This window comes from Kitasatospora sp. NPDC004289 (genome assembly GCF_053602875.1).
On record NZ_JBSGEL010000019.1, the window covers coordinates 1 to 55,857 of the forward strand.

The 55,857-nt window shown below is 74.1% G+C and carries 48 protein-coding genes and 2 pseudogenes; 20 read left to right on the forward strand and 30 right to left on the reverse strand.

Going from position 1 to position 55,857, the window contains the following annotated elements; translation table 11 throughout:
• Positions 1-97: 97 nt before the first annotated feature.
• From ACWEPF_RS14965 to ACWEPF_RS14980, 4 genes are all read right to left on the reverse strand, one after another.
• Complete coding sequence (locus ACWEPF_RS14965; RefSeq protein ID WP_452172833.1) at positions 98-739, reverse strand: hypothetical protein; 642 nt, start codon at positions 737-739, stop codon at positions 98-100.
• Between the two features lie 94 nt (positions 740-833).
• Entirely contained in the window at positions 834-1,289 is a 456-nt protein-coding gene (locus ACWEPF_RS14970; protein ID WP_452172834.1) for a tellurite resistance TerB family protein, read from the reverse strand.
• 57 nt (positions 1,290-1,346) lie between these two features.
• Positions 1,347-1,931, reverse strand: a complete 585-nt coding sequence (locus ACWEPF_RS14975) for a TerD family protein (protein WP_452172835.1) — start codon at positions 1,929-1,931, stop codon at positions 1,347-1,349.
• 37 nt (positions 1,932-1,968) lie between these two features.
• Entirely contained in the window at positions 1,969-2,544 is a 576-nt protein-coding gene (locus tag ACWEPF_RS14980) for a TerD family protein (RefSeq protein WP_452172836.1), read from the reverse strand.
• Between the two features lie 166 nt (positions 2,545-2,710).
• Here ACWEPF_RS14980 and ACWEPF_RS14985 point away from each other — a divergent pair, with 166 nt between their 5' ends.
• From ACWEPF_RS14985 to ACWEPF_RS15010, 6 genes are all read left to right on the forward strand, one after another.
• Entirely contained in the window at positions 2,711-3,145 is a 435-nt protein-coding gene (locus tag ACWEPF_RS14985) for a BlaI/MecI/CopY family transcriptional regulator (RefSeq protein ID WP_449797506.1), read from the forward strand.
• Positions 3,146-3,152: 7 nt separating this feature from the next.
• On the forward strand, positions 3,153-4,112 hold the full coding sequence (locus ACWEPF_RS14990; RefSeq protein ID WP_452172837.1) for a M56 family metallopeptidase: 960 nt from the start codon (positions 3,153-3,155) through the stop codon (positions 4,110-4,112).
• A gap of 33 nt (positions 4,113-4,145) precedes the next feature.
• Complete coding sequence (locus tag ACWEPF_RS14995; protein WP_452172838.1) at positions 4,146-5,063, forward strand: DUF6891 domain-containing protein; 918 nt, start codon at positions 4,146-4,148, stop codon at positions 5,061-5,063.
• A gap of 90 nt (positions 5,064-5,153) precedes the next feature.
• Complete coding sequence (locus tag ACWEPF_RS15000) at positions 5,154-6,308, forward strand: PucR family transcriptional regulator (RefSeq protein ID WP_452172839.1); 1,155 nt, start codon at positions 5,154-5,156, stop codon at positions 6,306-6,308.
• A 234-nt stretch (positions 6,309-6,542) separates the two neighbouring features.
• Complete coding sequence (locus tag ACWEPF_RS15005) at positions 6,543-7,748, forward strand: alpha/beta hydrolase fold domain-containing protein (protein WP_452172840.1); 1,206 nt, start codon at positions 6,543-6,545, stop codon at positions 7,746-7,748.
• A 26-nt stretch (positions 7,749-7,774) separates the two neighbouring features.
• Positions 7,775-8,941 (forward strand): alpha-hydroxy-acid oxidizing protein, encoded by a 1,167-nt coding sequence (locus ACWEPF_RS15010; protein ID WP_452172841.1) that lies wholly within the window; start codon positions 7,775-7,777, stop codon positions 8,939-8,941.
• Positions 8,942-8,999: 58 nt separating this feature from the next.
• On the opposite strand, the gene ACWEPF_RS15015 is transcribed toward ACWEPF_RS15010, so the two are convergent.
• The 3 genes from ACWEPF_RS15015 to ACWEPF_RS15025 form a co-directional block, all read right to left on the reverse strand.
• Positions 9,000-9,809 (reverse strand): alpha/beta fold hydrolase, encoded by an 810-nt coding sequence (locus ACWEPF_RS15015; RefSeq protein WP_452172842.1) that lies wholly within the window; start codon positions 9,807-9,809, stop codon positions 9,000-9,002.
• Positions 9,810-9,905: 96 nt separating this feature from the next.
• Positions 9,906-10,457, reverse strand: coding sequence for a mycothiol transferase (locus ACWEPF_RS15020; RefSeq protein ID WP_452172843.1), 552 nt, complete (start codon positions 10,455-10,457; stop codon positions 9,906-9,908).
• Positions 10,458-10,468: 11 nt separating this feature from the next.
• Complete coding sequence (locus tag ACWEPF_RS15025) at positions 10,469-10,921, reverse strand: SgcJ/EcaC family oxidoreductase (protein WP_452172844.1); 453 nt, start codon at positions 10,919-10,921, stop codon at positions 10,469-10,471.
• 86 nt (positions 10,922-11,007) lie between these two features.
• On the opposite strand from ACWEPF_RS15025, the gene ACWEPF_RS15030 reads away from it, so the two are divergent.
• Positions 11,008-11,469, forward strand: a complete 462-nt coding sequence (locus ACWEPF_RS15030; protein WP_452172845.1) for a MarR family winged helix-turn-helix transcriptional regulator — start codon at positions 11,008-11,010, stop codon at positions 11,467-11,469.
• Between the two features lie 84 nt (positions 11,470-11,553).
• Here ACWEPF_RS15030 and ACWEPF_RS15035 read toward each other — a convergent pair.
• The 5 genes and pseudogenes from ACWEPF_RS15035 to ACWEPF_RS15055 form a co-directional block, all read right to left on the reverse strand.
• Positions 11,554-12,516: pseudogene (locus ACWEPF_RS15035) on the reverse strand (chitinase); the annotation flags it as partial.
• Positions 12,517-12,732: 216 nt separating this feature from the next.
• Positions 12,733-13,356: pseudogene (locus ACWEPF_RS15040) on the reverse strand (carbohydrate binding domain-containing protein); the annotation flags it as partial.
• A 174-nt stretch (positions 13,357-13,530) separates the two neighbouring features.
• Positions 13,531-14,523 carry a DUF4190 domain-containing protein gene (locus tag ACWEPF_RS15045; RefSeq protein ID WP_452172846.1) on the reverse strand — a complete coding sequence of 331 codons (993 nt, stop codon included), beginning with the start codon at positions 14,521-14,523 and terminating at the stop codon, positions 13,531-13,533.
• Positions 14,524-14,604: 81 nt separating this feature from the next.
• Positions 14,605-15,303 (reverse strand): response regulator, encoded by a 699-nt coding sequence (locus ACWEPF_RS15050; RefSeq protein WP_452172847.1) that lies wholly within the window; start codon positions 15,301-15,303, stop codon positions 14,605-14,607.
• Entirely contained in the window at positions 15,300-16,502 is a 1,203-nt protein-coding gene (locus ACWEPF_RS15055) for a sensor histidine kinase (protein WP_452172848.1), read from the reverse strand. Before ACWEPF_RS15055 ends, ACWEPF_RS15050 begins: the two co-directional genes overlap by 4 nt.
• 295 nt (positions 16,503-16,797) lie before the next feature.
• On the opposite strand from ACWEPF_RS15055, the gene ACWEPF_RS15060 reads away from it, so the two are divergent.
• Positions 16,798-18,990: an MMPL family transporter gene (locus ACWEPF_RS15060; RefSeq protein WP_452172849.1), complete on the forward strand. Its 2,193-nt coding sequence runs from the start codon at positions 16,798-16,800 to the stop codon at positions 18,988-18,990.
• A 72-nt stretch (positions 18,991-19,062) separates the two neighbouring features.
• On the opposite strand, the gene ACWEPF_RS15065 is transcribed toward ACWEPF_RS15060, so the two are convergent.
• The 6 genes from ACWEPF_RS15065 to ACWEPF_RS15090 form a co-directional block, all read right to left on the reverse strand.
• The gene (locus ACWEPF_RS15065) at positions 19,063-19,848 is read right to left on the reverse strand and encodes a GNAT family N-acetyltransferase (RefSeq protein ID WP_452172850.1); all 786 of its coding nucleotides are present in this window, start codon (positions 19,846-19,848) and stop codon (positions 19,063-19,065) included.
• Positions 19,849-19,917: 69 nt separating this feature from the next.
• On the reverse strand, positions 19,918-20,529 hold the full coding sequence (locus ACWEPF_RS15070; RefSeq protein ID WP_452172851.1) for a DUF7691 family protein: 612 nt from the start codon (positions 20,527-20,529) through the stop codon (positions 19,918-19,920).
• Positions 20,530-20,562: 33 nt separating this feature from the next.
• Positions 20,563-21,183, reverse strand: coding sequence for a hypothetical protein (locus ACWEPF_RS15075; protein WP_452172852.1), 621 nt, complete (start codon positions 21,181-21,183; stop codon positions 20,563-20,565).
• A gap of 24 nt (positions 21,184-21,207) precedes the next feature.
• On the reverse strand, positions 21,208-25,416 hold the full coding sequence (locus tag ACWEPF_RS15080) for an RHS repeat-associated core domain-containing protein (RefSeq protein ID WP_452172853.1): 4,209 nt from the start codon (positions 25,414-25,416) through the stop codon (positions 21,208-21,210).
• Positions 25,413-26,009, reverse strand: coding sequence for a WXG100-like domain-containing protein (locus ACWEPF_RS15085; protein WP_452172854.1), 597 nt, complete (start codon positions 26,007-26,009; stop codon positions 25,413-25,415). Before ACWEPF_RS15085 ends, ACWEPF_RS15080 begins: the two co-directional genes overlap by 4 nt.
• Before the next feature lie 113 nt (positions 26,010-26,122).
• Entirely contained in the window at positions 26,123-26,518 is a 396-nt protein-coding gene (locus tag ACWEPF_RS15090) for a hypothetical protein (protein ID WP_452172855.1), read from the reverse strand.
• Between the two features lie 115 nt (positions 26,519-26,633).
• Between ACWEPF_RS15090 and bla the strand changes: the two genes are divergently transcribed.
• On the forward strand, positions 26,634-27,539 hold the full coding sequence (gene bla / locus ACWEPF_RS15095; RefSeq protein WP_452172856.1) for a class A beta-lactamase: 906 nt from the start codon (positions 26,634-26,636) through the stop codon (positions 27,537-27,539).
• 48 nt (positions 27,540-27,587) lie between these two features.
• On the opposite strand, the gene ACWEPF_RS15100 is transcribed toward bla, so the two are convergent.
• The gene (locus tag ACWEPF_RS15100; protein WP_452172857.1) at positions 27,588-29,576 is read right to left on the reverse strand and encodes a phosphocholine-specific phospholipase C; all 1,989 of its coding nucleotides are present in this window, start codon (positions 29,574-29,576) and stop codon (positions 27,588-27,590) included.
• A gap of 11 nt (positions 29,577-29,587) precedes the next feature.
• Positions 29,588-31,012: an endonuclease/exonuclease/phosphatase family protein gene (locus ACWEPF_RS15105; protein WP_452172858.1), complete on the reverse strand. Its 1,425-nt coding sequence runs from the start codon at positions 31,010-31,012 to the stop codon at positions 29,588-29,590.
• A 226-nt stretch (positions 31,013-31,238) separates the two neighbouring features.
• Between ACWEPF_RS15105 and ACWEPF_RS15110 the strand changes: the two genes are divergently transcribed.
• Positions 31,239-32,162 carry an RNA polymerase sigma-70 factor gene (locus ACWEPF_RS15110; protein ID WP_452172859.1) on the forward strand — a complete coding sequence of 308 codons (924 nt, stop codon included), beginning with the start codon at positions 31,239-31,241 and terminating at the stop codon, positions 32,160-32,162.
• 7 nt (positions 32,163-32,169) lie between these two features.
• Here the strand turns inward: ACWEPF_RS15110 and ACWEPF_RS15115 are convergent, their stop codons facing one another.
• Complete coding sequence (locus tag ACWEPF_RS15115) at positions 32,170-34,596, reverse strand: PQQ-dependent sugar dehydrogenase (RefSeq protein ID WP_452172860.1); 2,427 nt, start codon at positions 34,594-34,596, stop codon at positions 32,170-32,172.
• Between the two features lie 598 nt (positions 34,597-35,194).
• On the opposite strand from ACWEPF_RS15115, the gene ACWEPF_RS15120 reads away from it, so the two are divergent.
• On the forward strand, positions 35,195-35,587 hold the full coding sequence (locus tag ACWEPF_RS15120) for a cell division protein SepF (protein ID WP_345283215.1): 393 nt from the start codon (positions 35,195-35,197) through the stop codon (positions 35,585-35,587).
• A gap of 248 nt (positions 35,588-35,835) precedes the next feature.
• On the forward strand, positions 35,836-36,942 hold the full coding sequence (locus ACWEPF_RS15125) for a hypothetical protein (RefSeq protein WP_452172861.1): 1,107 nt from the start codon (positions 35,836-35,838) through the stop codon (positions 36,940-36,942).
• Here ACWEPF_RS15125 and ACWEPF_RS15130 read toward each other — a convergent pair.
• Entirely contained in the window at positions 36,930-37,529 is a 600-nt protein-coding gene (locus ACWEPF_RS15130) for a hypothetical protein (protein WP_452172862.1), read from the reverse strand. The genes ACWEPF_RS15125 and ACWEPF_RS15130 overlap by 13 nt on opposite strands.
• Before the next feature lie 108 nt (positions 37,530-37,637).
• Here ACWEPF_RS15130 and ACWEPF_RS15135 point away from each other — a divergent pair, with 108 nt between their 5' ends.
• Positions 37,638-38,192, forward strand: a complete 555-nt coding sequence (locus ACWEPF_RS15135) for a TetR/AcrR family transcriptional regulator (protein ID WP_449797489.1) — start codon at positions 37,638-37,640, stop codon at positions 38,190-38,192.
• Positions 38,189-39,727, forward strand: coding sequence for an MFS transporter (locus ACWEPF_RS15140; RefSeq protein WP_452172863.1), 1,539 nt, complete (start codon positions 38,189-38,191; stop codon positions 39,725-39,727). Before ACWEPF_RS15135 ends, ACWEPF_RS15140 begins: the two co-directional genes overlap by 4 nt.
• 49 nt (positions 39,728-39,776) lie before the next feature.
• On the opposite strand, the gene ACWEPF_RS15145 is transcribed toward ACWEPF_RS15140, so the two are convergent.
• The 4 genes from ACWEPF_RS15145 to ACWEPF_RS15160 form a co-directional block, all read right to left on the reverse strand.
• Complete coding sequence (locus ACWEPF_RS15145) at positions 39,777-42,242, reverse strand: SpoIIE family protein phosphatase (protein WP_452172864.1); 2,466 nt, start codon at positions 42,240-42,242, stop codon at positions 39,777-39,779.
• A gap of 222 nt (positions 42,243-42,464) precedes the next feature.
• A complete protein-coding gene (locus ACWEPF_RS15150; protein ID WP_380149207.1) occupies positions 42,465-43,136 on the reverse strand; it encodes a TetR/AcrR family transcriptional regulator in 672 nt (223 codons plus the stop codon).
• A gap of 85 nt (positions 43,137-43,221) precedes the next feature.
• Positions 43,222-44,802: an AMP-binding protein gene (locus ACWEPF_RS15155; protein WP_345290855.1), complete on the reverse strand. Its 1,581-nt coding sequence runs from the start codon at positions 44,800-44,802 to the stop codon at positions 43,222-43,224.
• 139 nt (positions 44,803-44,941) lie between these two features.
• A complete protein-coding gene (locus ACWEPF_RS15160; protein WP_452172865.1) occupies positions 44,942-45,457 on the reverse strand; it encodes a GNAT family N-acetyltransferase in 516 nt (171 codons plus the stop codon).
• 128 nt (positions 45,458-45,585) lie between these two features.
• Here ACWEPF_RS15160 and ACWEPF_RS15165 point away from each other — a divergent pair, with 128 nt between their 5' ends.
• Entirely contained in the window at positions 45,586-45,744 is a 159-nt protein-coding gene (locus ACWEPF_RS15165; RefSeq protein ID WP_380149205.1) for a hypothetical protein, read from the forward strand.
• Between the two features lie 55 nt (positions 45,745-45,799).
• Here the strand turns inward: ACWEPF_RS15165 and ACWEPF_RS15170 are convergent, their stop codons facing one another.
• From ACWEPF_RS15170 to ACWEPF_RS15180, 3 genes are all read right to left on the reverse strand, one after another.
• A complete protein-coding gene (locus ACWEPF_RS15170) occupies positions 45,800-46,996 on the reverse strand; it encodes an FAD-dependent oxidoreductase (protein ID WP_452172866.1) in 1,197 nt (398 codons plus the stop codon).
• Positions 46,997-47,134: 138 nt separating this feature from the next.
• Positions 47,135-49,285, reverse strand: coding sequence for an MMPL family transporter (locus tag ACWEPF_RS15175; protein WP_452172867.1), 2,151 nt, complete (start codon positions 49,283-49,285; stop codon positions 47,135-47,137).
• Between the two features lie 224 nt (positions 49,286-49,509).
• Positions 49,510-49,899, reverse strand: a complete 390-nt coding sequence (locus tag ACWEPF_RS15180; RefSeq protein ID WP_452172868.1) for a DUF302 domain-containing protein — start codon at positions 49,897-49,899, stop codon at positions 49,510-49,512.
• A gap of 257 nt (positions 49,900-50,156) precedes the next feature.
• Between ACWEPF_RS15180 and ACWEPF_RS15185 the strand changes: the two genes are divergently transcribed.
• The gene (locus ACWEPF_RS15185) at positions 50,157-51,389 is read left to right on the forward strand and encodes a serine hydrolase domain-containing protein (RefSeq protein WP_452172869.1); all 1,233 of its coding nucleotides are present in this window, start codon (positions 50,157-50,159) and stop codon (positions 51,387-51,389) included.
• 42 nt (positions 51,390-51,431) lie between these two features.
• Here the strand turns inward: ACWEPF_RS15185 and ACWEPF_RS15190 are convergent, their stop codons facing one another.
• Entirely contained in the window at positions 51,432-52,439 is a 1,008-nt protein-coding gene (locus tag ACWEPF_RS15190) for a helix-turn-helix domain-containing protein (protein ID WP_452172870.1), read from the reverse strand.
• Positions 52,440-52,510: 71 nt separating this feature from the next.
• On the opposite strand from ACWEPF_RS15190, the gene ACWEPF_RS15195 reads away from it, so the two are divergent.
• From ACWEPF_RS15195 to ACWEPF_RS15210, 4 genes are all read left to right on the forward strand, one after another.
• Positions 52,511-53,728 (forward strand): MFS transporter, encoded by a 1,218-nt coding sequence (locus tag ACWEPF_RS15195; RefSeq protein WP_452172871.1) that lies wholly within the window; start codon positions 52,511-52,513, stop codon positions 53,726-53,728.
• A 107-nt stretch (positions 53,729-53,835) separates the two neighbouring features.
• Positions 53,836-54,612 carry a hypothetical protein gene (locus ACWEPF_RS15200; RefSeq protein ID WP_452172872.1) on the forward strand — a complete coding sequence of 259 codons (777 nt, stop codon included), beginning with the start codon at positions 53,836-53,838 and terminating at the stop codon, positions 54,610-54,612.
• Between the two features lie 26 nt (positions 54,613-54,638).
• Positions 54,639-55,415, forward strand: coding sequence for a class I SAM-dependent methyltransferase (locus ACWEPF_RS15205; protein ID WP_452172873.1), 777 nt, complete (start codon positions 54,639-54,641; stop codon positions 55,413-55,415).
• 87 nt (positions 55,416-55,502) lie between these two features.
• On the forward strand, positions 55,503-55,850 hold the full coding sequence (locus ACWEPF_RS15210; RefSeq protein WP_452172874.1) for a hypothetical protein: 348 nt from the start codon (positions 55,503-55,505) through the stop codon (positions 55,848-55,850).
• Positions 55,851-55,857 lie beyond the last annotated feature (7 nt).

The following is a 55,857-nucleotide window of genomic DNA, read 5'->3' on the forward strand; positions in this document are numbered from 1 at the left end:
CTGCGCGGCCCCGCCTGCGGCGCACTCGTCGAGGCGAGCAGACGTCACGGACTCGGGCCCTCGCCTGCGGCGGGCTCGTCGCCTGGGCGATCCGCCGTCACGCCGCTCGGTCCCGCCGACGGGGCGCCAGCAGCGCGGCGGAGAGGGCGAAGGCGCCCGCGAGGGCCAGGGCTTCGGCGATGCCGGTGACAGTCCCGTCCACGGGGCCGGGGCGAGGGCCGAAGCGGGCCGGCACGCGGCCCAGCGGGTCGTAGGTGACGCCCACCTCCGCGCCCACGGCAGGTCGGGCGGAGCGCGCGGTCTCCACGGAGAGCGTCGAGCCGTCGGACAGGAGGACGTCACTGGAGAAGACCGGCTGCGGCTGCAGGCCCCCGGCGTCGCCACCGACCTGCGAGTGAGCCCGGACGACGCCGGTCGCGACGACGCCCCGGTCGTGCAGGGCCCGCTGGTCCGCCTCACCCGTGGCACCGACCAGTCCGAACGCGGCGCCCAGCAGGGCCAGCAGCGTACCGAGCACCAGCAGGACCAGTGCCGCACGCCCCACCGGACGGCAGAACGCGGACACTCCGGCCAGCAGGGCCAGGAGCAGCACCAGGACGAGCACCACCGCCCCGGCCGTCAGCAGTTCCTCACCGCGCTCGCGCACCAGGACGGTGGCGCGCGCCGCGCCCGCCAGGGCGGCGGGCAGCGCGAACAGCAGGACGAGGGCCGTCGCGCCCCGCACCGGATCGGCTTCCACGCAGCCCATGGTGACGGTGCGTCGGTCGGCGGACAAGGGAGCGGCGAAGGGCGGCACCGGAGGATCCGGTGCCGCCCTTCGGGGCCGTGCGAGGTCAGAGGTCGAATTCCTCCGGGGAGATGGCCAGCGCGAAGCAGGCCTCGCGGACGACCGCCTGCTCGGTCTTGTCGAAGTCGCCGTCGGCGCCGCCGATGACGATGCCGATCTGGATGACGGCGCGGGCCTCGACGGGCTTCTTGGCGACCTTGCCGATCACCTGGAGCAGCGTCACCTTGCCGAGCTCGAAGTCGGCGGTGACGGTGGTCAGGTAGTCGTCGAAGCGGCGGTGCAGGTCCGCGGCCTCGAAGTTCTGCAGCACCGGGTTGGTGGCGATCAGCGCCGCCACCCGCTGCCGCTCGGACGGGTCGACCGAACCGTCCGCGGCGGCGACCAGGGCGCACATCGCCATCGAGGCGTCCCGGAAGCCTCCGCTCTTCAACTCGTTCTTCTTGCTCTCGAGTTGGGTCTGCATGGTCTGGGCGGACTGCTTGAGGCGGTCCCACAGGGCCATCGGTGAAATCTCCAATACGGGGTGGTGCGGAGCTGGTGCCGTGCCCGGCACTACGCGCTAGAGGTGCGGGGCGATGGCCGGCATCAGGTCCTGGAAGGTGCGGCCGCGGGCGGGTTCGCCGATCGCGGAGAACGTCCAACCGGCGCCCTCGCGACGGACCTTGGCCATGATCTGGGCCGTGTGCGGTCCGCCGCCGGTGAGGGTGTAGCGGGCCAGCTCCGTGCCGGTGGACTCGTCCACCAGACGGCAGAAGGCGTCCTGCACCTGCTCGAAGGTCTGCCCGGTGAAGGAGTTCACCGTGAAGACGATCTGCTCGACCGCGGCGGGCACCCGGGCCAGGTCGACCACGATGGTCTCGTCGTCGCCGCCCGCGCCGCTGCCGCCGACCAGGTTGTCACCGCTGTGCCGGACGGAGCCGTCGCGGCTGATGAGCTGCTGGAAGTAGACCACCTCGACCAGCCCGCCGCCCTTGTTGTAGAGCACGGCGGAGGCGTCCAGGTCGATCGGGCGGGCGGTGAGCTTGGCGAAGAAGCCCTTGGGCGCGGCGGCCCGCCAGCCGAGGCCCATCCGGACCACGCTCAGCGCGCCGCCGTCGGCCTTGGCCAGGCTGATGCCCTGGCCCTTCCTCAGGTTGATGCTCATGCTGCTACTGCCCCTTCTCGCCGGCTGCGGCGCGCGGTCAGAGTGCGACGCCGAAGTCCTGGGCAATTCCCGCCAGACCCGAGGCGTAACCCTGCCCGATGGCGCGGAACTTCCACTCCGCGCCGTTGCGGTACAGCTCGCCGAAGACCATGGCGGTCTCGGTGGAGGCGTCCTCGGAGAGGTCGTAGCGGGCGATCTCGGTGCCGCCGGCCTGGTTGACCACCCGGATGAAGGCGTTGCGGACCTGGCCGAAGTTCTGGCCGCGGCCGGAGCCGTCGTAGATCGAGACGGGGAAGGTGATGCGCTGCACGTCGGCCGGGACTGCGGCCAGGTTGACCTTCAGCTGCTCGTCGTCGCCGTCGCCCTCGCCGGTGCGGTTGTCACCGGTGTGCTCGACGGAGCCGTCGCCGCTCTTGAGGTTGTTGAAGAAGACGAAGTCGCCGGTGGAGCGGACCTTGCCGTCCTCGCCGAGCAGCAGGGCGCTGGCGTCCAGGTCGAATTCGGTGCCGGTGGTCGAGCGCACGTCCCAGCCCAGGCCGATGACGACGGCGGTCAGGCCGGGCGCCTCCTTGGTGAGCGAGACGTTTCCACCCTTGCTGAGGCTGACGCCCATGAACGGTCTCCTTCGAGTCGTGGTGCCGCCGGCGGAGCTGACGGTGTTTTAAATCTACAGCAATGTAGAAGTAAAGAGACCGTAAGATCCCCTGCGGGGAGGCCGCAGTTCGCGGTCTCGCTACGATGAACGGCCGACACCGCCGCGACGTGCCCGAGGAGGACCGATGGTGCGAGACACCGAGCCCGAGCCCGGCCACGCCCGGGACCACGGCGGCCACGACGGCCGTCCGCGCCGGCGCGCGCAGGGCGAGCTGGAGTCGCAGATCCTGCACGTACTGCACCGCGCCGGCCGGCCCGCCTCCGCCGCGTGGGTGCAGGAGCACTTCGACGGCGAGCTCGCCTACTCCACCGTGATCACCATCCTGACCCGGCTGCACGAGAAGAAGGCCGTCACCCGGGTCCGCGACGGCCGCGCCTACCTCTTCACTCCCGCCGCCGACGGGGCCGGACTGGCCGCCCTGCGGATGCGGCGGATGCTGGACGCCGAGAGCGACCGGCAGGCGGTGCTGGCCAGCTTCGTCACCGCCCTCTCGGCCGACGACGAGCAGCTGATCCGCGCCCTCCTCGCCTCCGACTCCCCTCCCTCGAACGGGAGTTGAGCACACCGTGGGCGTCTTCGTCTTCCTCCCCCTGATCCTGCCGCTGACCGCGCTGCCGATCGCGCGGCTCGCCGAACAGCACCTGCACCCGCGCACCACCACCCGGCTGCTCAGCTGGATCAGCGGCGTGCTGGCCCTCTGCTCCACCCTCTGCCTCGGCCTGCTCGGTGTGGTCGGCACCGCCCAGATCCCCGGCAACCCGCTCCCGGACGCCTGGGCCGACCCGGAGGTCCGGGCCGCCGTTCCCTGGGACGAGGCGGTCGGCACCGGCTCGATCGTCGCCCTCGCCGTGGTCCTGGTGACCGCCGCCGTCACCCTCGGCCGCCACCTGCGCGGCCGCCTCCGGGCCCGCTGGGCACTGGCGCCGCTCACCGACGACGCCGAGCTGGCCGTGCTGGACGACGGGGCCCCGTACGCCTACGCCGTCCCCGGCCGCCGAGGGCGGGGGCGGATCGTGGTCTCCACCGCGATGCTCGACCACCTCGACCAGGACGAGCGGCGCGCCCTGTACGCCCACGAGCGGGCCCACCTGACGGGCGGTCACCACCGCCACCTGCTCACCGTCCGGCTCGCCGCCGCCGTGAACCCCTTCCTGGCCCCGCTGCGCGACGCCGTGGTCTTCGCCGCCGAACGCTGGGCCGACGAGGAGGCCGCCGAGGCCGTCGGCGACCGCCGCCTGGTCGCCCGCGCCGTCGGCCGCGCCTCGCTCGCCCTCCCCCGGCCGCAGGCCCCCACCGCCCTCGCCCACTTCGCCGCCCCCGGCCCCGTCCCGCGCCGGGTCGCCGCACTGCTGGCCCCCGGCCCGCTCGTGCGCCACTGGCCGCCGGCCGCCAGCCCGGCCGGCCTCGCCGCCCTGGTCGCGGCCGCCGGCACCACGGTCTCGGCGATGTCCTGCCTCAACGCCTCGGCGGCCCTGCTGCTGATCCTGCACACCGCGACCGCCAGCCACGGGATCGGGGCCGGCTGACCGGGCGTCAGTGCGGCGTGCCAGAGTCTGCCCATGCTGGAGATCACGGTACGGACCGAGGGCGGGGCGCGGCTGGTCCGGCCGACCGCCGAGGAGCTGGCCGCGCTGGTGGCGCGGATCGGCGCGGACGAGGACAACTTCCTGGTGCTGCAACGGGCACCGGACCTGCCCGACGTCTTCGCCCAGGTCTGGCACCGGACGGGTGACGTCTACGCGGTGGAGCACCGCGACGGCACGCCGGCGCGGCACTTCGGGGCGCTGTTCGACACCGCGGAGGCGGTGGCCGCCGCCCTGACCGGCTGGGCCCGGCAGGAGACCGGCTGGGACGCGGGCCGGACGTGGGAGCGGCTGGAGTTCGCGCCCGCCCCCGAGGCGCCGCCGCTCGACCTGAGCGAGGCGGACCGCACCGTCCTGGAGGACCGGCTCCGGCTCGAACTGGCCGCCGGCTACACCGACCTGGACCGGCTCGCCGAGCTCGCCGAGGACCACCTGATCACCGCCGAACGCCGTCCCGTCTCCCCCGCGCAGGCCAAGGCCCTGGCCAGGCGGCTCTGGCTGGAGCGCGTCGGGGAGCAGTCCGCCTGGCAGGGCGAGACCGACCCGGAGCGGCTGGCCCGGGCCTTCGCCGCCCTGGAGCGCAGCGGCATCACCGCCCGCGAGAACTTCGCCTGCTGCGGCAGCTGCGGCCATGCCGAGATCGGCGGCGTGGCCCCCGCCGAAGCGCGCGGCTTCGTCTACTTCCACGCCCAGAGCACCGAGCACGCCGCCGCCGGACACGGTCTGACGCTGCACTACGGCGCCTTCGAGGGCTCGGGCGCGACCACCCTCGACGTCGGCCACGAGGTGGTGGCCGCCCTCCAGGGGGTCGGCCTCCGCACCGACTGGGACGGCACCCGGGAGTGCGCCCTCACCGTCACCCCGCTCGACTGGCGCCGCCGCCTGGTCGGCTGACGGCCCGTCCGCCTCCCCGTCTCGGCCGTTCGGGCTCTCGCGGCGGGGCGGCCACGCGCGGTGGGGTGCGGGCGGGCGAGGATGGTCACCATGGACGGAGACGGCGAGCGGTGGCGGCTGCTGGACCGCTTCCCGGTGGAGCGGGTGACCGCCGAGGCGGCCGCCGCCCTGGTGCGGGAGGCACCGGGCTACGCAGGGCGGGACGAGCAGGGCCTCGGGCGGGAGCTGCTGGCCATCCTGGAACCGGCGCTCGCCTCGCTCCGCACCGGTGACCAGCCGAGCGCCGAGGACGTACGGCGGTGCGAGCGGTTCGGGGCACTGCGGGCCGAGCAGGGCATCGGCCTCGAACCCTTCCTGGAGGCCTTCCGCCTGACGGCCCGTCGGGCCTTCGACGCGCTGTACGAGATCCTCCGCGGCCACGACGACCCCGCGCTGGCGCTGGAGCTGGCCGGCGACTTCTGGGCCTGCTGCGACCTGGTCTCACTGGCCGTGGTGCGCGGCCACCGCAGCCACGAGGCCGAGCAGGTCCGGGCCGACCAGGAGCGGCGGACGCTGCTGCTGCGGCAGCTGCTGCTCGGCGAGCTGTCGGCGGACTGGCTGCCGACCGCGGCCGGGGCGCTCGGCCTCTCCCCGCGCGCGGAGTACCGGGTCTGCTACGCCGTGCCCGGTGCCGGCGAGGACGTCCGGACCGTGGAGCGGGCGCTGCGCGACCACCTGGTGGTGCACCTGGCGGAGCCGGGCGCCCAGCGGGTGGTCGGCCTGACCGCGGCCCGGCCGCGCGGGTCGGTCGAGGTGCCGGCCAGCCTCGGCCCGGCCCGCCCGCTGGCGCGGCTGCACGAGTCCCTGGTCGAGGCCCGCCGGGCGAGCGAGCTGGCCCTCGCGTTCGGTCTGCGCCGCCTGGTCTCCGACGGTGAACTCCCGCTGCACCGTGCGGTCCTGGCGCAGCCCGAGGTCGGCGGGCAGCTGGTCGAGCGCTGCTTCGGCCACGTCGAGGGCGCGCGCCGGTCCACCCTCGCGGCGACGCTGGACGCCTACCTCCGGGCGGACGGCAACGCCGAAACGGCGGCGGCCGGGCTCTTCGTGCACGCCAACACCCTGCGCTACCGCCTGCGCGGCTTCACCGCCGCCACCGGCCTCGACCCGGTGCACACGGAGGACGCGCTGACGGTCTGGTGGGCCCTGCGACACCTGGAGGCGGCCGGGCGCCGCGGGCCCGGGGGGACTGTGGCCGACGACAGCCGCTGAAGGCCCCCGACCCCGTCCGGGGCGTGGATCAGCCGTTCCACCGGGTGCACCGGGGGTGGCCCTTGTCGGGCTCGACAGTTTTCGGCGGCCGCCTGCTGTCCGCTGCTCCATCGGTTCCGGGCCGCCCGGCTGGCACGGTGGGAAGTGCCCGGACGGCCGAGCCCCCGCAGGACCGTCCGGGACTTCACGGCAGTGCGCAGGTACCGACGGCGGGGTGAACGGAGTTCCACGGCGATGAACCGCCACCTCGTACGATCCGAGCGGCGCGAGACCGGCCGGGCCCGCAGGCCCTGGCTGATCACCACGTTCGCGACCCTGCTCGGCCTGCTGGCGGTGCTGTTCACCGTCCTGATGACGGTGCCGGTGCCCAGCACGGTGACCGCACTGGCCACCCTCGGCCTCGACGGGGCCCAACTCCTCACGCTGGTCGCCCTGGTGGCGGCCGCCGTGCTGGCCCTCCTGGCCCGGCGGCGCCGGGCGCGGGCCGCCACCTGGATCGCGGCCGTGAGCGCCGCGCTGATGCTGGTCATGACGGCCGTCCCGGCCCTCGCGATGTCGCGCACCGCGGCCGCCGAGGGCGTCGGCACCTCCCTGGGCTCCTACCTCGGCCACGGCCTCTCGCTCGGCAAGGACCGACCGGCGGACGCCCGGACCCACACCTACGCCACCGTCGACGGCACCGGGCTCCAGCTCGACGCGCTGCCCGCCCACCAGGGCTCCGGCCCCCGCCCGGCCGTGGTCTACGTGCACGGCGGCGGCTGGAAGATCGGCGACCGCACGGACGGCTACCCCTGGGGCACCTGGTTCACCGCGCGCGGCTACCAGGTCTTCACCATCGACTACCGGCTGCTCCCGCACGCCGACTGGCGCAGCGGCGTCGGCGACGTGAAGGCCGCCGTCGGCTGGGTGCGGGACAACGCGGCGACGCTCGGGGTCGACCCGGCCCGGATCAGCCTGTTCGGCGAGTCGGCCGGCGGCCACCTCGCGCTGATGGCCGCGTACACCGAGGGCGACCCGATGTTCCCGCCGACCGAGCCGCACCGGGACACCTCGGTCCGCACCGTGCTCAGCTTCTACGGCACCACCGACTTCGACGACGCGGTGGCCAACTCCACCGCCCCCGGCCTGATCCGCCAGGCGACCCGCGAGTACGTCGGCGGGACGAAGGAGCAGCAGCCGGAGCGCTGGTACGCCTCCTCGCCGCTCCACCACGTCCGCCCCGGCCTGCCGCCCACGCTCAGCGTCCACGGCAAGGACGACCGGCTGATCCCGGTCTCCCAGTCGCGACTGCTCGGGCAGGCTCTGGCCGGTGCCGGGGTCGGGCACCGCACCGTCGAACTCCCGTGGTCCAGCCACCTGTTCGACCTGACCCGGGGTAACCTCGCCACCCAGGTCTCCGCCGGGGTGATCGAGCAGTTCCAGCAGCAGTACGCCAACTGATCGTCCATCAGGGAGAGCAGACAGAGATGACCACGCGCTTCGGTGACTACCAGAACGAGATCTACTTCAACGGACTGGGCGGCGTGCTGCCGACCATGCCGATGACCTTCGACGGCCTGGAGGAGCGGGCCGCCGGCGCCCTGCCGCCCTCGGTGCTCTCCTACGTGGCGGGCGGGGCGGGCGACGAGTCCACCCAGCGGGCCAACGTCGAGGCCTTCGGGCGCTGGGGCCTGGTGCCGAGGATGATGGTCGGCGCGGTGGAGCGGGACCTGTCGGTCGAGCTCTTCGGGCTGCGGCTGCCCTCGCCGCTCTTCATGGCGCCGGTCGGGGTGATCGGGCTGTGCGCGCAGGACGGCCACGGCGACCTGGCCACGGCCCGGGCGGCCGCCCGCACCGGGGTCCCGATGGTGGCGTCGACCCTGACGGTGGATCCGCTGGAGGACGTGGCCGCCGAGTTCGGCGACACCCCCGGCTTCTTCCAGCTCTACACCCCCACCGACCGCGCGCTGGCCGAGAGCCTGGTGCACCGCGCCGAGGCGGCCGGCTACCGCGGCATCGTGGTCACCCTCGACACCTGGACCACCGGCTGGCGCCCCCGCGACCTGGCCACCTCCAACTTCCCCCAGCTGCGCGGCCACTGCCTGGCCAACTACACCGGCGACCCGGTCTTCCGGGCCCGCCTGGCCAAGGCCCCCGAGGAGGACCCGGGCGCCGCGATCCTGGAGTGGGTCGGCGTCTTCGGCAACCCGCTCACCTGGGACGACCTGCCCTGGCTGCGCTCGCTCACCGACCTGCCGATCGTGCTCAAGGGCCTCCAGCACCCCGAGGACGTCCGCCGCGCCCGCGACGGCGGCGTGGACGGCGTCTACTGCTCCAACCACGGCGGCCGCCAGGCCAACGGCGGCCTGCCCGCCCTGGACGCCCTGCCGGGCGTGGTCGAGGCCGCCGGCGGGCTGCCGGTCCTCTTCGACTCCGGCGTCCGCTCCGGCGCCGACGTGGTCAAGGCCCTCGCCCTGGGCGCCACCGCCGTCGGCGTCGGCCGCCCCTACGCCTACGGCCTGGCCCTGGGAGGCACCGACGGCATCGTCCACGTGCTGCGCTCGCTGCTCGCCGAGGCCGACCTGATCATGGCCGTCGACGGCTACCCGACCCTCGCCGACCTGCGCACCGAGGGCGCGCTGCGCCGGATCTGACGCACCGTCGGGGCCGTACCGGACGTCCGATACGGCCCCGACGGCTGCCTGCCCGCCCTCAGCCCAGCGAACCGGCGAACTCCACCAGCAGGGCGTTGACCGCCTCCGGCTCGTCCACGTGGGCCGGATGCCCGGCGCCCGGGACCACGGCGGACCGCGCGAGCGGGCTGAGCGCGGCCGTGGCGGCGGCGTGCTCGGCGGGCCAGAACTGGCTCTGCTCCCCGGCCACGATCAGGGCCGGGACGGTGATCCGGGCGACCACGTCCCGCCAGTCCTGGCAGGCGTGGTCGAACATCAGCGGGAAGGTGTCCGGGGTGATGTCCCGCCGGGCGCCCTTGCCCCCGGCCGCGCGGATCTTCGCGTCCAGCTCCTCCTCGCTCTGCCAGGCCCGGCCGTGCCCGGTGCCCAGCACGTTCGCGGGGTCGAAGAAGAAGGTGCCGAGGTTCTCCAGGGTCAGCCCGTAGAAGCCGTTGCCCCAGCTCGGGTCATTGATCATCTTCGGGCTCTGGTCGATCGTCACGATCCCGGCGAGCCGCTCGCAGCCGAACAGGCTCGCGTACGCCCAGGCGTGGCTGGCCCCCATCGACTGGCCCACCAGCACCACCCCCTCCAGCCCCAGGTGGACCAGCAGCTCCCGCACGTCCTCGCCCCCGCGCGACATCCGCAGCCCGTACGGCGGCCGGTCCGAACTCCCCGCCCAGCGCCGGTCCAGCGACACCACCCGGTACCCGGCCCCGCGCAGCGCCCCCCACTGCAGGGCCCAGTCGTCGGCCGGCTGCCCGTAGCCCGAGACCAGGACGACCGGGCGGCCCTCGCCCTCGTCGTAGTAGTGCAGCGAGACCTCGTCGCTGGTGGTGAAACGCGGCATGGGACGGCCTCCGGCTCGTGGGCGGTGAACGCGAGTCGAGTCTCGGTCACGAGCCGTCGGCCCGCCACGCGCCGCGGCCGTTGGAAGGAGCCCGCTTCAGAACGAGGGGTCCTCCCCGGTGAGGCCGTCGACCGACTCGCGGATCAGGTCGGCGTGGCCGACGTGGCGGGCGTACTCCTCGACGAGGTCCAGGAGGATGCGGCGGAGGTTGGGGCGCTCGCCGTTGCGGGCGGTGAAGGCACCCAGCTGCTCCAGGCCGCCCCCGGCGAGGGCCGCGTCGACGACGGCCCGGGAGCGGGCGGTCGCCTCCTGCCAGAGCGCGTACAGCTGCTCGGGAGTGTCCTCGGCGGCGGAGCGGTAGTCCCAGTCGGGGGTCGCCTCCCAGTCGACGGCCTCCCAGGGTGCACCGGCGGGTTCGCCGAGCCAGAGGCGGGCGAAGTGGCTGTCCTCGATGTGCGCCAGGTGCTTGAGCAGCCCGCCCAGGGTGACGGTGGAGGCGCCGAGGGTGGCCCGCAGACCGGCCGCGTCCAGGCCCGAGGTCTTCCAGGCCAGCGTCGCCCGCTGCCGCTCCAGCGCACCCAGGACGGCCGCCGCCTCGGTGCCGGCCAGCGGGGGATCGGGCCAGGTCTCCGCAGTGAACTCGATCATGGGACAGCACCCTAGCGGGTGGCCGGCACCAGGCCCGGGGCGAAGCGGAAGGAGACCGCCTCCATCAGGGGCCTGCGCTTGGTGTTCTGGAAGGCGGCCACCCGCCAGCGGTCGTCCTCGCCGCGTACCAGGGTGTAGGTCTGAACCTTCGTCAGCTTCCCCTTCGGGGTGGCGCCCTTGTACGTGTCGCCCCGCGAGGTGACCACGGCGAGGCCGGGGGCGGGGAAGCGGACGTCCACGAGTTCGTCGGCCAGCCGGGTCCCCTTGAGGAAGCCGGCGAACAGGACGCGGTGGCTCTCCACGATGTCGCGGCGGCCCCGGTAGTGGGTGCCCACGTAGGTGACGTAGTCGGCGTCCTCGGTGAACTCGGCGCCGTAGGCCTCGGCGTCGTGGCGGGCCCAGGCGTCGACCAGCCGGGCGAGGACCTCGGTGACGGGCTGGCGGTCGGTGCTGTGCGTGGTCATGACGGCCCCTTCCGGGATAGGCTGAGATGGCTGCACAGATGCAATATCTGCGCGCATGCAGATAAATGTAAGGGGAGTACCTCGCCATGGCAACCGCCCAGCCCGCACCGGGCGACGAACACGAGACCTTCCGCGCCTACCTGGACGCGGTGGGGCTCAACGCGATGGCCGCCGCCGCCGCGGTCGGCCTCCAGCCCTCGGAGTGGTACGCCTTCAGCCGGCTCGCCCTCGCAGGCGGCCTCACCTCCGGGGAGCTCTCCACCCTCACCGGCCTCACCACCGGCGCCACCACCCGCCTGATCGACCGCCTCGAACGGGCCGGCTTCGTCCGCCGCGCGCCCGACGCGGCGGACCGCCGCAAGGTGGTGGTCGAACCCGTCCCCGAGGCCCTCCCCCGCATCGCCGAGGCCGTCACCCCCACCCGCCACCACCTCGCCCGGGTCCTCGACCGCTACACCCCCGAGCAACGCGCCGTCCTGTTCGACTACTTCAGCCACGCCGCCCCCGCCTTCCGCGAGGCCACCGAGGAGATCCGCCGCTCCGGCTGAACCCGGACAGCCCTGCGCCCCGGTCACCGGTTGGGGCCGGTGCACCGGGGCGCAGGGGGTCCGATCAGGGGAGGTCAGGTCCGGTCAACGACCTTGCAGGGCCTTGACGTTGTCGCCGAAGGACCAGCCCTTGGAGCCGTCCCAGTTGATCGACCAGGTCATCAGGCCCTTGAGCTGGCCGCTGAAGGAGCCGTAGGCCTGGCTGACCAGGCTGGGGGCCATGTAGCCGCCACCGGCGCCGGGCTGGGCCGGGAGGCCGGGGACCTGCTTGTCGTAGGGGACCTTGATGGTGGTGCCCTGGATGGTCAGGCCGTTGTTCAGGCACTGGGTCTGCTTGGTGAAGCCCTCGACCGTGCCGGCCTGGTAGGAGTCACCGGCGCAGCCGTACATGCTGCCGTTGTAGTACTGCATGTTGAGCCACCACAGGCGGCCGTTGTCGACGTACTTCTTGATGATCGGCAGGTACGAGCCCCAGATCGAGCCGTAGGTGACGCTGCCGCCGGTGACGTACGCGGTCTCCGGGGCCATGGTCAGGCCGAAGCCGGCCGGCATCTGGGCGAGCACGCCGTCGATGATGCGGATCAGGTTGGACTGCGAGGCCGAGAGCGAGGTGATGCTGCCGCTGCCGGACAGGCCGGTCTCGATGTCGATGTCGATGCCGTCGAAGTTGTACTTCTTCAGGATCGGCACCACCGTGGCCACGAACTTGTCGGCCACCGTGCTGGAGCTCAGGTCGATGCCGGCGGCGGCGCCGCCGATCGACATCAAGAGCGTCGCGCCGGCCGCCTTGGCCTGGCACATCTCGGCGGGGGTGGAGACCTTGACGCCCGCGTCCATGCCGTCCTGCCACAGGACGGTGCCGTCGGAGAGGATCACCGGGAAGGCGGCGTTGATGACGTTGTAGCCGTGCGCGGCGATCCGGCTGTCCGTGATCGGCACCCAACCCATGCCCGGGTGAACGCCGTTGGAGGCGCCGTCCCAGTTCTCCCAGTAGCCCTGCAGCACCTTGCCGGACGGCTTGGGCTTGGTCGGGCAGGTGTCACCGGTGCCGCTCGGCGAGGGGCTGGTCGACGGCGAGGTCGACGGCGAGGTGGACGGGCTGGTGGACGGCGAAGTCGACGGGCTCGTCGAGGGCGAGGCACTGGTCGACGGACTGGTCGACGGGGACGGGCTGGTGGACGGCGAGGGGCTGGAGCCGCCGGGGCCGGTCAGGGTGAAGTCGTCGGCGTAGTAGGCGGGTTGGCCGTACCAGCCGTGCACCCAGATGGTCACCGAGGTGGTGCTCGCGCCGGTGCCGAAGTTGACGGCGAGCTGGCCGTAGGAGGCGTTGCCCGGGGTCCAGGTGGAGGTGGTGCCGGTCAGGCCGGTGCCGGTGGCGCCGAGGTAGACGTAGCTGCCCTGGACCCAGGCGCTCAGCGAGTACTGGGAGTTGGGCTGCACGCTGATGGTCTGGCTGCACTGCCCGCTGTCCTGGCCGCTCGGCACCGCCTTGAGCGCCGAACTGCCGCCGTGCACCGGGCTGGTGACCGCCGCGCCGGAGCCGGCCGTACAGGTCCAGCCGGAGAGTCCGCTCTCGAAGCCGGGGTTGGCCACCAGGTTGGGGGCCGCCGCCCCGGCGGTGACCGAGCCGGCCACCACGAGGCCGGCGCCGACCACCGCGGCGGCGCTGACGCCCGCGAGGGTGCGCCGGGCGAGGTTCGGCGCGGGGCGGGCGTGGCTGGTCCGGGTGGGCTGCGGCGCGCGCTCCGCCCCGAGGCCGGGGCCGCCCGACGGACGCGGAGTACGGGACCTCCGACGGAACATGGTGTGCTCCCTTCCCGCCGGGCGTCGTGGAACTGTCGACGCGTGGGGGCGCGACGCCCGGGCATGGGTGAGGTGGGGGGACATGTGGGGATGTGCCGGTCCGGATCGTAGGAGCGCCGGAAAGGGCACGTCAATAGGTCTGGACCAATCACCCGGCGCACGCCCCCGCGAGCTCGGACGATCCCCCGCCCCGGCACCCTGCCCGGGTGGCACTCCGTCAGGAACGCCGGGCCCGGGGGCCGTTGGCGGGAGCGCGCCTCAGCCCTTCAGCCCGAGGGCGGTGCGCAGCTCGCGGCCGGCGCCCCCGAAGCCGGGGCCGGCCGGCCCTCCGGCGGCTGCCCTGGCCGCCTCGGTCCGCGGGTCGGCCCGCTGGATCGCGGCCCACCGGGCCAGCTGCTCGACCTCGCCGCGGTACTTGGCGACGGCGGGCCGCAGCGGGGCGCTCCAGTCCGTCCGGTCGAGCACCAGCAGCGTGCTGTCGGTGGCGGTGACCAGCTGCTGGGCCCAGGCGCGGTACTGCTCCGGCGCCTCGTCGGCCCGCTTCTCCGGCGCCAGCACCAGGGCCTGTTCGACGCTGCGGGAGGCGGCGAAGTAGGCGTTCTGCTCGGCCGAGAAGGAGGCCGGATCCTGGCGGACCGAACCGGTCCGGAGCTCCGGGGACTGGACCAGGCAGAGTGCCCGCTTGCCGTCGACCGGGCCGACGTACCCCGCCTCGACGCCCTCGGGCAGCGCCGCCTGGTCGAGCACGTAGTCGTGGTGGACGGCGAGGCAGTTCCGCCGGACCACCGCGTCCTCGGGGTACCCGCCGGCGGTCGGCAGGTTCGCCGGCCCGGTGACCTCGGTCCGGTGCGGCCGGTCGCAGGGCACCACGGTGACGGTCCGGGGGACCGGCCCGTCCATCCCGAGCTCCACCACGCACTGACCCGTGGTCAGCTCTCCGACGAGCACCTTGCCGTTGCCCTGCGCGATGCCCAGCACCGGCGGCACGACCAGCGACAGCACCAGGATCCAGAAGCCGGACAGGCAGAGCCCCAGGATCGCCCGGCTCCGGCCCAGCCAGGGGTTGTTGCCGATCCTGCGCAGCGCGAGCACCCCGAGCACGATGCCCGCCACCACCCCGATCCCGGTGAAGCCGAGGGCGCCGGCCACCAGGGAGGCGGTGGCCCCGCGGTCCTTCCCGGGCGCGGGCGGGTACTCCCGGGTGGCCGTCTCGGTGGCGGGGCTGGACTGCTGGTCGGGGACCGAAGACAACGCCGGGGCTCCTCGTGGGCAGGGGTCCGCTGGTACGCGGCCCCGCGACGATATCCGGGTGCCCGGCCCCTCCGCCTTCGATTAACCTCCGCCGCCCGTCCGGGCGGTGACCAGGCCCGACTCGTACGCCGCGATCACCGCCTGGGCGCGGTCCCGGACGTCCAGCTTGCCGAAGATGCTGGTGATGTAGTTCTTCACGGTGGACGGGCTGATCTCCAGCGCCTGCGCGATGGCGGCGTTGTCCAGCCCCCCGGCGATCAGGCGCCAGACCTCCACCTCACGGGGCGTCAGCTCCCCGGCCGCACCGCCCTCGGCCGGGGCCACCGCCACCGCGGCGGCGGGCGTGGCCCGGACGTGACTGGAGATCAGCCGGGTGAGCAGCCGGGGGGCCACCACCGCCTCGCCGGCGTGGACGGTCCGGATCGCGGCGGCCAGGTCCTCCGGGGAGACGTCCTTGGGCAGGAAGCCGTACGCGCCGGCGCGCAGCGCGGCCACCACGTACTCGTCCATGTCGAAGGTGCTGAGCGCCAGCACCCGCGCCCCGGGCAGCTCCGCGGCCAGCCGCTCGGTGGCGCCGACGCCGTCCAGCACGGGCATCCGGATGTCCATCACCACCACGTCGGGGCGCAGCTCCCGCGCCCGGGCGACGGCCTGCTCGCCGTCCTCGGCCTCGCCGACCACCTCGAAGGAGGGGTCGGGCGAGAGGATCAGCGAGAGTCCGCGGCGCACCAGCGGCTGGTCGTCGGCGATCAGGACCCTGATCGCCCGCTCCTCGGTCATCGGTTCTCCTGCCCATTCTGGACGGCGGCCTCGGCGGTCTCGGCCGGGCTCAGCGGTAGGTCGGCGAGGACGGCGAAGCCGCCCTCGGGGAGCGGACCGGCCGTCAGGGTGCCGCCGTGCAGGGCGACCCGCTCCCGCATCCCGACCAGGCCGTGACCGCCCGGTACCGCCGCCCCCGGCACCGAGCCCTCGCCGTCGTCGCGGACCTCCACGCCCATCGACTCCGGACGGTACGTCAGCCGCACCTCGGCACGGGCCGGCCCCGCGTGCTTGCGGGCGTTGGTCAGCGCCTCCTGGACGATCCGGTACACCGTCAGGCCGACGGTCGGCGGCAGCGGGCGGCGCGCGCCCTCGACCGTGAGCACGGTCGGCAGCCCGGCCCGGTCGGACTCGGCCACCAGCCGGTCGAGGTCCTCCACCCCGGGCTGGGGTGCTGACGGGGCGTCGTCCGGTTCGTCACCGGTGCGCAGCACGTTGAGCAGCTGACGCATCTCGCGCAGCGCGAGGCGTCCGGAGGACTCCAGGGTGACGAGGGCGTCGCGGGCCACCTCGGGGTTGGCGAGGTTGGCGCGGGCGCCGCCGGCCATCAGCTGCATGGTGGTGATGTGGTGGGCCACGATGTCGTGCAGCTCCCGGGCGATGCGCCGGCGTTCGTCGGCCACCGCGCGGTCGGCGAGCAGTTGCCGGTTGGCCGCCACCTCGCGCTGCCAGCGGTTGACGGCCAGAGCGCCGACGACCACCAGCAGGACGGAGATCACCGGGCTGACGGCCTCCGGCCAGGCGAGGCTGCGGCCGTGGGTCTGGCTCCAGCAGAGCAGCCCGGCCGTCGCCACGGCCGCGACGGCCGTCACCCGAGGCGGGCAGGCCCGGGCGACGGTGTAGACGCTGACCACCAGGGCCGGGCCGAAGTGGCTGGGCAGCCGCAGCAGCAGGGCGGCCGCCACGTCCAGCAGCACGACGGCGACGAGCACCGCCAGCGGGTGGCTGCGGCGGGCGAGCAGCGGCAGGGCGGAGAGGGCGACCAGCAGCAGGCCGGGCACGCTGACCCGTTGGGAGCCCGGGTCCGAGAGGAACACGTAGGCGAGCACGTTGATCGCGCACGCCCCGGCGGTCACCAGGGCGTCGGTGTGCGACCACGGCGCCGCTTCGCCCTCCGCCGCGCTCCCGGGGTGCGGCCCGGGGTGTGCCCGCACGCTCATGTCCGTCCTTCCACGACAACCACTCGATCCACCACACCGCGCTGATCTGCGCCGATGCCCTCATTCTGTCAGGGCTCCGGAGCGGCGGGCATGGTCCCCGCGGCCGATCACCGGGCCGCCGGACCAGGACCACGGTCCCGGGTGCGCCCCGCCCCGGGGAGCTGAGGCCCCGTCACGGATCGTCCGCCGCCACGACGCCCGGGGCCCCTCCCGGCTGATGAGCTGTGAGCAGACCGGGAACCCCCGGCACCAGCACACGAAACGGGCCGCGCCAGGCGGTCCGCCGGAGGAACACGTGATCCGCGCACTGACCGGGTACTCGACCAGGAACCCCTGGCGGGTGATCGCCTTCTGGGTCGTCCTGGGCATCGGCCTCACCCTGCTCAGCCCGATGCTGCTCTCCCGCGTCACCCAGTCCAGCACCGGGGACTTCCTGCCCCGGAGCTACGACTCGGCCGCGGCGCTGCGGATCGCCGAGGAGCACTTCGGGCTGCGGCCGGACGCCACCACGGTCACCGTCCTGGTCGCCCGGGCCGACGGCAAGCCGCTGACCGCCGCCGACCACGAGCGGGTCACGGCGCGCGCGGCGGAGCTGGCCGCGCACCGGGTGGAGATGCCGCGCGAGAAGGACGAGCCCGCCCTGCTGGTCCCGGACCGCTCGCAGACCCCCCGGGTCGCCCCGGCCGTCCGGGCACCCGACGGCTCCTTCGACCTGCTCACCGTGGAGCTGACGGGCAGCCAGGCCGACGAGGGCGTGCAGAAGGTCTTCCGCGCCTTCCGCGACCACGCCACCGCCCGCTTCGCCGCCGACGGCCTGCGCAGCGGCTACACCGGCGCGCTGGCCGAGACCTCCGACACCACCGAGGCCAACCGGACCGCCACCGTGGTCGGCGGCGCCCTGGTGGTCGGCCTGATCGTGCTGCTCAACGTGCTGGTCTTCCGCAGCGTGCTGGCCGCCGTGCTGCCGCTGCTCGCGGTCTCCTTCATCGGTGGTGTGGCCACCGGGGCGGTGGCCGGCATGGCCATCCTGACGGGGCTTCGACTGGACGCGAGCACGCCCGGCCTGATCTCGGTGGTGCTGCTCGGGATCGGCGTGGACTACCTGCTCTTCCTGCTCTTCCGCTTCCGCGAGCAGCTGCGCGCCCGCCCCGACCGGCCCGCCCGGGAGGCCGCCGCCGAGGTCTCCGGCCGGGTCGGCACCGCCATCACCTCCGCCGCGCTCACCATCGTCGCCGCCTTCGCCACGCTCGGCGTGGCGAGCTTCGGGCAGTTCCGCTCGCTCGGCCCGGCGATCGCCGTCGCGGTCCTGGTGATGCTGCTGGGCAGCCTCACCCTGATGCCGGCGATGCTGGCCGCCTGCGGGCGGAAGCTGTTCTGGCCCTCGCGCGCCCTGCGCCGCGACCCCGCCCCGGGCTCCACCGCGGAGCGCTTCGGCCTGCTGGTGGCCCGCCGCCCGCTGGCGGTGCTGCTCGGCTCGATCGCCCTGCTCACCGCACTGGCCGCCGGTGTGGCCGGCATCCGGATGGACTACGGCCAGGGCGGCGCCACCTCCACCACCCCGGCCGCCGCCACCGCCGCCGAGATCGCCCGCGCCCTGCCGGCCGGCGTCTCCGACCCCACCAGCGTCTACGTCACCGGCTCGGCCCTGGCCCCCGCGGGCCTCGACGGTCTGTCAAAGGCCCTGTCCGGTACGGAGGGCGTCGGCCAGGTCGCCCGGCCGGTGCTCTCCCCCGACGGCCGGGCCGCCCGGATCGACCTCTACCTGACCGTCGACGCGCAGAGCGCCCGCGCCCGCGAGCTGGCCTCCGGCCCGGTCCGCGCCACCGTCTCGGCCCACACCCCGGCGGGCACCGAGGCCCACGTGGGCGGTACGGCGGCCGTCTTCGCCGACGTGTCCGACGCGGTCGACCGCGACCTCCGGCTGGTCTTCCCGGTCGCGGCCGCGCTGATCGGCCTGATCCTGCTCCTCCTGCTGCGCAGCCTGCTCGCCCCGGTCGTCCTGATGCTCGCGGTCGGCCTCGGCTTCGCCGCCACCCTCGGCGCCTCCACCCTGCTCTTCCAGCACGGCCTCGGCGAACCGGGCGTCTCCTTCACGCTCCCGCTCGTCCTCTTCCTCTTCGTGGTGGCCCTCGGCACCGACTACAACATCCTCATCACCGACCGCATCCGCGAGGAGATGCACCGGCCCGGCCCCGCCCGCGCCGCGGTGGCCCGGGCCGTCCGCCACACCACCCCCGCGATCGCCACCGCCGGGCTGGTCCTGGCCGGCTCCTTCGCCTCCCTGGCCACCACCCCGGGCAGCGCCCAGGTCGCCTTCGCCCTGACCCTCGGCATCCTGCTCTCCGCCTTCGTCCTCTCCCTCGCCCTCGTCCCCGCCCTCGCCGCCCTCCTCGGCCGCTCCCTCTGGTGGCCCCTGCGCCGCACGGCACCGGCGGTGACGGAGGAGACCACGGCCCGCCCGGCCACCGAGTACGCCCACCGGTACTGAAAGCGGCCGGAGCCCGACACCCGTGCACGACCCGGGTGTCGGGCTCCGGCCGTCGGCCGGGCCACGGCCCCGCTACGCCAACGGCACGGCGTACACCGGCTCCTGGCCGTACCCCGTGAAGCCCGCCCGCCGCAGGATCGGCCCCGAGCTGGCCGGGTTGGCCTTCACCAGCACCATCCGCGCCCCGTGCTCCGCCGCGTACGCGAGCCGGGCGGCCAGCAGTGCCCGGTACACGCCCCTGCGCTGCCGGGCCGGCGCCACCACACCGCCCGTCAGCCGGGCCACCCCGTCGACCAGTTCGAGCCCGGCCGTCCCGGCGGCCTCGCCGTCGACGTACGCGACCAGGGTGCCGCCCTCCCCCGCCGCGACCGTCCGTCCGTTCCGCTCCGCGGCGGCTACGATCCGGTCCTCCGGCGGCAGCTCGCCGCCGAATCCGGTCACCGCCACCGCGGCCCCGTCCCGCGAGGTGTCCACGTCGGTCGCCCACCGCAGCTCGACCTCGGCCTCCGGCTCCCGGAGCTGGGGCGCACCCTGGCCCAGGTCCGCCGCCAGGACCTCCAGGTCCAGCTTCACCCGCCCGCCCCGGGCCGCCAACTCCTCCGCCAGGCCCGCGGGGTGGCCGATCAGCACCTGCCAGTCCAGCACCGGCACCCCGCACTCCCGCGCCCGCCCGACGACCCGGTCGACCGCCTCCCCCAGCGGTCCGTACGGCGTGAACGACACCACCGAGAGGTCGAAGTCGTAGTAGTCGGGCAGGCGCACCATCCGGTACTCGTCCGTCCCGATGACCTCGGCGTTCTCCGGCCGCCACACCCAGGCAGCGCTCGCGGCAGCGACATCAGCATCAGAAAGTCCCATGACCGGCACCCTAGGAGCCGTCGTGCCCGTGCTCCGTGAGCGACCGCCCGCTGTTACGGAACCCGGACGTCAGGAGACGAAGCCCACCACCCCGAAGCCGGGCCGGGCCTGCGCACCGCGCAGCCAGCCGATCACGTCCATGACCGCCTCGACCACCTCCGGCTCCAGCGGCGGGGCGTGGCCGTCCCGCTTGGTCTGCTCGAACTGCTCCAGCGCCGCCAGGCACTCCTCGTGCGTCCACTCGCCGCAGCGCGGCAGCTCGTAGTGCGGGATCGGCTTCGGCAGCCCGTCGTAGTAGCCGAGTTCGGCCACCGAGACCGCCGTGATCCGCAGCGCCCGCAGGCCCTCGTCGACCATCTCCAGCCAGGAGCCCCGGAACGGGGAGAACGAGGAGTTGTCGAGGAAGCTCCCGGTCAGCGAGCAGAGCCGCTTGTACGCGTAGCCGTACTGGAACGCGTACTGCCCGGGCCCGGTGAACGGCCCCCCGTTCACCACCGCCCGCAAGGCCTCCAGGGCCGTCGGCGCGCCGTCCGCGATCTCCGACGAGAACCACTCGTCGTCCGCCGCCAACTCCCGCCCGAAGCCGCCCCGCACGGCCTCCACCAACCCCTCGTCGCCGGAACCGACCAGCGCGCGGGTGGCGTCGATGTCGAGCAGGTACACACTCAGCGAAGAACTCATGCCGCCACGCTATCCACCCCCTCCGACACCCCGTCAGACCGCTACCCCCGCCGAGGGTTCGGCCCGCCAGGCCGCGAGGCGGTGGTGGGTGGGGCCGGTGACGGTGCGGGCGCCGGCGGTGTACGCGGCCCAGCGGAGGTCGTCGGCGGCGAAGGTGTCCTCGCCGTGGGCGTCGAGCCAGAGGGAGAGGGTGCCGGGGGCGGCGTGGGTGACGTCCCACCAGGACCAGGTGCGGAAGGGGCAGTCGAGTTCGAAGCGCCAGAGCCAGTTGTCCAGGGACCAGCCGTTGCCGTGGCCGGCCCCGGTGTAGTGCGAGGCGCCGGCGCGCGCGAAGTCCGGCACCGGCCCGCCCCCCGCGCAGACGGCGGTGAACCAGGCCGGGACCGGGCGCGGGACGACCTGGGAGTCGATCCGGCCCTCCAGAACCGAGCGGTCCAGGGCGGCGCCCAGCACGGCGCGCAGTCGCGCCGCGTACTCCTCCGCCGGACCGTCGGGCTCGACCAGGAAGCGGCTCAGCCCGGGCGGCGGGGCCGGATCGTCCCCCGGGCGGGAGTCGATCCGGTCCCGTTCGTCGAGGACCGCCTCTTCCTCCTCGCTGAGGAACTCGTCCAGGAAGTCCTCTCCGGGGTCCGGGAGTTCGCCGTCCGTGGGCATGTGCCGTCCCATCTCCATCCGGCGTCAGCGCCTTCGGCGCCGGCCACCGCCGCCGTTGTTGCCGTCGTTGCCGTTCTGGTCCCGGCGCTCCTGGTCCCAGGTGCGCTGCTGGTCCTCCCAGCCGACCGGCTTGCCGTCCTTGGTGGCCTGGTAGCCGGGCGGGGCCGCCTCCTCCGAACGACCGCTGCCGGGGATTATATTGCTCTCCAAGTCGCCGAGCAGGGGGCCCGGGATCCCGTAGAGGTCGTCTCCCCGGGTCGGGTCGGAGATCTCCGGGAAGTTCTTCTTGTAGTCCTTCCAGGAGGTGCCCTCCGGGACTTCGCCCTTGAAGTCCTTCTGGTCCTGCGGCAGGGCCGTGGCCCGTACCCGCTCCAGGTAGCTGACCGGCACCTCGAAGGACTGCACCCGCCCGCCGTCCTCCGGCTGGTAGTTGTCGGTGTGCCGGCGGTCGCCCATGTTCACGTAGAGGCTGGAGCCGTCGGGGTTGTTCCTGGTGGGGGCGCGGTTGATCGAGACGTCGCCGTTGCCGTCGACCTCGACGCGGTAGCTGTTACCGGGCTTGCCCCGGTACTCCCACTTCTCCTTGCGGTAGACCCGGACCACCTCGCACATCTTCGGCGTGAGGCCCAGCGGGTCCAGCCAGGTGTGCGGGTTGACCACGTAGGAGGACGGGTTGGGGGCCGCGGCCAGCCCGAGCGGGTCTGGCGAGGTGTAGCGGGCGGTCTCGGGGTCGTAGTAGCGCCGGACGTTGTAGTGGAGGCGGGTCTCCGGGTCGAAGTACTGGCCGGGGAAGCGCAGCGGCGTGTACGTGGTGCTGCCCGCGGGCCAGGTGGTGCTGCCCCACAGGGTGGAGCGGGAGCGCCAGGCCACCGCACCGTTCTCGTCGACGAGTTCGGTCGGGGTGCCGACCAGGTCGGTGACGATCGCGAAGAAGCGCCGGTCGCTCCTCGGCGCGCCGTCGTCGGCGTCGCCGGTGACGATCGCCTCGGCCTGGGCCAGCGGGTGGTGGCCCTCGTGCTCCCAGGTCAGGGTGTGCGGGCCGGGCAGGTGCGGGGCGTGGCTGGTCTGCTCGCAGAGGGTGTCGCCGTCCCAGACGAAGTCCGTCCGTTCCAGGACCGTGGTGCCGTCCTCGGCGAGGCGCAGCTTGGTGGTGCGCCGGCCGAGCGGGTCGTAGCCGTAGCGCCACTGCTGCCCGTCGGGGGTGAGGACGGCGACCAGGCAGTCCTCGGCGTCCCAGCCGTACTGCCAGGTCTCGGATCCCCCTCCGGGCAGCGGAGCCTGACGCGCCACCACCCGCCCGGCCGCGTCGTGGGTGTAGGAGACGGCTCCGGCGGTGGTCAGCCGGGTGCCCTGGTAGCTGCGCGGGCCGGCCGCCTCGGAGCCGGCCAGGGCAGCGGGCCACTCGGCCTCGGTGAGGTTCCCGGCGCTGTCGTAGGCGTAGGCCTCGGTCCAGCCCCTGGCCCGCACCGCGGTCACCCGCTGGGCCGCGTCCAGTTCGAAGGTGCGCGGGCCGGCCAGGTGGTCCTCGACCCCGACCAGTCCGCCCCGGACGTCGTAGCCGAAGCCGCGGCGCTGGACCAGGGCGCCGCCCGGGCCGCCCTGCTCGACCAGCTGGGAGCTCAGCCGGCGCGCTCCGTCCCAGGTCTGACGGACCGACAGTCCGCTCTGCCAGCCGCGGCCGACCTCGCGGCCGGAGGCGTCGCGGGCGAAGGTGACGGCCCGTCCGGCGAAGGCCAGGCCGACGGGGTTGCCTACCGCGTCGTAGGTCCAGTGGCTCTCGACCCCGGCGGGGGTGCGCCGGGCGGTGCGGCGGCCCTCGGCGTCGTACCGGACCACCGTCCGGCGGCCGTCGACGGTCTCCGCGGTGGTGCCGTCGGGGCCGTAGTCGCGCTCCAGCCGGCTGGTCGGGCTCTGGGCCGAGCGCAGGCGCCCCGCCGGGTCGAAGGCGTAGCTGGTCACCACGCCGGCGGCGTCCTTGCCGACCACCCGGCCGAGCGCGTCGCGGGTGAAGGCGATCCGCCCGCCGAGCGCGGTGGTCCGGGCGGTCAACTGCCCGGCCGCGTCGTGCTCGTAGGCCAGGGTGCGGCCGTCGAAGTCGGTCTCGGAGACCGGGTTGCCGACCGGGTCGTAGCGGTAGGTCCAGCTGAGGCCCTGGGGGTTGGTGACCTGGACGAGCCGCAGCTCGGTGTCGTACGCGAAGGTGTGGGTGCTGCCGTCCGGTGCGGTCCGGGAAGCGGGCAGGTCGAAGTGCGTGTAGGTGTGGACGGTCACCCCGCCCGAGGGGTCGGTGTGGCGCAGCAGGTTGCCCTCGCCGTCCCACTCCCAGCTCTCCGTCCCGCCGTCCGGACCGGTGCGGGCCAGCGGCCGACCCTCGACGGTCCAGCTGGTCCGGGTGGTCCCGCCGAGGGCGTCCGTCTCCTCGACGATCCGGCCGAAGGCGTCCCGGCGGGTGGTCTGCGTCCCGCCCAGCGGGTCGACCACCCGGGCCGGGAAGCCGAGGGCGTCGCACTCGACCCGTGCCGTGCCGCCTGCGGCGTCGGTGACGGCGGCCAGGTGGTGGTGCTCGTCGTAGTGGTAACGGGTGACCGCGCCGGACGGGCCGGTGACCTCGGTGGGGTTGCCGCGCTCGTCGTAGCGGTAGCGCCAGGTGGCACCGTCCGGGCCGGTGTGGCGGACGGGCAGCGGCAGCGCGTTGTAGGCGACGGTGGTGCGGCTGCCGTCGGGCCGGGTGACGCCGGTGAGGTTGCCCTCGACGTCGTGCTCGAAGGAGACGGTGCGGCCGAGCGCGTCGGTCCGGCTCAGCGCCCGGTCGTAGTCGTCCCACTCCCGGTGGACGGTGTGGCCGAGGGCGTCGGTCTCCGAGACGGTCTGGCCGTGCTCGTTGAAGCGGTAGACGGTCGGGTGGCCGAGGGAGTCGGTGACGGTGGTGGTCCGGCCCTCGGGGTCGTAGGCGAAGACCGCGTCCAGGTGCCCGGCCTCGCCGCGGGTCTGCACGCAGCGGCCCGAGCGGTCGTAGAGGTAGCGGTAGCGCCGCTGGTTGCGGTCGGTCCAGGTGGTGATCCGGCCCTCGGCGTCGTAGCCGAAGCGCATCGCCAGACCGGAGGAGTTGACCACCTCGGCGAGGTGGCCCTCGGCGTCGTAGCCGAAGCGGACCAGCGGGAGCGCGGCCGCCTCGGGGCCGTACTCGGCGCCCGCGTCGAGCAGTCGCAGCGCGGTGATCCGGGGGCCGGTGGTCTCGATCGCGATCCGGCGGCCGGCCGAGTCGCGGACCTCCACCGGCAGGCCGCCCGCGTACTCCACCTCGATCCGGTGTCCGTTGCGGTCGGCGATCGCGACCAACGGCAGGTGGGCCGCTCCGTCGGGGCCGGGCAACTCCCCGGGGAGCCGGTCGAAGTGACGGGTGATCCCCGACCTGGGGTCGGTGATCCGGACGCCGGTGCCGCCGTCGGCGTCCCGCTCCATCGGGTGGCGCGGGCCCTCCAGCGGGAGCAGCGGCGCGCCCGGGTCCTCGGGCTCGGGCGCCGGGTAGTGCAGCACCACGCCGTCCTCGGCCGCGAACAGGGCTCCCTCGGCGTCGAGTTCGACCCGCTGGTCCAGCGTGGAGGCCCAGGAGGGTCCGAACAGCGCACCGGCGCGGTACGAGGAGACGTGCGTCCGGGAGAGCAGCAGCGGGAGCGCGCCGGGCAGTTCGACGTCGTCCTGGGCGAGCAGCATCTCACCGGACTGGACGTCGACCGGGTCGCTGCGCATCTGCCGGGTGGCGGGCGGCTTGGCGGTGCTGCGCGGCGGTTGGGTGGTGGTGTCGCGCAGCTTCGGCGGCGCGGGCCTGGGCCCCGGCCTCGGGCCGGGCTTGGGCGGGCCGGGCTTGGGCCGCGGGGCGCCCGGGGTGCCGGGCTTGGCGGGGGTGGTGTCCTGTCCGGTGACCTTCTTCAGGTCGTCGACGATCCGCTGCTCGTTGGCCTTGTGGTTGCGGCTGGTCTGCTCCAGCCCCTGCCCGACCTTCTTCAGGTGCTTCTGCAGCGCCTTCTGGCCCTGATCCATCGAGTCCATCAGCTCGCCGATGCCCTTTTCGGCCGCCTTGGCCAGTCCGCCCTTGCCGCGGGTGCGGCCGAAGGCGGCCTTGGCGCGGCCGTGGTGGCGCCGGTGCGAGTCCTCCAGGTCGTCGGCGTGCTTGCCGAACTTCTTCGCCAGGTCGTCGACCGACGACGGGTCGTGCCGCATCTCGTCGCTCATGCCGCGCTCGCCCCGCTCCCCGCCGCGTCCTCCAGCAGGTTGATCACCAGCTTCTCGGCCATGTTCCCGAGCGCCTCGACCACGGCGCCGGTGGCGGCCTCCATGAGCTGGTCGATGATCTGCTGCTCTGCCTCCTTCAGCAGGCGCCGCACGATCACCCTGGTCGCCTGGGTCGCGCCGAGCGCGCCGAGTTCGGAGAGGCCGAAGGTGAACGGCGCGGCGGCCTGAGCCGCGATCATCTCGGCCGCCATGATGGCCAGTTGGGCGATGGCCGCGATCTTCGCCCCGGTGATGACCACCGCCACCCCGTCCAGACAGAACGCCACCACCCGGCCGCCTTGGGCCAGTTGGCTCAGATGGGTGCCGGAGACCTGCCCCCAGTGCGCCTCGAAGGCCTGCACCGCCAGCCCCGCGTTGCTGCCCAGCATCTGCTGGACCGCCCCGTGCGCGTCCGCGATCCCGGCGTCGACGTCGTCCGCCATCTCGCGCAGCGCGTCGGCCATCTCGCGGTAGTCGTCCTCGTCCACGTTCGGCCAGTTGATGCCGATCAGATCCAGCACCCACGCAAGCTCGTCGGGCAGCACGACGCCCATGGATCCCCACCCCCCGTGGCAGGCTCAGAACAAATGCCGGACAGGCTAACCCAACCGGGTCCGCCGTACACCGACCTCCCGAAGATCCACGCATCCGGGCCGGAGCCGTCCGTTCAGCCGGCGGCCTCGCCCCGGACCGACGTCGAGATCGCGGTGAACACCACAGCCCCGGCGGGCAGGCCGACCAGGGTGCCCAGGATCGTTCCGATGCCTGGCCCCCATCCGGCCCGGACGGCCTCGCCGAGCAGGTGCCCGGCCACGAGCGCCGCCGCGAGGACGGCAATGCCCGCCAGTACGGCGAGCCGCCGCTTCGGTCCGGGCTCCCGCCCGTGGAAGTCGAAACCGATGGCGCCGAAGGAGCCCATCATCAGGGGCCACTGGTCCAGGTCGCCGGCGTCGGCGATGCCGAGCAGCCACAGCGCCCCCCAGCAGAGCGCCGCGAACACCAGGCCGACCGCTTCGTAGCAGCAGACCACGAAGAACACGTACCGGCTCGTTCCAGGCTTCACGGATCCCCCATCCGTTCGACTCCCCCAGTCGCTCCCGGTGTACCCGGATCCGCCGGTCGGACCCCGGTCGTGGCGGGATCGGAACGGTTCGGGCCCGATCGGCGTCCTGGTGGGCATGGACACACGCAACGCGCTTCAGGGCCCGAGCCGGCGTCAGATGATCGGCGGGGCCGCCCTGGTGACGGCCGCCACCCTCCTCCCGGCCGGCAGAGCGGCCGCCCGGGGGCGCGGCGACGTGACGGAGCGGCTGCGCGCGCTGGAGCGGGAGCACGGCGCCCGCCTCGGGGTGTACGCGCGCGCCGCCGACTCCGGCCGCACCGTGCACCACCGGGCCGACGAGCTGTTCCCGCTCTGCTCGACCTTCAAGACCCTCGCCGTGGCCGCCGTCCTCCGCGACCTCGACGGCCCGCTCGACCGCCGCATCCGCTACACCGCGAAGGAGGCCGCCGACTCCGGCTACGCGCCGGTCACCGGCCTGCCGGAGAACGTGGCGGCCGGTCTGACGGTGGAGCAGCTCTGCGACGCCGCCGTCCGGTTCAGCGACAACGGGGCCGCCAACCTGCTGCTCAAGGAGCTCGGCGGCCCCGGGGCCGTGACCCGGTTCTGCCGTTCGCTGGGCGACCGGGTGACCAGGCTCGACCGCTGGGAGCCCGCGCTCAACTCGGCCGAGCCGGGCCGGGTCACCGACACCACCAGCCCGCGCGCGCTGGCCCGGACCAACGCGAAGCTGGTCACCGGCCAGGCGCTGGAGCCGGCCGACCGCGAGCGCCTCACCGGCTGGCTGCGCGGCAACACCACCGGCGGCAACCGGCTGCGGGCCGGGCTGCCGAAGGACTGGACGGTGGCGGAGAAGACCGGCACCGGGTCCTACGGCACGGCCAACGACGCCGGGGTGGCCTGGCCGCCCGGCCGCGGTCCGGTCGCGATCGTCGTGCTGACCACCCATCAGGACCCGAAGGCCGTCGCCGACGAGCCGCTGATCGCCGAGGCCGCCGCCATCGCCGCCGAGGCCCTGGCCTGATCCGCGCCGCCGGGCCCCGCCCACCCGGCGGGGCCCGGCGGCGGGAGGTCAGTGCACCGTGCCCGCGTACCGCCGCACGAAGCGGGTGCCGGTCGCGGCGGTCACCGTGACGTCGTAACGGCCGTTGTCGAGCGGCCAGTTGACGGTGGCCTGCTTCCCGGCGGCGACCCACACCGTCTGGGTCCGGCCCGCGAAGTCATGGGCCGAGAGGGTGAAGGACACCTCCGTGCCGCCGTCGTTGTGCAGGTGCAGGGCCACCTTGTTGCGCTGCACGAGCGCCTCCACCACCGGCACCGCCACGTCCTGCTGCTCCGCCCGGACCACCGTCCCGGCGAAGCGGCGGACGAAGCCGTCGGGGCCGTGCACGGTGAAGTCGTACTGGCCGTCGGTGGCCGAGGCGTCCCAGACGTAGGTCCTGGCGGAGGCCGACGGGACGGTGAACGGCGTTCCGGCGAACGGAAGTCGGACGTTCGGGTAGACGGTGTAGGGGAAGCCGGCCGTGCCGGTGTTGGTCATGGTGCAGGTGATCCGGCCGGTGGCGCGGTCCACGGCCACCTCCGCGCCGGGTCCGTAGGGCAGCTTGCGGTGCGGCCGCTCCCCCGGCTCCTGCGGCGGCAGCGACTGGCCGCCCACCGCCGGGAGCCTGACCGCCGGCAGGCCCGCGCCCGCGTCGGCCCGGGCCATCAGGGCGTTGGTGTCGGGCAGCAAGGGGATCGAGAAGTCCGGCTTGGTGAAGTCGAAGCAGCTGGTCAGGTCGCCGCAGACGGTGCGGCGCCAGGCGGAGACGTTGGGCTCCGCCACCCCGGTCACCACCTCCAGGAACTGCACCACCGAGGTGTGGTCGAAGACCTGGGAGTTCACCCAGCCGCCGCGTGACCACGGCGAGGCGACCCAGAGCGGGACGCGGTTGCCGAGGCCGATCGCCCGGCCCTGGGCGAACTCCTCGGGGGTGCCCGGCTCGGGGGTGGGCGGCACCATGTGGTCGAAGTAGCCGTCGTTCTCGTCGTACATGACCAGGAAGACGGTGTGGTTCCACACCTCCGGGTTGGACATCAGCGACTGCAGCGCCGTGTTGACCCAGTGCGCGCCGTACGCCGGGCCCGCGTTCGGGTGCTCGGAGAACAGGTACGGGGCGACCAGCCACGAGACCGTCGGCAGCGCACCGGACTTGCAGTCGGCGTCGAAGGCGGCGGGGTCGAACTTGGTCATCGCGTTGACGTACCGCGGGTCGTCCTTCGGGAAGGCGTGGAACTGCTTGAAGTACGAGAGCGCGTTGTCGTCGTAGTCGCCGGTCCGCTCGTCCTTGCTGGGGTTGTGGTAGACCCGCCAGCTCACGCCCGCGGCCTGCAGGCGCTCCGCGTAGGTGGTCCAGTCGGCCACCGGGTTGTCCGTCACCGGGGTGTTGTCGATCCACGGGCCGGTGGTGCCGTCCTTGCCCGGGCCGGCGGTGCCGGTCCACAGGTAGAGGCGGTTGGGGTCGGTGGGCCCGGCCAGCGAGCAGAAGTACGCGTCGCAGAGGGTGAACGCGTCGGCCAGCGCGAACTGGTAGGGGATGTCCTCGCGGGTGAAGTAGCCCATCGCGCGCTCGCCCTTGGCGGCGATCCACTTGTTCATCGCGCCGTTGTTGATCGCCTGGTGGCCGGTGGCCCAGTCGTGCGGGAGGCCGCCGGCGTTCTGCGCGTTGTACTTCGAGGTATCCATCCGGTACGGCAGCATCACGCCGCCGTCGCTGCGGCCCGCGTCGGGCTGGCGGAACACGTCGCCCCCGTCCGGGAACCGCAGCGCCTGCTTGTCGGCGAAGCCGCGCACGCCGTTCAGGGTGCCGAAGTAGTGGTCGAAGGAGCGGTTCTCCTGCATCAGGATGACCACGTGCTTGACGTCGGCGACGGTGCCGGTGCCGGGCTTGGGCCGCTTGGCCTTGGCGGCCTCGGTGTCGGCGGCGGCCGCCTCGGCGGCACCGGCACCGCCGATCACACCGGCCGCCGCGGCCGCGGCGGAGGCGGAGACGAAGGTGCGGCGGCTGAGCTGGGGAGTCATCTGGCGGCCTCTCAGATCGTGAAGGTGGCGACGGCGGCGGCGGTGTCCGAGGGCCAGCCGTTGGCGGCGGCCGCGGGCTCGGGGGCGGGCCAGCCGGTGGTCAGGGTGTGGGCCTCGACCAGGGTGAGCCTCCCGGCGAAGTGCACCTGGTCGATCCGGTCCTGCGGCTCGGGCTGCGTGCCGCGCGAGACCCGGGTGACGGACCAGGTGGTGCCCGGGGAGGCCGCCGGGTCGGGGTGGGCCAGCCGGTAGGCGTCGACCAGGCCCGCGTCCCGCAGGGCCGCCGTCACCGGCCACTCCAGCGCCGCGACCCCGCCGTGCGCGGCGGCGGTGGCCGGTGTCCAGTCCAGGTGCGAGGGCGAGGCCAGCCCGGCGGCGAGCACCACGGGGAGCGGCTTGCGGACGGCCAGTTCGGCCTTCACGGCGGCGGCCAGGGCCAGCGCCTGCCGGCCGCGGGCCGAGGCCTTCTCGCTCGCGAGCACCGCCTCGGCGCTCCGGCCGTCCTGCACGGCGTACGGGCCGTAGTCCGCCTCGTCCAGGTGAGCCGCCCAGAACCGCACCGCCCGGCCGCCGGGCAGCTGCACCGTGACGCCGGCGGCCGGCAGCTCCGCGGTCGCCGCGGTCACCTCGGCCAGCGGGTAGCGGCTCAGCACGCCGACGCTGCCCGCACTCTGGTACGCGTACCAGCCGAGCGCGTCGGCCAGCGCCTGGGCGGCGGTGCCGCCGGTCTCCTGGAGGGCCACCACGTCCCAGCCCTGGGTGAGCACCACCCGCAACTGCTTCTCCAGCGCGTCCGTGGTGTTCGCGCCGGCCTTCCAGAGGTTGAGGGTGGCCGTCTTCAGCCGCGGCCTGCGGTTCTCGACCGGCACCTGGACGGTGAGCTCGTCGGTGTTCCCGGCCGCGTCCTTGACCGCGACGGTGAGCACGGCAGGGCGGGGCAGCGGCGCGTTCGGGGCGGTGCCGGTGACGGTGCCGCCCGCGCTGACGGAGAGCCAGGAGTCGCCGCCCGTCTTGCGGAAGACCGGCGCCGAGGAGCCGAGCATCCACAGCCCGCCGAGCTCGATCCGGAACGCGGCCGAGGGCGCCACGACGGTCGCGGTCAGCGCGTCCACCGCCAGGTGCGGGCGCGGCGCGACCGGGCGCGGCCGGAAGGAGAACGGCGCGCTGCGCGCCAGGACGCCGTAGCCGTCCTTGGCCAACAGGTAGGCGGTGTACGGGCCGTCGGTCAGTGCCGAGGTGTCCAGCTGCACCTCCCCCGAGGCGGCCGCGGTGTACTTCCACAGCAGCGAGGAGCCGGTGCCCGGCAGCCGGTCGCCGTCGTAGACGCCGACCCAGTTCTTGGCGTCGGGGGCGTCGGTGGTCCAGCGGAAGGTGAGCCGGTCGCCTTCGGTCGGGCTCTGCGGCGTGGAGAGGCTGAGGGAGGAACCTGCGGCCACGGGGGTCCTGTCCGCCGCGGCCAGGGGGCGCGCGGCTGCGTCGAGTTGGCTGTACAACCCGGCCCATTCAGTCGGGGCCGGGCGGCCTCCCGATGAACGGAACGTGACGGTCCGCCGGTCTTCCCCAAAACTCACGGCCCCCGGGCCCCCACCCCGCCCGTCGACCGGGAACCGCCCGGTGGCAGAGTTCCCATGATCGAACGTCACATCGCACGGGGGGCACCGCATGACCAAGGTCGAGGAGTTCGAGGAGCTCCGGCCGCTGCTGTTCTCGGTCTCCTACCGGATCCTCGGCAGCGTGAGCGAGGCCGAGGACGTCGTGCAGGAGGCCTGGCTGCGCTACGACGCCTCGCCGACCAGGCCCGACTCGGTCAAGGCCTTCCTGTCGACCACGGTCACCCGGCTCTCGATCGACGTGCTGCGCTCGGCCCGGGTGCGGCGGGAGGCGTACGTCGGGCCGTGGTTCCCGGAGCCGCTGCTCAGCGATCCCTACCAGGACCCGGAGCGGGCGGCCGAGTTGGCGGACTCGGTGTCGATGGCGGCCCTGCTGCTGCTGGAACGGCTCGGCCCGGTGGAACGGGCGGTCTTCCTGCTGCGGGAGGTGTTCGGCTTCGAGTACCCGGAGATCGCCGCCGCGGTCGGCCGCTCGGAGGCCTCCTGCCGCCAGCTGCTGGTCCGGGCCAAGCGGCACATGGCCGAGGGCCGGCCCCGCTTCGAGGCCGACCGCGCGGAGCGGGACGAGCTGGCGGCCCGGTTCTTCGAGGCGATGGCCGGCGGCGACATGGAGGGGCTCCAGCAGCTGCTCGCCGCCGATGTGCAGTTCGTCGGCGACGGCGGCGGGAAGGCCCCGCAGCTGGCCCGGGCGGTCAGCGGCTCGGCCAACGTGGCCCGGCTGCTCGCCGCGGTCTTTCCCGTGCTGCTGCGGATCGACGTCACCCTCGAACCGCACGAGGTCAACGGCCAGCCCGGCGCCGTCTTCCGGGACCGCGACGGGAAGGTGCTCCAGGCGCTGGCCCTGGACGTGCTGGACGGGCAGGTGCAGGCCGTCCGGGTGGTGCTCAACCCGGACAAGCTGCGCCACCTCGGACCGGTCGCCGACGCCTGGGCGGTCAGCGAGGAGGTGCGGCGCGCCCGCCGCACCTCCTCCTGACCCGCCGTCAGCCGATGGAGATCCGGAAGATCTTGTCGGCGCCGTCGGCCGCCCCGCCGTTGTTGTCGGCGTTGGTGGTGGTCAGCCAGAGCTGGTCCGCCCCCGGCACCTTGGTGACGGTGCGCAGGCGGCCGTAGGTGCCGACGTAGTAGGAGGTGGCGGTGCCGACGGTCTCGGTGTCGCCGTTGATCGGGATGCGGTACATCCGGGTGCCCTTGAGGGCGGCCATGTAGATGACGTTGCGGACGATGGCGATGCCGCTCGGGGAGGCCACGTTGACCGCCCAGGTGGCCTTGGGGTTGGTCATCCCGGCGGTGGAGCAGGTGCCCTCGCAGGTCGGCCAGCCGTAGTTGGCGCCGGGCTTGATCAGGTTGAGCTCGTCGAACTTGGAGTCGCCGAACTCGGCCTCCCAGAGCCGCCCGCTCCGGTCGAAGGCCAGGCCCTGCGGGTTGCGGTGGCCGAGGCTGTAGACGTAGTTGCCGAAGGGGTTGCCGGGGGCGGGCTTGCCCGCGGTGGTCAGGCGCAGGATCTTGCCGTTGAGCGAGTTCTTGTCCTGGGCCAGGGCCTGGGTCTGGGCGTCGCCGGTGGTGGCGTAGAGGTAGCCGTCGGGGCCGAAGGCCAGCCGGCCGCCGTTGTGGTAGCGGTTCTTCTTGATGCCCTGGAGCAGCACGGTGTAGCCGCCGAGCGAGCTGCCGTTGTAGGTCATCCGGACGATCCGGTTGCCCTCGGAGGCGGTGTGCATGAAGTAGACGTACTTGTTGGACGTCCAGTTGGGGTCGATCGCCACGCCGAGCAGGCCGCCCTCGCCGTCGGTGGTCACCGCGTTGGGCACCGTCCCGACCAGGGTCTTGGAGCCGTCCTTGGCCTGCCGGAAGACCTTGAACGAATCCCGTTCGGTGACCAGGGCGTTGGAGCCGTCGGGCAGCCAGCCGATGCCCCACGGGACGGTCCAGCCGGAGGACAGGGTGGCCGGGGAGCCGGGCACGCCGCCGTCGGCGGTGCAGGCACCGGTGGTGAAGCCGACGGGCGCGGAGGCCGGGGAGTAGCCACCGGCCGTGTCCTTGGCCACCACGGTGAGGGCGAACGAGGCGTCACAGGCCAGGCCGGTCACGGTGGTCGTGGTGGCCGGCGGGGCGCCGGTGACGGTGGCCAGGACGGCGCTGCCGCTGCGCACCTCGTACGCCACCACGCCCTTGTCGTCACTGGAGGCTCCCCAACTCAGCTTCGCCGAGCTGGCCTTGACCTCCGAGACGGTGGGCGTGCCCGGCGTGCTGGGCAGCGGGTCGGTGCTCGCCGTGGTGGTGCAGTCCAGGGCGACGCTGGCCGGGGAGGCGTTGCCGGCCGCGTCCCGGGCGATCACCGTGAGGTTGTAGGTGGTGCTGGGGGCCAGCCCGGTGAGCACCTTGGCGGTGGCGTCGCCGGGGGCCTCGGCCAGCTTGTTGCCGTGCTCGTAGAGGTCGTACGCGCTGACGCCGACGTTGTCGGTGGCCGGGGCCCAGTTCAGGGTCAGGCCGTTCGGGCCGATGTCGGTGCAGCTGAGCTGGGCGGGGCGGCTCGGCGGCACGGTGTCGGCGGTGACGCCGACCGTGATCCGGTCCAGGTTGGGCCCGCCGTTGGCGGTGGTGGCGGTGGCCCGGACGGTGTTGGCCCCGGCGAGCAGCGGCACGTTCACCGTCTTGGTGGCCCAGGTGTCCCAGGTGGTGGTGGCCGGGAAGGAGACCCCGGCGGCCACCACGGTGCCGTTCACCACCAGGTCCATCGGGCGGTCCACGGTGGTGCCGTTGGCGTAGCGCAGGGTCAGCGGGGCCGTCCCGGCGGTGCCGGCGCTGACCGCGAACTCGACGTACGAGCCCACCGCGTTGGTGTAGTCCACGAAGCCGGTGCCGGTGAAGCCGGTGTGGTTGGTGGCCACCGCGGCCTGGCCGAGGGTGGCGTCCTCGGCCTGGTAGTCGGTGCTCGGCGCGGTGACCTCCACCTCCAGGTAGTCGAGGTTGGGCAGGCCGTCGGCGCTGCTGGAGGTGAGGCGGACCTTGTTGGCCCCCGCGGTGAGCGGGGCGGTCACGGTCGCGGTGGTCCAGGTGTCCCAGGTGCCGGTGGACGGGAAGGACCGCCCGGCGGCGATCCGGGCCCCGTTGACGGTGATGTCGGCGGGGCGGTCGATGGTGGTGCCGTTGGCGTACCGGATGGACAGCACCCCGGTCCCGGCGGTGGCGGCGTTCACCGTGAACTCGACCGAACTGCCCGACGCGTTGTCGCCGTTGACGAATCCGGTGCCCGAGTAGCCGGTGTGGTTGGACTCCACCGCGCCCTTGGTCACGCTCGCGCCCTCCGCCTCGTAGCGGGCGGCCGCGGCAGGCGCCGGGGGCGCGGCCACCGTGCCGAGCACCAGAGCGGCGAGGGCTCCGCCGGTGGCCGCGAGATTCCTGGCTCTCATCCGATTCTCCTTGCAGGTCAGGGAGTTCACCGCCGGCGCCGGGCACGGGCGGTGAAGTCCCCGTCCGGACGGGCCCGTTCAGAATCCCGGCCTGCGCGGGCACGGTCAAGAGCATGGTTAGGAAACTTTCCGATTCATCGGGGCGGGGCCGGCTCGGCCGGCCGACCGGGGGCCGCCCTCCGGCCCGCCCCGCCACCCGGGCGTCCCCCGGTTGCCGTACCGGCCCTGACGGCCCGTCGGCTCCGCCGGGCCCCGGCGCGCCGGGGCCGGAGTGGGCCTCACCACACCCGCCGGTCACCCTCGACACGCCCGCCCCGCACCGCCGCCAAGCTGTTACCGGACTGTTGACGAGGAGTCAACTGTGCCGTGGCGCACACCGATATGGTCTACGCGCGCAACCGTTCGCCGACCGGCCCGGACGCGGCAGCTGCCCGGAAGTGTCCGGATTCTGTCACGACCCGCGCCCGTACGGCGGTCACGGGCGGGCGCCGGAGCGGTGATCAGTGCGATACTCGGACAGTTCCGACGGATGGATGACGCGTCAAGAGACGCGTACACCCGGGGGGACGAGTACGGGACGGAACGAGGGAGGCGCGGCATGGGAGCACTTCGCGACGAGCACCACAACGGGTGGCTGATGCCCTCCGGCCACTACCCGGCTGCCGTGTACGAGGATCAGTGGCCGACCCAGGAGAGTGCCGTGGCGGTCCCCGCCCCGGCGAAGATCGTCTCCCTGAAGCCGACCGGCTTCGAAGCCGCGCGCGCCGTCGGCGAGCACATCCGTTCGGGCACCCCGGTGGTCATGGACGTGACGGAGATGTCGGACGCCGAGGCCAAGCGGATGGTGGACTTCGCCTCCGGTCTGGTCTTCGGCACCATGGGCGGGATCGAGCGGATCGCCCGCCGGGTCTTCCTGCTCACCCCGGCCGACGTCGAGGTGATGGTGATCGACCGCCCGCTCGACGACACGGGCTTCTACAACCAGAGCTGACGCGACGACAGGCCCGAGAGGCCCGGCGCCCCCACCAGGGGCTCCGGGCCTCTCCCCGTTCCCGCTGCGGGCCGGCGGGCACTGTTGCCCGGCGGTGACAGTCGCTCGACAGTTCGAGGACGTGCGGCTGACAGGCTTCTCGCATCGCACGGAGCAGCAAGCGGTCGCCTGGTGACAGAGGCTCAACGACCGAAGGGCGTCTCACGGCACGATCCACGACCCGTCTCGCCTTCCAGGGGGAAGTCACCATGTCCGCTCGCATCCGCCGCCGCGCCGCCGTCTCGCTCGTCTGCGCGCTCACCACCGGCACCACCCTGCTGCTCACCGCCTGCGACCCGGCGACGGGCAGGTCCGCCGCGCCCGCCGCGAGCTCCGCTCCGAGCCGGCCCTCCACCGACGCCCCGGCCTCGCCGACCTCAGCCCCGTCGGCCACCGCGACCCCCTCGGCCTCCGCGACCCCGACCACCCCGGCCGCCCCGACCACCCCGACCACCCCGGCCGCCCCGCGCACCACCGCGCCGGGCGTCGTGCCGGCGGCGCTGCTGAACCGGACCGCGCACACCGGACTGACCATCAGCAACGGCACCAACCTGGTCGTGATGAACGGCACCACGGTCGACTTCCACACCGCCGTCCGCGACCTCTCCTGGTCCCCCGACGGCTCGCGCGCCGCCTTCGTCGACGGCAACGGCGACCTGGTCACCAGCCGCCCCGACGGCACCGGCCGCTCCCTGGTCGCGAAGAACCCCGGCGGCCAGAGCTGGTCCCACCCGACCTGGCAGGTCTCCGACGGCTACCAGGGCGGCTCGCCGAAGAACAACCTGTTCTTCACCATCACCCGCGACGGCACCACCCGGCTGGCCACGGTGCCCGTGGACGGCGCCGCCCACGCCCCCGCGGCCCTGCCGCTGGGCAACTACTCCGACGAGAACGCCGTCGCACTGCCCACCACCGGGAACACCTGGATCAACGGCTCGGACCGGCTGGGCACCACCGTCTACGCCAACACCACCGACGGCGACGTCTACATCCGCGACGACTACCTGCGCCAGCAGGGCGGCGTGGTGACGAAGGGTTCGCAGCCCGCGATCTCCGCCGACGGCGACTCCCTGGTCTTCGTCCGGCCGGTCGGCGGCCACAACCACGTCTTCCGGCAGAGCCTGCGCACCGAGGACCGGACCGCCAAGGACCTCACCCCGTACGCGGGCGAGGACTTCACCGAGCCCGCCTGGTCCCGCGACGGAAAGACCGTCGCGGTGCGCACCCCCGAGGGGATCGCCGTCCTGCCGGCCGACGGCTCCGGCGCCCCCGAGCTGGTCTCCTCGGTCCACGGTCTGCCCGCCTACCGGGGCTGAACCGCCCCGCCCGGCCGGTCGAGTTCGGCCCGCAGCAGCTCCAGGTGCTCCTCCGAGCGCGCGTGCGGCAGGAACTCGACCGGCTCCAGGAAGCGGAACAGCACGTTGGCCTCGGTGATCGCGTACTCGTAGTCCGCGAACCCGACCACCGCGCCCGTGGCGCCCCGGGCCGTCCCGCGGACCAGATGCTCCGTCAACTCGTCCGGCCGCTCCGCCGACAGCCCGCGCCGGGCGTTCGGCCGGGCCAGGTACGGGCAGACCATCGAGGCGTACAGCATGCACACCCGGTGCCCCGGCCCTTCCAGGGTCGGGGCCAGGTTGCGGTACGGCCGGCCCGCCGCCAGCGCCGCCCCGATCGCCGCGCTCTCGGCCGCCCCGACCACCCGCCACACCGGCCCGGCCGGCATCTCCCGCCCGCACACCGAGCAGAGCCTCTCCCGCGCGCACTCGGCGCTGCGCCCGTAGTCGGTGAGGGCGAACTGCGGCTCGTCCTCCTCCCACGGCGTGATGGCGGGCACGGGGTACCCACGGCTGTCCTGGGGCCTGGCCGCGACGGAGGACGGCATCGGAACGGCGGTGAAGCGCATGCCCCCATCCCTATCAGCTCCCGCCTCCCGCCGGACAGCGCCCCGGCCCCTTGAACACTCGGTGCCCCGTTTGAGACATTCATGTCTCATGTGAGCTACACTCGCTCCATGGCCACAGACCGCGACTCCGTACTCGAAGCCGCCGTCGGCGTGCTCTCCCGCCGCCCGACCGCCCATCTCGACGAGATCGCCCGCGCCGCCGGGATCAGCCGTGCCACGCTGCACCGCACCTTCCCCGGCCGCGAGGCGCTGATCCGCGAGGTGGGCGCGCTCGGCCTGCGCAAGTTCGCCGCCGCGCTCGACACGGCCGCGATCGAGAGCGGCAGCCCGGAGGCCGCCCTGCGCCGCCTGGTGGACGCCGTCGTACCCGACGCCGCCCTCTGCGCCTTCCTGGCCGGAGAGAACCAGCTCTTCGACGACCAGGAGATCAACGACCTCTGGGAGGTCCAGGACGCCCGGGTCCGCGCGCTCTTCCTCCGTGGCCAGCAGGAGGGCGTGTTCCGCGTCGAGCTCTCCGCCGGCTGGCTCAGCGAGGCCTTCTTCGACCTCGTGGCCGGCATCGGCTGGGCGGTCCAGGACGGACGCCTCGCCCCCCGTGACAGTGCCTACTCGCTCGCCGAGCTCTTCCTCGGCGGTGCCCTCAGGAGCCCTGAACAGAAATGAGCACCACCCACTCCGCCCGTTCCCGCTGGCTCGGCCTCGGCGTCCTGGTACTGGCGGTGACCCTGGTCGCGCTCGACGCGACCGTGCTCTCCCTCGCCCTGCCCTCGATCAGCGAGACCCTGCACCCCAGCGGCACCCAGCTGCTCTGGATCGGTGACGCCTACTCCTTCGTGCTGGCCGGCCTGCTGGTCAGCATGGGCGCGCTCAGCGACCGGATCGGCCGCAAGAAGCTGCTGCTGATCGGCTCCACCGCGTTCGGCGCCGCCTCGCTGCTGGCCGCCTACGCACCCACCCCCGGCTGGCTGATCCTGGCCCGCGCGCTGCTCGGCATCGCCGGCGCCACCATCATGCCCTCCACCCTCTCGCTGATCCGCAGCCTCTTCCCGGACGCCCGGGAGCGGGCCACCGCGATCGGCATCTGGGGCGCGGGCGCCACCGCCGGTGCCGCGCTCGGCCCGGTGGTCGGCGGTGTGCTCCTCGAGCACTTCTGGTGGGGCTCGGTCTTCCTGCTCAACCTCCCCGTGCTGGCCCTGCTGCTGGTGCTCGGCGGCTGGCTGCTGCCCGAGTCCAAGGACCCCAAGCCCGGCCGCTGGGACGTGCTCAGCGTGCTGCTGTCGATGACCGGTGTGATCGGCGTGGTCTACGCGGTCAAGGAAGCGGCGGCCAACGGCCTCGGCCACTGGCCGATCCCGGTGACCTTCGCGCTCGGTGCCACCGCGCTCACCGTCTTCGTCCGCCGTCAGCTGCGGCTGGAGTCCCCGCTGCTGGACGTCCGGCTCTTCGTCAACCCGCGCTTCACCGCGGCCGTGCTCTCCTCGCTGGCCTCGCTGATCGGGCTCTCCGGCGTGATCTTCTTCATGTCGCAGTACCTCCAACTGGTGCGCGGGTACTCCCCGCTGACGGCCGGTCTGGCCGAACTGCCGGCCTTCGTCGGCGCCGTGGTCGGCGGTCTGCTGACCGCGAAGCTGGCCCGCCGGGCCGGTGTCCGGGCCACCCTGGCCGGGGGTCTGCTGGCCATGGGCGCGGGCGTCGCGGTGCTCGGCTGGGTGCACCAGGGCAGCCCCTACCTGCTGCTCGGCGCCGCCTTCCTGGCCGCCGGCGCGGCCGAGGGCATCGTCTACACCCTCTCCGCCGACCTGGTGCTCACCGCCGCGCCGCCGGAGAAGGCCGGCGCCGCCTCCGCCGTCTCGGAGACCGCCTACGAGCTGGGCACCGCCCTCGGCATCGCCCTGCTGGGCTCGGTGGTCACCGCCATCTACGCCGGCTCGCTGGTGATGCCGGCCGGCACCGAGGCCCTCGGCACCGAGGCCGAGCAGTCGATCGGCAACGCGGTGCAGGCCGCCTCCACCCTGCCCGCCGAACTGGGCGAGCAGCTCACCGCCGCCGCCCGCACCGCCTTCGTGCACGGCATGAACGTGGCCGCGATCGCGGCGGGAGCCCTGCTGCTCTCCGCCTCGCTCTTCGCCTGGTGGAAGCTCCGTGGCCAGGACGCCGCCGCCGGGGCCGAGCGCCCCGCCGACCACCTGGTCCACTGAGCCGACGAGCCCCCTGACCGACCGTCAGGGGGCTCGCGCGCACCACCGCTCAGCGGTAGCGGTAGTCCAGCTCCAGCTCGGCCCAGACCACCTTGCCGTCCTTGGTCTGGCGGGTGCCCCAGCGGTGGGCGAGCTCGCTGACCAGGTGCATGCCGCGGCCGCCCTCGTCCTGCTCGGCGGCGGTCCGCAGGCGCGGGGCCTGGCCGCCCGAGTCGGCCACCTCCACGGTCAGCGTCCGGTCCCGGAACAGCCGCAGTCGGCGCGGCGCCTCGGCGTGCAGCAGCGCGTTGGTGACCAGCTCACTGACCATCAGCTCGGCGAAGTCGGTGAGCTGCGCCAGCCCCCAGGCCCGCAGGGTGTCCCGGGTGAACTTCCGGGCCCGGCTGGGGGCCGGGCCCTCGCCGTCCAGGTGGAGGGTGGCGATCCGGTCGGAAGGGATCGGCAGCGCCCGGGCCATGATCATGGCGATGTCGTCCTCGGTGCCGTCGCTCACCAGGGCGGCCAGCGCCGCGTCGCAGCTGGCCTCCAGCGTGCGGCCGCGCCCCGAGAGCACCTGGGCCAGCAGGCCGATGCCGTGGTCGATGTCCTCACCGCGGCGCTCCACCAGGCCGTCGGTGTACAGGGCCAGCAGGCTGCCCTCGGTGAGGGTGAACTCGGTGGACTGGAAGGCCACCCCGCCGACCCCGAGCGGCACGCCCGGCGGCAGCTCGATCGCCCGGGACACCCCGTCGGGGCTGACCTTGACCGGCGGCAGGTGCCCGGCCGAGGCGATCGTGCAGGTGCCCTCCACCGGGTCGTAGACCGCGCAGATGCAGGTCGCGAACTGGCCCTCGCCGATGCCCATCGCGGTCTCGTCCAGGCGGGTCAGCACCTGCTCCGGCGGCATGTCCAGGGTGGCCAGGGTCCGCGCCACGGTGCGCAGCTGACCCATCGTCGCGGCCGCCCGGATGCCGTGGCCCATCACGTCGCCGACCACCAGCGCGACCCGGCCGCAGGAGAGCGGCACCACGTCGAACCAGTCGCCGCCGACCTCGCTGACCAGGCTGCTGGGCAGGTAGCGGTAGGCGATCTCCAGGCCGAGCGTGCGGTGGATCTCCTGCGGCAGCAGGCTGCGCTGCAGGGTGAGGGCGGTCTCCCGCTCGCGCCGGTAGAGCCGGGCGTTGTCCAGCGCGATGGCGGTGCGGGCCACCAGCTCCTCGGCCAGCGCCACGTCCGCCGCCGAGAACGGCTCGGGGTTGCGCATCCGGACGAACTCGGAGCCGCCGAGCACCATCCCGCGCGCCATGATCGGCACCATCAGGTACGAGTGGATGCCGGCCCGCACCCCGGGGGCGACCCGGTCCGGCTCGGCCACCAGGGCGGCCAGCACCTGCTCGTCCACGTGCGGGCGCAGCAGCGGGCGGCCGCTGCGCAGGCACTCGGTGTAGGTGCGCTTGGAGTCGTACTCGGAGGTGGAGCCGACGGCGTCGGCCGCGCTGGTCATGCCGGCCTCGTACGCCTCGCCGACCGCCACCGCGCGCAGCTTGACGCCCCGGTCGGGCTCCAGCCGTGACGGCTCCTCACCCCGCAGCACGGGCTCCAGCAGGTCGACGGTGGCGAAGTCGGCGAACCGCGGGATGACGGCCTCGACCAGCTCCTCGGCGGTGCGCTGGAGGTCCAGGGTGGTGCCGATCTTCGCGGTGGCCTCGGCGAGCAGGGCCAGCCGCTCCTGGGCCCGGGAGGCGCGGGCCTCGGCCTGGAAGCGCTCGGTCACGTCGATGATCGAGGAGGAGACGCCGAGCACCTGGCCGGTGGAGTCCTCCAGCCGGAAGTACGAGGCGGACCAGGCCCGGTCCCGGCGCGGGTCGCCGGGGGTGCGGCCGTGGGAGCGGGCGTCGACCACCGGCCGTCCGGTGGCCAGGACCTGACGCATCACCGCCTCGATCTCCGAGGAGTTGATGCCGGGCAGCACCGCGTTGATCCGGCGGCCGAGGTGCGCCTCGACGGAGAGGCCGTTGATCCGGGCCAGCGCGTCGTTGAGGCGGACGTAGCGCAGCTCGGTGTCGTAGACGGCCATCCCGATCGGGGACTGCGCGAAGATGCCGTCCAGCACCGCGAGGTCGCCCTCCACCTGGCGCAGCGCGCCGAGGTCGGAGGCGGTGGCCAGCAGCAGCCGCTCGCCGCCGGGGCCGGTGATGGGGTAGGTGCGGAACTCCAGCTCGACCCGGTGGCCGTCGCGGTGCCGGATGGCGTACACCCCGGACCAGCCCTTGCCGGCCATGATCTGACGGAACAGCTCCTGGGCGGGCTCGCGCTCGGTGTCGGGGATCAGCAGCCGCCCGGCGTAGGAGCCGACGGCCTGGTCCGCGGTGTACCCGGTGAGCGCCTCGGCGTCCCCGCTCCAGTGCAGGATGCGGCCGTCGCCCTCGATCAGGGCGGTGGCCAGCGGCACCAGCCGATGACCCGTCAGGTCTGCCTGGACGGCACCCGCCGCCGGGCCGGTGCCGTCCGGTGTGTTCCGCTCGCTGCCTTGCATGATCAGGGGATCACCTGTCAGGTACGTTCCCCGGCCGGGCCGGGCCGGATCGGCTCCCCACCAGACTGCACGTCCCCGGGTACGGGTGCGACTGCTGGTCCGTCAGGTGGAGTACGTGGTGGGTGGTCAGGGTGCTGGCCGGGGCACAGGCTACGACAGCGGACGCCCGTTCGGACATGGTCGTGCAGCACCTTGGACAAGCTGTGACCTGCCGGACCACGGTCAGGTCACGGCCCGGGCCCCGCCCAGCACCGCGTCCAGGGTGCGGGCCCACTGCCGGACCACGCCCGAGCGGCGCTGGCCGTCGTCGGTGAGCAGGTTGGCCAGGCCCAGGCCGCGGGCCAGGTCGAGGGTGGCCTGGACGGTCTCGCGCACGCCCGGGGTGGCCTCGTCCGCGCCGAGGAACTCCACGGCGGCCCGGTGCGCCTCCCGGCCGATCTGGTTCTCCAGCGCGACCAGGCGTCCGCGCAGCGGCTCCTCGGTGGCGGCCGCCACCCACAGGTGCAGCGCGGCGCGGAACAGCGGCCCGGTGTAGAGGCGGACGATCAGCTCGACCACCGCCTCCGTGCGGCGCTCCGCCGGCGGTGCCAGCCCGTCCAGGTGGGCGCGCAGGTCCGCCAGCCGCTCGGCCGCGACGTGCTCCACGGCGGCGGTGAAGAGGTCCTCGCGGGTGCGGAAGTGGTGCTGGGCCGCGCCCCGGGTGACCCCGGCCCGCTCGGCCACCACCGCGACGGTGCTGCCCTGCCAGCCGACCTCGGCCAGGCACTCCACCGCCGCCTCCAGCAGTCGGCGGCGGGTGGCCCGGCTGCGGTCCTGCTGGGGCATCCGGGCGGCCGGGGCGGTGGCCGGTGTGCCCGCGGGGACGGGCGCCGAGGTGCTCGCTGAGGTGGTCATGGCGGCCTCCCTGCCGGGTCTTCGGTCCCCGCCGATCCTGCCAGACCGGCGGGGAGCCGCCCGCTCCGGGCCCGCTGACCGGGCGTCAGCCCTGCCGCTCGCGCAGCTGCCGGCGCAGGATCTTCCCGGCCGCCGACTTGGGCACCGCCTCCACGAACTCCACCGCCCGCACCTTCTTGTACGGCGCGACCCGCTCGGCCACGTACCCGCTGACCTGCTGCTCCGTCAGCCCGCTGCCGGGGGCCCGGACCACGAAGGCCTTGGGGCGCTCCTCGCCGTCCTCGCCGCGCACCCCGATCACCGCGGCGTCGGCCACCTCCGGGTGGGTGAGCAGCAGCGCCTCCAGCTCGGCGGGGGCGACTTGGTACCCCTTGTACTTGATCAGCTCCTTCACCCGGTCCACCACGAACAGGTAGCCGCGCTCGTCGACCAGGCCGACGTCCCCGGTGTGCAGCCAGCCGTCCGGGTCGATCATCGCGTCGGTCTCGCCCTTGCGGCCGAAGTACCCCCGCATCACCTGCGGGCCCTTGAACAGCAGTTCGCCGCGCTCGCCGACCCCGAGGTCGGTGCCGGAGCCGTCCAGGGCGACCACCCGCAGCTCGGTGGAGGCGACCAGCTTGCCGACCGTGCCGGCCGGCGGGTCCTCGTCGTCCAGCGGCACCACGTGGGTGACGGGCGAGAGCTCGGTCATCCCGTAGCCCTGGTGGATCCGGTCCAGCCCGAGCCGGCGGGCGGCGGCGTCCGCCAGCTCGGCGTCGAGCGGGGCGGCGGCGCTCAGCACGTAGCGGACGGAGGAGAGGTCGTAGCGGTCCACCAGCGGGTGCTTGGCCAGGGCCAGCACGATCGGCGGGGCGGCGAAGACGCCCTCGATCCGCTGGTCCTGGATGGTGCGCAGGAACTGCTCCAGGTCGAAGCGGGGCAGCACCACCACCGTGGAGCCGCAGCGCAGCGGGTGGTTGAGCAGGGCGGTCAGGCCGTAGATGTGGAAGAACGGCAGCACGGCCAGGATCCGCTCGCCCCGGCCGGTGGCGTGCACCGAGTCGGTCTGCAGCAGGTTGCTGCTGATGTTGCGGTGGCTGAGCATCACGCCCTTGGGCAGGCCGGTGGTGCCGCTGGAGTACGGCAGCACGGCGATGTCGGTGGCCGGGTCGATCTCCGGGCGCGGTGCCGGGGCGGTGGAGGCGATCAGGTCGGCGAGCGAGCGGTGGCCCTCGGCCCGGTCGCAGACGAATATCTCGGTGACCGGCACGCCCTCGGCGGCGACGGCCTTGGCGGCCTCGACGGCGACCGGGAGGAAGGCCGAGATGGTGATGATCCAGCGGGCACCGCTGTCCTTCAGCTGGCCGGCCAGCTCGGTGGCGGTGGTCAGCGAGCTGACCGTGGTGACGGTGGCCCCGGCCCGGGTGGCTCCGTAGAAGGCGATCGGATAGGCGATGGTGTTGGGGCTGTAGAGGGCGATCACGTCGCCCTTGCGCACCCCGGCCTCGGCCAGCCCGGCCGCGAACCGGAGGCTGGCGCCGTCCAGTTGGGCGTAGCTGACGGACTCCCCGGTGATGCCGTCCACCAGGGCCGGCTGGTCCGGGTGCTCGGCCACGTTGCCGAGCACCGCGTCGTGGATCGGCAGGTCGAGTGCGTCGATCGCGGGGTAGTCACTGCGGAACACCATGCGGTCCTCCAAGCCGGGGGTGGGTGGTGCGGGCCCTCCAAGAGTGCCGCCACCGCGCCTTTCCCGACAGGGGACCGACCGGGGACCGACCGGGGACCGACCGGGGACCGACCGGGCGGGCGCCCGGGCCGACGCCCCGTCAGGCCGGGTCGAAGGCCTGCGGATACACGAAGTCCCCCCGCAGGGAAGGCTGGTGGGAGGCGAGCGGGCGGACCTGGAAGAACCGGCCCCAGCTCGGGTCCGGCGCGTTGACGCCCAGGTCGGTACTGCGGCGGAAGCCGTAGCGCCCGTAGTACTCCGGACTGCCGAGCAGTGCCACCAGCGGCTCCCCCAGCGCGTCCGCGCCCCCGATCACGGCGTGCACCAACGCCAGCCCCACGCCCTTCCGTTGATGCCCCGGCAGCACGCTGATCGGCCCGAGCCCGACCACCGGCACCCCGTCCACGTGGGCCCGGCTGCACACCACGTGCCCGACCACCTCGCCGTCCGGCCCCTCGGCCACCATCGACAGCTCGGGAATCCAGGCCGGCCCGGCGCGCAGCTGGTCCAGCAGCTCGACCTCGAAGGGCTCGACGGTCTCCGGCTTGGCGAAGGCGGCGGCGGTCACGGCCCGGACGGCGGCCACGTCGGCGGGGGTCTCTCGTCTGATCAGCACCGGCACAGTGTGGGGTCGACTCCGGTGCCCCGCAAGGGATTTACCCCTCCCCCGGCCCGCCGTCCCCGCAGCTCAGATACCCATGGGGGTATAGTGGCCTCGACAACCCCACCCCCCGAGGAGTCCCCATGTGCCGACGCACCACCTGCCGCACCTGCGGCAAGGCCACCCACGCGGGCTGCGGCCTGCACGTCGAGCAGGTCCTGGCCGGCATCCCGAAGAGCGCCCGATGCGACTGCGACCCGTCCACCCGCAAGGGCCTGCTCGCCCGCCTCCTCGGTCGCTGACCCGACGCGGAGCGCCGCCCGTGTCGGCCGGGCCGTCCGCCCTCCGACCCCACCGTCAGGCGGCGGGCTCCTGGGGCGGGAGCGGGGTGTCCCAGTCCAGCAGGCGGAGCAGGGCCTCGTCGGGACGGGTCGCGGGGCGAGCGGAGTCCTGCGGCGGGGGCCCGTCCTGCGGACCGGAGCCGGCCGGCGGGCGGCTCGCGGTGAGGCGGGCACTGGTGGCGGTGTTGAGGTCGGTGCGCGGGCGGCGGTGGTACTCGTAGGCCACCAGGGCCTCCTCGGCCGACGGGGCGTCACGCAGGGCCTTGGCCAGCACCACCGCGTCCTCCAAGGCCATCGACGCCCCCTGCCCGGTGGCCGGGGAGGCGGCGTGGGCGGCGTCGCCGATCAGCACCACCCGGCGGCTGCGCCAGCGGTTCCCCGCCGGCAGGTGCAGGGCGTTGGTGACCATCAGCTCCTCGCCCGTCCCCGCCACGATGTCCGCGCAGGGCGTCCGGTCCGGCCGCAGCAGCGGCTCCAGCCAGGCCCGCCACTGCGCCGGGGTGGTCCTCGCCCGCTCCTCCGCGTCCACCGGCACACCCGCCACCCGCGCGAACCAGAAGGTCCGCCCGGCCGGCGAGACCAGGTAGCCGAAGGCCGCCTCGCTGCCCCGCACCATGGTGATCAGGTCGGGTGCGGCCACCGGCGGCGGCGCGGCCGTGCTGTACCCGTAGAACACCCGCTGCCCGGCGTACTCGGGCCCGGCCCCGTCCGGCTCCAGCCACCCGCGCACCGCCGAGTGCAGCCCGTCCGCACCCACCAGCAGGTCACCGGCCTCCGACGATCCGTCGGCGAAGTGCGCCGTCACCCCCTCCTCCGTCTCGGTCACCGAGGCGAGCCGGGCTCCGTGCCGCAGCGGGATCCCCCGCCGCCGGACCTCCCGCTGGAGCACCGCCCCGAGCTCGGCCCGCCGCAGACAGCGGTACCGGGCCAGCGGCCGCTCCACCTCCCCGAGCGGGACGGAGGCCAGCTCCGCGCCCTGCGCGTCGAGCACGGTCATCGCGGTGACGTCGAAGCCGACCCCGGCCACCGCCCGCTCGGCGTCGAAGCCGGCCAGCGCCCGCATGCCGTTGCTGGCCAAGGTCATGAAGGCGCCGATGTCCTCACCCGTGTCCGGGTGCGCCTCGTGGACCACGGGCTCGTGCCCGGCCTTGTGCAGCGCCAGGGCCGCCGCCGTCCCGGCGATCCCGCCTCCGACCACCACGATCCGCGCCATCCGCCGCCCCCTCTTGCCGTGTCCCGGTCACCCGCCCTCCCATCCTGGCAGAACGGCCGTGCAAGCGTGGTCGGTTGACGAACCGACACCACACCGACGGCCCGGGCGCGTTGCCCGGGCCGTCGGCGGTCACGGCGGTCAACCGTGCGAGAAGGTCACCTTCGGCAGCACCCTGTCCAGCCACCTCGGGGTGTGCCAGGCGGCCCGCCCGGTCAGGCGCAGCATCACCGGCAGCAGCACCAGCCGCACCAGCGCCGCGTCCAGCAGCACCGCCACGCCGAGCACGATGCCCATCTCCTTGGGCGGCAGCGGCCCGGAGATCGCGAAGGTGAAGAACACCGCGACCATCACCCCGGCCGCCGCGAAGACCACCCGCCCGGAGTGGGCCAGCGCGCCGACCATCGCCCGGTGCGGGTCACCGGTGCGCTCGTACTGCTCCTTCGCGGAGGCGAGCAGGAAGACGGTGTAGTCCATCGCGATGGCGAAGATCATGGCGAAGAAGAACACCGGCGCCCACCCGTCCAGGAAGCCCTGCGAGGTGAAGCCCAACAGCGCGGCCCCGTGGCCGTCCTGGAACACCAGCCGGGCTACGCCGAACGCCGCGCCGGTGGAGAGCAGGCTGGCCAGCGTGCCGAGCGCCGCGATCAGCGGAGCCCGCAGCGCGACCAGCAGGAGCAGGAAGCCGAGCGCCATCACCACCCCGATCACCAGCGGCGTCTTCGCGGTGAGCAGCGCCTGGAGGTCGAGGTTCTCCACCGCCGCGCCACCGACCAGTGCCCCCTCCGGCAGCTGCGCGCGCAGCGCGTCCACGGTGCGCTCCAGCTCCGGGCTGGACGGGTCCACGGCGGGTACGGCCTGGATCAGCGTCAGCCCCGAACCGTCGGCCGCCGGCTGACCGGGCATCACCCCGGCGATGCCCGGGGCGGCGGCGAGCTGCCCGGCGACGGCCTCGGCCTGCCCGGCCGGGGCCACGATCTGCAGGGCACCCGGCGCGCCGGGGCCGAAGGCCTGCTGGACGGCGGTGTAGCCGGCCCGGGCGTCGGCGTCCGCGGGCAGCACGGCGATCGAGGGCATCGCGGTGCGCAGGCCGAGCACCGGCGCGGCGAGTGCGAGCAGCGCCACCAGGGCGAGCGCGCCGTAGCGGACCGGGTGGCGCCACAGGCGCTCGCCCCAGGCGGCGAAGCGCGGGGAGCTGTGCCCGGCCCGCCTGGCCCACGGCAGCGCCACGGCGTCCACCCGGTGGCCCAGACGACCCAGGACCGCCGGCAGCAGGGTGAGGGTGGCGGCCAGCACGAACAGCACCGCGAGCATGATGCCGCCCGCCATCGAGCGGAAGGCCGGAGAGGGCACCAGCATCACGGCGGAGAGGCTGACCAGCACGGTGGCTCCGGAGAGCAGTACCGCCTTGCCCGCCGTGTCCATCGTCTCGGCCACCGCCCGGGCCTCCCCCCTCCCGGCCGCGCGCGCCGCCCGGAACCGCACCACCAGGAAGAGCGCGTAGTCGATGCCGAGCGCCAGGGCGAACATCATCGCGAAGTTCATCGCCCAGATGGAGACCGGGAACAGATGGCTGATCAGCACCAGCGAACCGGCCGAGGCGGCCAGCCCCGCCATGGTCAGCAGCAGCGGCAGCCCGGCCGCGACCAGCGATCCGAAGGCCAGCACCAGAATGGCCAGCGTGACCGGCCAGGACATCACCTCGGACTTCATCATCGCGTCGTGATTGGCCTTGTTGAAGTCGCTCCAGAGCACCGAGGCCCCGGTCGCGTGCACCTCCACCCCGCCGCCCGACAGCGCCGCGAGCGGCCCCTTGAGGTCGTCGGCGGCGCGCACCATGTCGTCCGGCGAGGCCGCCGCTCCGGCCAGCAGCACGGCCGTGCGGCCGTCCCGACTCACCGTCGCCCCCTCCTGCGGGGGCACCACGACGGAGACCCGCGGATCGGCGGCCGCCAGCTCCCCGGCCCGGTCGATCACCTGCCGGACGGCCGGGTCGCCCACCGGGCGGTCGGCGGCGACCACGATCTGCAGGGCGGTGGAGGCGTTCCCGGCGAAGTGCCGCTCGGCGAGCTGACGGACCTTCACCGACTCGGACCCGTCCGCCTGCCAGCCCGCCCCGGACAGCGCCGTGGTCACCTGCGGGGCGAAGGCCCCCAGCGCGGCGACCACCACCAGCCAGCCGACCAGCACGGACCTGAAGTGCGCCACCGACCAGAGGCCGAGACGGCCCAACAGGCCGGGGCTTGAAGGTGGTTCGGAGATCGTGGGGGCGACCTTCGCGAGGATGCTCATGGGACTTCCTATACGGGTGGGGGTATATGCAGAGGCGAAGAAAAGGCCCGCCGTCAAGCGGGACTGCCCGACAGACGAGCCTCACGACCGAAGAACACCGGCCGGCCGCGCGAGCGACGCGGGCCCAGCCACGCGGCACAGCACGCCGCCGAATGGGCCCGCGCTTCCGTCGGCCGGGGCGGCCGGACCGGTCGCCGCAGCGTGGTGCGGCCGGGCGAGGCGGCTCAGCCGGCCAGGGTGGCCAGGGCTGCGCGGAGTCGCTCCGCCGCCTCGTCGGCGACCGGGGCCAGCTCCGGGTGGCCGGTGAAGGCGACGAGCAGCTGCGGGTCGGCGGCCTCGACCACCGTCCGGCCGGCCTCCGTCCGGACCACCACGTTGCACGGCAGCAGCAGTCCGATCCGGCGGTCCACCGTCAGTGCGCGGTGCGCGAGCGGCGGGTTGCAGGCGCCGAAGATGAGGTAGTCCTCCATCTCCTCGCCGAGCTTGGCCTGCAGCGTGGCCTGCACGTCGATCTCGGTCAGCACGCCGAACCCCTGCCCCGCCAGCGCGTCGCGCACCCGCGCGACGGCCTCGGCGAACGGGATGTCCAGCGTGACGGTCAGCTCCTGCTCCATGTCTCCACTCCATCTCTCCGAATACCCCTGGGGGCATTGATCCATCGTCTCTCACCATACCCCAGGGGGTATCCCATCAGCCGTTCCCCCGCTCCCGCCGCGCCCACGGCCCGGTCAGCGCGGGCCTCTCCGGGCCGGCCCGGGTCCGTACGGGTGGAATCGCCGGGCCTCCCCCGGGGCCGGTCCGCCCGCATCCGGCTCCGGTGTGACCGTGGGCACGCAAGGTTCCCCCATCCGGAAGAGAGGCCGTCCCGCCCATGCGACGCACCCCCACCCGCAGGCTCGCCGCCGCCCTGCTCACCCTCTCCACCCTGCTCCCGGTCGCCCTCGCCGCTCCACCGGCCGAGGCCCGGCACCGCCCCACCACCCTCCTCCCCGCGCCGCCCGCCGCCGCCACGGCCGCCCACCCGGCCGCGACCGTCTCCACCGAGGGGCTCGACCCGGCCCTGGTCGCCCGCCTGGACGAGGCCATCGAACGCGTCCGGCAGGAGACCGGCACCCCCGGGGTCATCGCGGGCCTCTGGCTGCCCGGCCGCGGGGAGTACCTCAAGACCTTCGGCGTGGCCGACAAGCAGACCGGCGAGCCGATGGACCCGGCGATGCACTTCCGGATCGGCAGCGAGACCAAGACCTTCACCATCACCGCCCTGCTCAAGCTGGTCGACTGGGGCCTGGTCGACCTGGACGCACCGATCTCCACCTACCTGGACGGCGTGCCCTGCGGGGACGAGATCACCATCCGTCAGATGGCCGAGATGCGCAGCGGCCTGTACTCGTACACCTTCGACCCGGACTTCCAGTACGACCTGCTGAGCAACCCCCAACGCTCCTTCACCCCGCAGGAGTTGCTCGGCTACGCGTTCAAGCACGACAACGTCTTCGCGCCCGGGACGCAGTTCCAGTACTCCAACACCAACACCGTCCTGCTCGGCCTGGTGGTGGAGAAGCTCGGCAACCTACCGCTGCAGGACTTCCTCCTGCGCAACGTCACCGGACCGGCCGGCCTGGACGAGACCTTCCTCGCGCACGACACCGCCCTCCCCTCCCCCTATCCGCACGGCTACACCAACCAGACCCTCAGCGGCGAGGTCGAGGACTCCACGCACTGGAACCCGAGTTGGGCCTGGGCGGCGGGGGCGATGGTCTCCGACCTGTGCGACCTGCGGGACTGGGCCAAGGTGCTGGCCACCGGCGAGCTGCTCACCCCCGCCACCCAGCGCGAGCGCGAGAAGTTCGTCCCCGTCCCCGGCCTGAGCGACGGCGGCTACGGCCTCGGCCTGTTCGCCACCCACGGGTGGATCGGCCACGACGGCTCCCTCCCCGGCTACGAGAGCGTCACCATGTACCTCCCCGAGGCCGACGCCACCATGGTCATCCTCCTCAACACCGACGTCCTCCACGACGGCCACGAGCCCAGCGGCCTCTTCGCCAAGGCCGTCACCGAGATCGCCACCCCCGACCACGTGTACACCCTCCCCAGCAGGCCCTGACCTCCTCACCACCCCCACCCCTGCCCCTGCCCCTGCCCCCGCTCAGTTCCGGTCCGGCCCCCCGGCCGACCGGAAGGCGCGGCGGTAGGCGGCGGGGGTGGTGCGCAGGGCCTCGTGGAAGCGGCGGCGCAGGTTGACCGCCGAGGAGAGGCCCACGCGGTGGGCGATGGTCTCCACCGGGAGGTCGGTCTCCTCCAACAGCGCGCGGGTGGCGGCGAGTCGGCGGTCGAGCAGCCAGCGGCCGGGGCTGAGGCCGAGCTGTTCGGTGAAGCGCCGGGTCAGCGTCCGGGGCGAGAGCTGCGCCCGCAGCGCCATCTCCGCCACGCTCACCGGCTGGTCCAGCCGCCCGGACAGCCACTCCAGCAGCGGTGCCAGCGAGTCCGCCACCGGCCGCTCGCCCTCGCCCGGCAGCTCGGCGTACTGCAACTGGCACCCCTCCCGGTGCGGCGGCATCACCAACTTCCGTGCCACCCGCAGCGCGTGGGCCGCGCCGTGGTCCGTCCGCACCAGGTGCAGGCACAGGTCCACCGCCGCCGCCGAGCCGGCGCTGGTGGCCACGTCCCCGTGGTCCACGTACAGCACCGCCGGATCGACCCGCACCCGCGGATGACGGACCGCCAACTCCCCCGCCCGCGCCCAGTGCGTGGCCGACCGGCGCCCGTCCAGCAGCCCGGCGGCGGCGAGCACGAAGGCCCCCGAGCAGAGCCCGACGATCCGCGCCCCGCGCCCGTGCGCCCGCCGCACCGCCGCGCACACCGCCTCCGGCACCTCCCCGGCGCCCCACCCCGGGACCAGCACCGTGTCGGCCTCCTCCAGCGCCTCCAGCCCGGCGGTGACCAGCAACTCGTACCCGGCCTCGCTCCGCACCGCCCCCGGCCGCTCAGCGGCGACCCCGAACGCGTACCGCTCCGCCCCGCCCTCCCGGAACACCTCGGCGGCGCACCCGAGCAGGAACGCCGACTGCGGCGCCGCCAGGAGCGCGACCACCCGGTGCTGCGCGGTGGACTTCCCCGGCCTGCTCGACCTGCTCGACCTGCTCGGCGGCGTCATGGCGCGAAAGTACCCCATCATGTCGTTCCGGACACTGGGGCCGCCTCCCGGCCACCCCCATGATCGACACCGTGACCACTGCCCAGCTCTCCCGTCCCACCGCCCAACACCCCCTCTGGAACCGGCGGTTCACCCTCTACTTCACCGCCCGGGCCGTCTCCCTCCTCGGCGACGCGATGATGCCGGTGGCCACGGCGCTGGCGGTCGGGGCCCTGTACGGGGTGTCCGGCGTGGGAGCCGTCCTCGGGGCCTGGACGGGGACCTTCGTGCTCCTGGTCCTCTTCGGCGGGGTGCTCTCCGACCGCCTCGGGGCGCGGCGGCTGATGGTCGGCGCGGACCTCGTCCGGGTCGGCACCCAAGGTGCCCTGGCCGCCGCCTTCTTCGCCGGACCGCCGCCCTTCTGGCTGCTGGTCGCGCTGGCCTCGGTCGCCGGCGCGGCGGTGGCGATGTTCCTCCCGGGCGTCAACGGCATGGTCCCGCTGGTCGCCCGCGACCCCCAGCGCGCCAACGCCACCCTCAAGGTGGCCGACGCCCTCGCCCACCTCCTCGGCCCGGCCCTGGCCGGCCTGCTGATCGCCCTCACCGACGCCGGTGCGGTCTACGCCTTCGACGCCGCCACCTTCCTCCTCAGCGCCCTCTGCCTCGGCCTCCTCCGCCTCCCCGACCCACCGTCCCTTCCCCGCACCTCCCTCCGCGTCGAACTGCACCAGGGCTGGCGGGAGTTCCGCGACCGCCCCTGGATGTGGTCGGTGATCCTGATCTGGCTCCTCTACGGCGTCCTGCTCTTCGGCCCCCTGGTCCCGCTGAGCTCGGCCCTGATCGGCGCCCGGCTCGGCCCCGGCAGCTACGGACTGGCCGTCTCCTTCCTCGGCGTCGGCACCGTCCTCGGCGGCCTGCTCGCCCTGCGCCTGCGCCCCACCCGCCCCCTCGCCGCCGGCGCCGCCGTCCTCGCCCTCTACACCGCCCTCCCCCTCGGCACCGCCCTCACCACCTCCCTCCCGCTCCTGCTCACCGCCCACGTCCTCGGCGGCGCAGCCCTCGCCTTCTGGTCCGTCATGTGGGCCACCAGCGTCCAGACCCACACCCCGCCCGCCGTCCTCAACCGCGTCTCCGCCTACGAACTCGCCGGCTCCATCACCGGCATCACCCTCGGCCAACTCCTCGCCGGCCCCGCCACCCACCTCGCCTCCCCCTCCCACCTCCTGCTCCTCTCCGCCGCCACCTGCCTCACCGGCTGCGCCGCCCTCCTCGCCGTCCCGGCCGTCCGCGGCCTACGGCGCGCGCCCTGACCCGGGGACCGCCGGACTCCGTCGCGGCCACCGGCGCCGCAAGCAGTCCATTGCCCTTCTCCCGTAATTGACGGTCCATCAGCCCCAGGTCTTGTCATACTTCGCGGATGACCGAACAGCTGGCCGAGCGCGCCCGCCACTGGCTCGCCGAGTGCGGCATCACCCAGACCCCCGCCGGCTGGACCGACGCCGAGGCTCCGGGCCACCTGCTCACCGCCAACGAGGTCGCGCACGGCTGGACCGCCGAGGTCTTCGCCGACGACTCCCTCGACGCGGACCGACAACTCGAGCTCGCCTTCGGCCTGTTGGACCTCCTCGACGACTACTGGGTGACCTGCGAGATCCGCTTCGCGGACCGCGGCCCCGACGGACCGCTGCCCCCCACCACCCTGTGGGCCGGCTACCGCCGCCGGCTGGAGGCCGAGCGGGACGCCGAGGCCGTCACCTACTCGCTCTGGGTCGACTGGTTCGAGGACCGCACGACCGCCGGGACGGCCTTCGCCGAGGTGCTCGGCCTCGACCTCGACCGGATCGTGGCGACGGGCGGCCCGGCACCCCTCCTCCGCCGGGCCGGCCGCGTCCTGGCCTGCTCGGGCCCCGTCCCCTGGCCGGTGAAGCGGCGGGCCTATGCCACCGCCCTCCGCCTCCCGGCCCTCCACGAGCCGCTCTTCCAAGGCCTGCTGACCAGCTACCACGACCTCTACGGCGACCTGGAACCGACCGCCGCCCTCGCCCTCCTCACCCGCCTCGACCTCCCGCCGGACACCCCTCACCTCCACGAACTCCGCACCGTCCTCACCGCCGGCCACCGCCACCACTCCACCGACCCGCAGGCCTGGGACGCCGCGACCCGCGCCCCGGCGCCCCGGTCGGCGGCCCGATGACCGGGAACCCCGGTAACGTGCCCGCCATGGACGACACCTCCGTGGCGCGGTTCTACGACCGGCTCGCAGCGGACTACCACCTGATCTACCGCGACTGGGAGAGCTCGGTGGCGGCCCAGGGCGCGGCGCTGGACGCGGTGATCCGCTCGACCCTCGGCCCCGAGCCCGCCACGGTGCTGGACTGCGCGTGCGGCATCGGCACCCAGGCCCTCGGCCTCGCCCTGCGCGGCCACCGGGTCACCGGCACCGACCTGAGCCCGGCGGCCGCCGACCGCGCCGGGCGCGAGGCCGACCGGCGGGGGCTGGCAGTCCCGACCTCCGCCGCCGACATGCGCTCGCTCCCGTTCGAGGACGGCGCCTTCGACGTCGTCGTCTGCGCCGACAACGCCCTGCCGCACCTGCTGACGGCGGAGGACGTCCGCGCGGCCCTCGGCGAGATGCGCCGGGTGCTGCTCGACGGCGGGCTGCTCCTGATCAGCACCCGGGACTACGAACGGATCCGGCAGTCCCGCCCCACCTCGACCGCCCCCCAGGTCAACGGCGAGGGGAACGGACGGACCGTCACCTTCCAGCTCTGGCACTGGCACGAGGACGGCGAGCGCTACGACCTGGAGCACTTCCAACTCCTCCCCGAGGGCGAGGACTTCGACGTCCAGGTGCGACGCACCACGTACTGGGCCCTCCCCCAGGACCACCTGTCCACCCTGGCCCTCGAATCGGGCTTCACCTCCCCGACCTGGCTCCCGCCCGAGGAGAGCTCCTTCTTCCAACCCCTCCTCACCGCCCGGGTCCCGCCCGCCTGAGCCGATCCGTGGCCCGTCGCGCATCCGGCGCAGTACCGTGGCGTGGTGAACGAGGCGTCAACCCCGGTGGCAGGTATGACAGTCAGCGTGCGGACGCGCCAGGACGTGGTGATCGTCGACCCGGAGCGCTTCCTCGCGTCGGCCCGCGCGGCCTACCGCGAGACCTCTCCCGGGATCACCGAGGAGCAGGCGGCGGAGCACGTCCACGACGTCTACGGAGCCGTGTGGGCCCTGATCGACCGCTTCGGCAAGCTCGCGGCCGACGCATCACCGTTCCCCGGACTCCCCGGCCACCGGGTCCTGGACCGCTCCGACGGCCTCTCCCCGGCGGGCGAGCGCCAGTTGATCGTACTCACCGATCCGCAGCCATTGCAGGACTACGGCTGCTTCATGCCCGAGGCCTACGACCCGTTCGCCGTCCCGCCGGGCACGTAGCGCCGTC

Bases quoted from the DNA above. Each gene is read 5' to 3' on its own strand.
- ACWEPF_RS15135 (WP_449797489.1), top strand. From the start codon at position 37,638: ATGGCCACAGACCGCGACTCCGTACTCGAAGCCGCCGTCGGCGTGCTC.
- ACWEPF_RS15140 (WP_452172863.1), top strand. From the start codon at position 38,189: ATGAGCACCACCCACTCCGCCCGTTCCCGCTGGCTCGGCCTCGGCGTC.
- ACWEPF_RS15185 (WP_452172869.1), top strand. From the start codon at position 50,157: ATGCGACGCACCCCCACCCGCAGGCTCGCCGCCGCCCTGCTCACCCTC.
- ACWEPF_RS15080 (WP_452172853.1), bottom strand. From the start codon at position 25,416: ATGAGCGACGAGATGCGGCACGACCCGTCGTCGGTCGACGACCTGGCG.
- ACWEPF_RS15050 (WP_452172847.1), bottom strand. From the start codon at position 15,303: ATGACCGAGGAGCGGGCGATCAGGGTCCTGATCGCCGACGACCAGCCG.
- ACWEPF_RS15180 (WP_452172868.1), bottom strand. From the start codon at position 49,899: ATGGAGCAGGAGCTGACCGTCACGCTGGACATCCCGTTCGCCGAGGCC.
- ACWEPF_RS15005 (WP_452172840.1), top strand. From the start codon at position 6,543: ATGAACCGCCACCTCGTACGATCCGAGCGGCGCGAGACCGGCCGGGCC.
- ACWEPF_RS15030 (WP_452172845.1), top strand. From the start codon at position 11,008: ATGGCAACCGCCCAGCCCGCACCGGGCGACGAACACGAGACCTTCCGC.
- ACWEPF_RS14985 (WP_449797506.1), top strand. From the start codon at position 2,711: ATGGTGCGAGACACCGAGCCCGAGCCCGGCCACGCCCGGGACCACGGC.
- ACWEPF_RS15165 (WP_380149205.1), top strand. From the start codon at position 45,586: ATGTGCCGACGCACCACCTGCCGCACCTGCGGCAAGGCCACCCACGCG.
- ACWEPF_RS15070 (WP_452172851.1), bottom strand. From the start codon at position 20,529: ATGAGTTCTTCGCTGAGTGTGTACCTGCTCGACATCGACGCCACCCGC.
- ACWEPF_RS15130 (WP_452172862.1), bottom strand. From the start codon at position 37,529: ATGCGCTTCACCGCCGTTCCGATGCCGTCCTCCGTCGCGGCCAGGCCC.
- bla (WP_452172856.1), top strand. From the start codon at position 26,634: ATGGACACACGCAACGCGCTTCAGGGCCCGAGCCGGCGTCAGATGATC.
- ACWEPF_RS15100 (WP_452172857.1), bottom strand. From the start codon at position 29,576: ATGACTCCCCAGCTCAGCCGCCGCACCTTCGTCTCCGCCTCCGCCGCG.
- ACWEPF_RS15190 (WP_452172870.1), bottom strand. From the start codon at position 52,439: ATGACGCCGCCGAGCAGGTCGAGCAGGTCGAGCAGGCCGGGGAAGTCC.
- ACWEPF_RS15110 (WP_452172859.1), top strand. From the start codon at position 31,239: ATGACCAAGGTCGAGGAGTTCGAGGAGCTCCGGCCGCTGCTGTTCTCG.
- ACWEPF_RS15150 (WP_380149207.1), bottom strand. From the start codon at position 43,136: ATGACCACCTCAGCGAGCACCTCGGCGCCCGTCCCCGCGGGCACACCG.
- ACWEPF_RS15205 (WP_452172873.1), top strand. From the start codon at position 54,639: ATGGACGACACCTCCGTGGCGCGGTTCTACGACCGGCTCGCAGCGGAC.
- ACWEPF_RS15145 (WP_452172864.1), bottom strand. From the start codon at position 42,242: ATGCAAGGCAGCGAGCGGAACACACCGGACGGCACCGGCCCGGCGGCG.
- ACWEPF_RS15120 (WP_345283215.1), top strand. From the start codon at position 35,195: ATGGGAGCACTTCGCGACGAGCACCACAACGGGTGGCTGATGCCCTCC.
- ACWEPF_RS15065 (WP_452172850.1), bottom strand. From the start codon at position 19,848: ATGGGACTTTCTGATGCTGATGTCGCTGCCGCGAGCGCTGCCTGGGTG.
- ACWEPF_RS14975 (WP_452172835.1), bottom strand. From the start codon at position 1,931: ATGAGCATCAACCTGAGGAAGGGCCAGGGCATCAGCCTGGCCAAGGCC.
- ACWEPF_RS14970 (WP_452172834.1), bottom strand. From the start codon at position 1,289: ATGGCCCTGTGGGACCGCCTCAAGCAGTCCGCCCAGACCATGCAGACC.
- ACWEPF_RS15075 (WP_452172852.1), bottom strand. From the start codon at position 21,183: ATGCCCACGGACGGCGAACTCCCGGACCCCGGAGAGGACTTCCTGGAC.
- ACWEPF_RS15015 (WP_452172842.1), bottom strand. From the start codon at position 9,809: ATGCCGCGTTTCACCACCAGCGACGAGGTCTCGCTGCACTACTACGAC.
- ACWEPF_RS15155 (WP_345290855.1), bottom strand. From the start codon at position 44,802: ATGGTGTTCCGCAGTGACTACCCCGCGATCGACGCACTCGACCTGCCG.
- ACWEPF_RS15115 (WP_452172860.1), bottom strand. From the start codon at position 34,596: ATGAGAGCCAGGAATCTCGCGGCCACCGGCGGAGCCCTCGCCGCTCTG.
- ACWEPF_RS14980 (WP_452172836.1), bottom strand. From the start codon at position 2,544: ATGGGCGTCAGCCTCAGCAAGGGTGGAAACGTCTCGCTCACCAAGGAG.
- ACWEPF_RS15170 (WP_452172866.1), bottom strand. From the start codon at position 46,996: ATGGCGCGGATCGTGGTGGTCGGAGGCGGGATCGCCGGGACGGCGGCG.
- ACWEPF_RS15000 (WP_452172839.1), top strand. From the start codon at position 5,154: ATGGACGGAGACGGCGAGCGGTGGCGGCTGCTGGACCGCTTCCCGGTG.
- ACWEPF_RS14995 (WP_452172838.1), top strand. From the start codon at position 4,146: ATGCTGGAGATCACGGTACGGACCGAGGGCGGGGCGCGGCTGGTCCGG.
- ACWEPF_RS15085 (WP_452172854.1), bottom strand. From the start codon at position 26,009: ATGGGCGTCGTGCTGCCCGACGAGCTTGCGTGGGTGCTGGATCTGATC.
- ACWEPF_RS15010 (WP_452172841.1), top strand. From the start codon at position 7,775: ATGACCACGCGCTTCGGTGACTACCAGAACGAGATCTACTTCAACGGA.
- ACWEPF_RS15175 (WP_452172867.1), bottom strand. From the start codon at position 49,285: ATGAGCATCCTCGCGAAGGTCGCCCCCACGATCTCCGAACCACCTTCA.
- ACWEPF_RS15200 (WP_452172872.1), top strand. From the start codon at position 53,836: ATGACCGAACAGCTGGCCGAGCGCGCCCGCCACTGGCTCGCCGAGTGC.
- ACWEPF_RS15055 (WP_452172848.1), bottom strand. From the start codon at position 16,502: ATGAGCGTGCGGGCACACCCCGGGCCGCACCCCGGGAGCGCGGCGGAG.
- ACWEPF_RS15020 (WP_452172843.1), bottom strand. From the start codon at position 10,457: ATGATCGAGTTCACTGCGGAGACCTGGCCCGATCCCCCGCTGGCCGGC.
- ACWEPF_RS15025 (WP_452172844.1), bottom strand. From the start codon at position 10,921: ATGACCACGCACAGCACCGACCGCCAGCCCGTCACCGAGGTCCTCGCC.
- ACWEPF_RS15125 (WP_452172861.1), top strand. From the start codon at position 35,836: ATGTCCGCTCGCATCCGCCGCCGCGCCGCCGTCTCGCTCGTCTGCGCG.